This is a genomic window from Paenibacillus aurantius (assembly GCF_032268605.1).
In the GTDB taxonomy this organism is placed as follows: Bacteria; Bacillota; Bacilli; order Paenibacillales; family NBRC-103111; genus Paenibacillus_AO; species Paenibacillus_AO aurantius.
In genome coordinates this window covers 4,377,501-4,435,171 of sequence record NZ_CP130318.1, presented here as the reverse complement: position 1 = coordinate 4,435,171, position 57,671 = coordinate 4,377,501, and the positions used below count along the sequence as shown (strand labels likewise).

General features: G+C 55.0%; 45 protein-coding genes, 1 tRNA gene and 2 pseudogenes (1 of these 48 only partly in view). 37 read left to right on the top strand and 11 right to left on the bottom strand.

All coding sequences use genetic code 11. The features are described from left to right. A pseudogene (locus MJA45_RS20140) lies at positions 1–185 on the top strand (glycosyl hydrolase family 95 catalytic domain-containing protein); its annotated part reaches 433 nt to the left of the window's first position; the annotation flags it as partial. An 81-nt stretch (positions 186–266) separates the two neighbouring features. On the opposite strand, the gene MJA45_RS20135 reads toward MJA45_RS20140, so the two are convergent. After that, on the bottom strand, positions 267–1,301 hold the full coding sequence (locus MJA45_RS20135; RefSeq protein WP_315603685.1) for a LacI family DNA-binding transcriptional regulator: 1,035 nt from the start codon (positions 1,299–1,301) through the stop codon (positions 267–269). Positions 1,302–1,595: 294 nt separating this feature from the next. On the opposite strand from MJA45_RS20135, the gene MJA45_RS20130 reads away from it, so the two are divergent. The 13 genes and pseudogenes from MJA45_RS20130 (at position 1,596) to MJA45_RS20070 (ending at position 18,474) form a co-directional block, all read left to right on the top strand. Further along, positions 1,596–2,909: an ABC transporter substrate-binding protein gene (locus MJA45_RS20130; RefSeq protein WP_315603684.1), complete on the top strand. Its 1,314-nt coding sequence runs from the start codon at positions 1,596–1,598 to the stop codon at positions 2,907–2,909. Between the two features lie 81 nt (positions 2,910–2,990). Then, complete coding sequence (locus MJA45_RS20125; protein ID WP_315603683.1) at positions 2,991–3,944, top strand: carbohydrate ABC transporter permease; 954 nt, start codon at positions 2,991–2,993, stop codon at positions 3,942–3,944. Between the two features lies 1 nt (position 3,945). After that, on the top strand, positions 3,946–4,782 hold the full coding sequence (locus MJA45_RS20120; protein ID WP_315603682.1) for a carbohydrate ABC transporter permease: 837 nt from the start codon (positions 3,946–3,948) through the stop codon (positions 4,780–4,782). A gap of 17 nt (positions 4,783–4,799) precedes the next feature. Further along, positions 4,800–6,275: a DUF5605 domain-containing protein gene (locus tag MJA45_RS20115; RefSeq protein ID WP_315603681.1), complete on the top strand. Its 1,476-nt coding sequence runs from the start codon at positions 4,800–4,802 to the stop codon at positions 6,273–6,275. Positions 6,276–6,609: 334 nt separating this feature from the next. Next, positions 6,610–6,816, top strand: a complete 207-nt coding sequence (locus MJA45_RS20110; RefSeq protein ID WP_315603680.1) for a tautomerase family protein — start codon at positions 6,610–6,612, stop codon at positions 6,814–6,816. A 4-nt stretch (positions 6,817–6,820) separates the two neighbouring features. Further along, positions 6,821–7,762 carry an ABC transporter permease gene (locus MJA45_RS20105; RefSeq protein WP_407083168.1) on the top strand — a complete coding sequence of 314 codons (942 nt, stop codon included), beginning with the start codon at positions 6,821–6,823 and terminating at the stop codon, positions 7,760–7,762. Between the two features lie 11 nt (positions 7,763–7,773). Next, a complete protein-coding gene (locus tag MJA45_RS20100; RefSeq protein WP_315603678.1) occupies positions 7,774–8,652 on the top strand; it encodes a carbohydrate ABC transporter permease in 879 nt (292 codons plus the stop codon). Between the two features lie 158 nt (positions 8,653–8,810). Next, positions 8,811–10,370 (top strand): extracellular solute-binding protein, encoded by a 1,560-nt coding sequence (locus MJA45_RS20095; protein ID WP_315603677.1) that lies wholly within the window; start codon positions 8,811–8,813, stop codon positions 10,368–10,370. Positions 10,371–10,442: 72 nt separating this feature from the next. Next, positions 10,443–11,483, top strand: coding sequence for a response regulator transcription factor (locus MJA45_RS20090; protein WP_315603676.1), 1,041 nt, complete (start codon positions 10,443–10,445; stop codon positions 11,481–11,483). Then, a pseudogene (locus MJA45_RS20085) lies at positions 11,480–13,207 on the top strand (cache domain-containing sensor histidine kinase); the annotation flags it as partial. The gene MJA45_RS20090 and the pseudogene MJA45_RS20085, both read left to right, overlap by 4 nt. Before the next feature lie 86 nt (positions 13,208–13,293). Next, entirely contained in the window at positions 13,294–14,061 is a 768-nt protein-coding gene (locus MJA45_RS20080) for an SDR family NAD(P)-dependent oxidoreductase (protein ID WP_315608067.1), read from the top strand. Next, on the top strand, positions 14,058–16,160 hold the full coding sequence (locus MJA45_RS20075; RefSeq protein ID WP_315603674.1) for a heparinase II/III domain-containing protein: 2,103 nt from the start codon (positions 14,058–14,060) through the stop codon (positions 16,158–16,160). The genes MJA45_RS20080 and MJA45_RS20075 overlap by 4 nt, the downstream gene beginning before the upstream one ends. Further along, a complete protein-coding gene (locus MJA45_RS20070; protein ID WP_315603673.1) occupies positions 16,153–18,474 on the top strand; it encodes a DUF4962 domain-containing protein in 2,322 nt (773 codons plus the stop codon). Before MJA45_RS20075 ends, MJA45_RS20070 begins: the two co-directional genes overlap by 8 nt. A 99-nt stretch (positions 18,475–18,573) precedes the next feature. Here MJA45_RS20070 and MJA45_RS20065 read toward each other — a convergent pair whose 3' ends face one another. Next, entirely contained in the window at positions 18,574–21,888 is a 3,315-nt protein-coding gene (locus tag MJA45_RS20065; protein WP_315603672.1) for a carbohydrate binding domain-containing protein, read from the bottom strand. 324 nt (positions 21,889–22,212) lie between these two features. Here MJA45_RS20065 and MJA45_RS20060 point away from each other — a divergent pair, with 324 nt between their 5' ends. From MJA45_RS20060 to MJA45_RS20045, 4 genes are all read left to right on the top strand, one after another. Continuing rightward, positions 22,213–23,538 carry an ABC transporter substrate-binding protein gene (locus MJA45_RS20060; protein WP_315603671.1) on the top strand — a complete coding sequence of 442 codons (1,326 nt, stop codon included), beginning with the start codon at positions 22,213–22,215 and terminating at the stop codon, positions 23,536–23,538. Positions 23,539–23,609: 71 nt separating this feature from the next. Further along, positions 23,610–24,488 (top strand): carbohydrate ABC transporter permease, encoded by an 879-nt coding sequence (locus MJA45_RS20055; protein ID WP_315603670.1) that lies wholly within the window; start codon positions 23,610–23,612, stop codon positions 24,486–24,488. Between the two features lie 78 nt (positions 24,489–24,566). Beyond that, positions 24,567–25,310: a carbohydrate ABC transporter permease gene (locus MJA45_RS20050; protein ID WP_315603669.1), complete on the top strand. Its 744-nt coding sequence runs from the start codon at positions 24,567–24,569 to the stop codon at positions 25,308–25,310. Between the two features lie 132 nt (positions 25,311–25,442). Next, positions 25,443–27,005: an SGNH/GDSL hydrolase family protein gene (locus MJA45_RS20045; RefSeq protein WP_315603668.1), complete on the top strand. Its 1,563-nt coding sequence runs from the start codon at positions 25,443–25,445 to the stop codon at positions 27,003–27,005. A gap of 116 nt (positions 27,006–27,121) precedes the next feature. On the opposite strand, the gene MJA45_RS20040 is transcribed toward MJA45_RS20045, so the two are convergent. From MJA45_RS20040 to MJA45_RS20030, 3 genes are all read right to left on the bottom strand, one after another. Beyond that, positions 27,122–29,455 (bottom strand): family 78 glycoside hydrolase catalytic domain, encoded by a 2,334-nt coding sequence (locus tag MJA45_RS20040; RefSeq protein ID WP_315603667.1) that lies wholly within the window; start codon positions 29,453–29,455, stop codon positions 27,122–27,124. A 22-nt stretch (positions 29,456–29,477) separates the two neighbouring features. Next, positions 29,478–30,683, bottom strand: coding sequence for a Gfo/Idh/MocA family protein (locus MJA45_RS20035; protein ID WP_315603666.1), 1,206 nt, complete (start codon positions 30,681–30,683; stop codon positions 29,478–29,480). Positions 30,684–30,746: 63 nt separating this feature from the next. After that, positions 30,747–33,533: a hypothetical protein gene (locus tag MJA45_RS20030; protein WP_315603665.1), complete on the bottom strand. Its 2,787-nt coding sequence runs from the start codon at positions 33,531–33,533 to the stop codon at positions 30,747–30,749. A 221-nt stretch (positions 33,534–33,754) separates the two neighbouring features. Here MJA45_RS20030 and MJA45_RS20025 point away from each other — a divergent pair, with 221 nt between their 5' ends. Continuing rightward, on the top strand, positions 33,755–34,645 hold the full coding sequence (locus MJA45_RS20025; protein WP_315603664.1) for a helix-turn-helix transcriptional regulator: 891 nt from the start codon (positions 33,755–33,757) through the stop codon (positions 34,643–34,645). Here MJA45_RS20025 and MJA45_RS20020 read toward each other — a convergent pair. After that, a complete protein-coding gene (locus tag MJA45_RS20020) occupies positions 34,596–35,141 on the bottom strand; it encodes a histidine phosphatase family protein (RefSeq protein WP_315603663.1) in 546 nt (181 codons plus the stop codon). The genes MJA45_RS20025 and MJA45_RS20020 overlap by 50 nt on opposite strands. Positions 35,142–35,320: 179 nt before the next feature. Here MJA45_RS20020 and MJA45_RS20015 point away from each other — a divergent pair, with 179 nt between their 5' ends. The 3 genes from MJA45_RS20015 (at position 35,321) to MJA45_RS20005 (ending at position 37,922) form a co-directional block, all read left to right on the top strand. After that, positions 35,321–35,923 (top strand): carbohydrate-binding family 9-like protein, encoded by a 603-nt coding sequence (locus MJA45_RS20015; protein WP_315603662.1) that lies wholly within the window; start codon positions 35,321–35,323, stop codon positions 35,921–35,923. A 16-nt stretch (positions 35,924–35,939) separates the two neighbouring features. Beyond that, entirely contained in the window at positions 35,940–36,767 is an 828-nt protein-coding gene (locus tag MJA45_RS20010) for an SMP-30/gluconolactonase/LRE family protein (RefSeq protein ID WP_315603661.1), read from the top strand. Positions 36,768–36,878: 111 nt separating this feature from the next. Further along, positions 36,879–37,922, top strand: coding sequence for a LacI family DNA-binding transcriptional regulator (locus tag MJA45_RS20005; RefSeq protein ID WP_315603660.1), 1,044 nt, complete (start codon positions 36,879–36,881; stop codon positions 37,920–37,922). 8 nt (positions 37,923–37,930) lie between these two features. Here the strand turns inward: MJA45_RS20005 and MJA45_RS20000 are convergent, their stop codons facing one another. Both MJA45_RS20000 and MJA45_RS19995 read right to left on the bottom strand, forming a co-directional pair. Then, complete coding sequence (locus tag MJA45_RS20000; RefSeq protein ID WP_315603659.1) at positions 37,931–39,004, bottom strand: aliphatic sulfonate ABC transporter substrate-binding protein; 1,074 nt, start codon at positions 39,002–39,004, stop codon at positions 37,931–37,933. A gap of 188 nt (positions 39,005–39,192) precedes the next feature. After that, positions 39,193–40,941 (bottom strand): methyl-accepting chemotaxis protein, encoded by a 1,749-nt coding sequence (locus tag MJA45_RS19995; protein ID WP_315603658.1) that lies wholly within the window; start codon positions 40,939–40,941, stop codon positions 39,193–39,195. Between the two features lie 258 nt (positions 40,942–41,199). Between MJA45_RS19995 and MJA45_RS19990 the strand changes: the two genes are divergently transcribed. The 5 genes from MJA45_RS19990 (at position 41,200) to phoU (ending at position 45,542) form a co-directional block, all read left to right on the top strand. After that, entirely contained in the window at positions 41,200–42,102 is a 903-nt protein-coding gene (locus tag MJA45_RS19990; RefSeq protein WP_315603657.1) for a phosphate ABC transporter substrate-binding protein, read from the top strand. Positions 42,103–42,397: 295 nt separating this feature from the next. Further along, entirely contained in the window at positions 42,398–43,243 is an 846-nt protein-coding gene (gene pstC / locus MJA45_RS19985) for a phosphate ABC transporter permease subunit PstC (protein ID WP_315608066.1), read from the top strand. Then, positions 43,240–44,103: a phosphate ABC transporter permease PstA gene (gene pstA / locus MJA45_RS19980; protein ID WP_315603656.1), complete on the top strand. Its 864-nt coding sequence runs from the start codon at positions 43,240–43,242 to the stop codon at positions 44,101–44,103. The genes pstC and pstA overlap by 4 nt, the downstream gene beginning before the upstream one ends. After that, positions 44,103–44,864 (top strand): phosphate ABC transporter ATP-binding protein PstB, encoded by a 762-nt coding sequence (gene pstB, locus MJA45_RS19975; RefSeq protein WP_315603655.1) that lies wholly within the window; start codon positions 44,103–44,105, stop codon positions 44,862–44,864. The genes pstA and pstB overlap by 1 nt, the downstream gene beginning before the upstream one ends. An 18-nt stretch (positions 44,865–44,882) precedes the next feature. After that, positions 44,883–45,542, top strand: a complete 660-nt coding sequence (gene phoU / locus MJA45_RS19970; protein WP_315603654.1) for a phosphate signaling complex protein PhoU — start codon at positions 44,883–44,885, stop codon at positions 45,540–45,542. A gap of 82 nt (positions 45,543–45,624) precedes the next feature. On the opposite strand, the gene MJA45_RS19965 is transcribed toward phoU, so the two are convergent. Next, positions 45,625–46,461 (bottom strand): HAD family hydrolase, encoded by an 837-nt coding sequence (locus MJA45_RS19965; protein ID WP_315603653.1) that lies wholly within the window; start codon positions 46,459–46,461, stop codon positions 45,625–45,627. A 136-nt stretch (positions 46,462–46,597) separates the two neighbouring features. On the opposite strand from MJA45_RS19965, the gene polA reads away from it, so the two are divergent. The 5 genes from polA (at position 46,598) to MJA45_RS19940 (ending at position 52,247) form a co-directional block, all read left to right on the top strand. Further along, entirely contained in the window at positions 46,598–49,252 is a 2,655-nt protein-coding gene (gene polA, locus MJA45_RS19960) for a DNA polymerase I (RefSeq protein ID WP_315603652.1), read from the top strand. Positions 49,253–49,292: 40 nt separating this feature from the next. Beyond that, a complete protein-coding gene (gene mutM / locus MJA45_RS19955; protein WP_315603651.1) occupies positions 49,293–50,168 on the top strand; it encodes a DNA-formamidopyrimidine glycosylase in 876 nt (291 codons plus the stop codon). Between the two features lie 170 nt (positions 50,169–50,338). Next, on the top strand, positions 50,339–51,043 hold the full coding sequence (locus MJA45_RS19950) for an MntP/YtaF family protein (protein ID WP_315603650.1): 705 nt from the start codon (positions 50,339–50,341) through the stop codon (positions 51,041–51,043). 11 nt (positions 51,044–51,054) lie between these two features. After that, complete coding sequence (gene coaE, locus MJA45_RS19945) at positions 51,055–51,651, top strand: dephospho-CoA kinase (RefSeq protein ID WP_315603649.1); 597 nt, start codon at positions 51,055–51,057, stop codon at positions 51,649–51,651. A 32-nt stretch (positions 51,652–51,683) separates the two neighbouring features. After that, positions 51,684–52,247 (top strand): lytic transglycosylase domain-containing protein, encoded by a 564-nt coding sequence (locus MJA45_RS19940; RefSeq protein WP_315603648.1) that lies wholly within the window; start codon positions 51,684–51,686, stop codon positions 52,245–52,247. A 52-nt stretch (positions 52,248–52,299) separates the two neighbouring features. Here MJA45_RS19940 and MJA45_RS19935 read toward each other — a convergent pair whose 3' ends face one another. Further along, complete coding sequence (locus MJA45_RS19935) at positions 52,300–52,533, bottom strand: alpha/beta-type small acid-soluble spore protein (RefSeq protein ID WP_315603647.1); 234 nt, start codon at positions 52,531–52,533, stop codon at positions 52,300–52,302. A 128-nt stretch (positions 52,534–52,661) separates the two neighbouring features. Between MJA45_RS19935 and nrdR the strand changes: the two genes are divergently transcribed. Both nrdR and MJA45_RS19925 read left to right on the top strand, forming a co-directional pair. Then, positions 52,662–53,141: a transcriptional regulator NrdR gene (gene nrdR / locus MJA45_RS19930; protein ID WP_315603646.1), complete on the top strand. Its 480-nt coding sequence runs from the start codon at positions 52,662–52,664 to the stop codon at positions 53,139–53,141. A gap of 117 nt (positions 53,142–53,258) precedes the next feature. Continuing rightward, positions 53,259–53,334: transfer RNA gene (locus tag MJA45_RS19925), tRNA-Ala, on the top strand. 372 nt (positions 53,335–53,706) lie between these two features. Here MJA45_RS19925 and gdhA read toward each other — a convergent pair. After that, positions 53,707–55,086: an NADP-specific glutamate dehydrogenase gene (gene gdhA, locus MJA45_RS19920; protein ID WP_315603645.1), complete on the bottom strand. Its 1,380-nt coding sequence runs from the start codon at positions 55,084–55,086 to the stop codon at positions 53,707–53,709. 145 nt (positions 55,087–55,231) lie between these two features. On the opposite strand from gdhA, the gene MJA45_RS19915 reads away from it, so the two are divergent. From MJA45_RS19915 to MJA45_RS19905, 3 genes are all read left to right on the top strand, one after another. Beyond that, the gene (locus MJA45_RS19915) at positions 55,232–56,122 is read left to right on the top strand and encodes a glutamate biosynthesis transcriptional regulator GltC (protein WP_315603644.1); all 891 of its coding nucleotides are present in this window, start codon (positions 55,232–55,234) and stop codon (positions 56,120–56,122) included. Further along, the gene (locus tag MJA45_RS19910; RefSeq protein WP_315603643.1) at positions 56,119–56,955 is read left to right on the top strand and encodes a helix-turn-helix domain-containing protein; all 837 of its coding nucleotides are present in this window, start codon (positions 56,119–56,121) and stop codon (positions 56,953–56,955) included. The genes MJA45_RS19915 and MJA45_RS19910 overlap by 4 nt, the downstream gene beginning before the upstream one ends. Before the next feature lie 80 nt (positions 56,956–57,035). Beyond that, the gene (locus tag MJA45_RS19905; protein ID WP_315603642.1) at positions 57,036–57,608 is read left to right on the top strand and encodes a dihydrofolate reductase family protein; all 573 of its coding nucleotides are present in this window, start codon (positions 57,036–57,038) and stop codon (positions 57,606–57,608) included. Positions 57,609–57,671: the final 63 nt, after the last annotated feature.

Below are 57,671 nucleotides of genomic sequence, written 5' to 3'. Positions count from 1 at the left end.
GGCAGGAGGGGCGGCTTATGCAGGCAGCCGTTACGGCCGACGGGGAAGGGACATGCCGGCTTCGTCTGCAGCAGGCCGAATCGCGGAAGATCGTCGAGCCGGACGGCCGTCCGGCTGCCTTTCGGAGGGAAGGGGAAATTCTCGAGGTCTTCCTTCTTCCTAACCAAACGGTTCTGATCCAATGATATCCCCATGCTTTCCTTAAGGGAGTGGACTTGTCCGCTCTCTTTTTCTAAGTCATGTGGGATAGGGATTGCTTAATTGGCCTATAGCTTCCGGCATGAGTTTCGGATCACCAGACGGGTATCGAGCCAGATCTTGCTTTTTACCAGCTCCGTTCCTTCCGTGCCCGCCATCAGCTTGGCTACGGCCAACTCGGCGATTTTCAGCTTCTCGACATGCACCGTGGTCAATTCGGGAGTAACGATCATCGCTTCCTGAATATTGTCAAAGCCAACGACCGAGATATCGTCGGGAACGCGTAGTCCCGCTTCATAAAGGGTCTTCATCGCGCTTATGGCCATATAATCGCATTCGCAGAATAAAGCGGTCGGCCAATCGCCCTTCAAGCAGAGGAGGCGGTTCTTCAGCTCTTCCTGAGAGGTGACGACCGTCGGCGACACGGTGAAAAGATGCTTGCCCGGCAGGAGGACCCCCGCTTCCGAAAGCGCTTGAAGAAAGCCTTGCTTGCGGGAGTCGAAGTTGTACATCCGCGCGTTGGACTGCACGTAGCCGATTTTGCGGTGACCGAGCTCCAGTAAATAGCTCCCGGCCTGATAGGCGCCCATCCTGTTGTTCATCACAATAAAGTTGGCGTCCATCGTCTCCAGGCAGGTATCGATGACGACCAGATTCGGCTGCATGCTCTCCACCAATTCAATCTGCTTCCGGGAAAGGTTCGTGCCGAGAAGCAGGATGCCGTTCGATTTATGCCCGGATTCCAGCTCTTCGATGGCCTCTTCGAACCGGTCATAGGGAACCGAGGAGAAGAACAGGGAATACCCGCCGGCCCGGCACTGCTCCTCTATGTGGCGAATAAGCTCCATGAAGAAAGGCTGCTGGTTATAGTGGTTCGAAACAATGCCGGAATCGGTGCAGGCCACGAAACGCAGAGTAGGAGCAAGGCCATACACTTGCTCCGCTTTGACCATGGCGCGGGGCAAATAGCCGGTTTCTTTAACGATGGTCAAAATTTTGGCGCGGGTTTCCTCGCTTATTCCCGGCTTCCCGCTAAGGGCCAAAGAAACAGCGGCGATCGACACATTAGCCATTTTGGCGATATCGCTCATTCTTATTTTCAATATGCGGCTCCTCTAAAGATTAGCTTAAAATTTTAGTTATATTTAAGTTTACATTTGGAGAATCGTTAAGACAAGCCGGTTTTATAGGGCATTAAAAGCAGTATTTTAATTAATTTAGGGGTTAATTAAAATAGTTTAGTAAGAATTCGCTTACAAAAGTTAAAAATTTAATGAAATTTTATTGACTGGTTTACCATCCCGATGATATGATCACGACAAAGAGGAAGGAAATGGTGTGGGAGCGCGACGGAAATCGTTTGGTTCTTTACCATAGCTGAGGAGGAAGGAAAAGTCATGAAAAGAAAAGGTTCGGTTCTCAGTCTCGCCGCGATGAGTGTTTGGATGTTGGCTGCGTGTACCCCGGGCGGAGGTGGAAGCGGTTCCACTTCTACTGCTGCATCTGCAAACGGCACCAATCCCCAGCCCGTTCAGCTGCGAATGTCGTGGTGGGGATCCCAGGTACGGCATGATGCCACAATGAAGGTTATCGACCTTTTTCAAAAGAAGTACCCGAACATTAAGGTGAACGCGGAATATATGGGAAGCGAAGGCTACTGGGATAAGCTGAATACACAGGTCGCCGGCGGCAATGCCCCCGATCTTATACAGGTCGGCAACAACTATCCGGATTATGTGGCGAAAGGCGCTCTGCTCGACATCAGCTCCTATCTGGGGAAAGAAATCAATATGGACGATTTCAGCAAAGCATCGATTGACAGCGGCAGGCTGGACGGCAAGCTTTATGGCGTGGTCTTGGGCATGAATGCTTTTGGAGTCGCTTACAACACGGAACTGGTCAAGAAGGCGGGCCTGCAGCCGCCGACCGATAAGTGGACCTGGGAGGAATTTGGCAAATACGCCGGGGATTTGACCAAAGCGCTCGGCAAGGGCAGCTACGGGTCGGTCGACGAATCCTGGCTCAACACCCTATACCTAACCTACTTTGCCCGCCAGGACAACAAGACCTTGTACAAAGACGGCAAGGTAGGCCTCGATAAAGCCGAACTGGAAAAATGGTTTACGATGTGGGAGAACTTCCGCAAGGAGGGCGCCGTCGGGCCGGCTTCGTTCAGCGCAGGTTATACCGAATCTCCCGACAATTCCTCTTTTGTCCAAGGCAAGACGGCCTTGAAGGTCATTTGGTCGAACCAGGTGAGCGCGTACCAGAAAGTGATGAAGGATGAAATCAAGCTGGTCATGCCGCCGGGGGGAGGTTCCGGAGCGGCTCAGGGCTTATGGCTGCAGCCGAGTCAATTCATGAGCGTGAGTGCCAAGACGCAGCATCCGAAGGAAGCCGCCATGTTCATCAGCTTCATGGTCAATGACCCCGAAGCGACGGCCATCCTGGGCAGTGAACGCGGCGTTTCGGGTTCCTCCAAAGTACGCGACGCCCAGAAAGCGAAAGCCACGCCGGAGGACAAGAAGGTGTTCGATTATGTGGATCTGGTCAGCGGGAATTCCCGCGTCAACGATCGGGAAATTCCAAACGGCGGGGAATTCCAATCGGCCCTCACCAACCTGGGGCAGCAAATCGCTTTCGGCAAAAAAAGCATTTCCGACGCGTCCCAAGAGCTTTACGAAACGGCTGTCAAAATCATCAACAAGTAAGCAGTTCGGTGGAAGACTCGGATGGTCGTCATTCGAGTCTTTCCTTTCCTGACAATCTTCGAGAGCAAGAGGAGGGCAAGCATGGAACGAAACGGAACAGCGGTGTTGGTTCGGGATTCAGGATCGTTCTCTCACACGTTAAAAAAGCTTTGGAGGCGGAACCGGGTTGCTTATTTATTCCTGCTCCCCTGGTTCGCGGGTTTGCTGGTGTTCACCATCGGCCCCATGATGACTTCCTTCTATTATTCGCTCACCCGGTTCGATCTGATGACGCCTCCGCGTTACATCGGGCTGCAAAACTACCTAACGATGTTTACGGCCGACCCGCGGTATATAGCTTCGCTAAAGGTAACGATCACGTACGTCTTGGTATCGGTTCCGCTGAAGCTTACCATCGCGCTGCTCATCGCGGCTCTTATGAACCGCGGCTTGAGAGGCCTGGCCTTTTACCGGACGCTGTACTATTTGCCGACTCTTCTCGGCGGAAGCGTGGCCATCGCCGTGATGTGGCGTAAAATTTTCGGAAATTCCGGAGTGCTCAACCAGTTTCTTGCGGATGCGTTCGGCATTCAAGCACCCAACTGGGTGGCCGACCCGAGCTATGCGCTGTACTCCATTGTGGCTTTGTCCGTTTGGCAGTTTGGGTCATCCATGATTATCTTCCTCGCCGGCTTGAAGCAGATCCCGCAAGACTATTACGAAGCTTCCCAGGTGGACGGCGCCCGAAAGCTGCGGCAGTTTTTTTCGATCACGCTTCCGCTACTTTCGCCGGTGATTTTCTTTAATCTCGTCATTCAGCTCATCGGCTCGTTCCAATCGTTCACCCAGGCCTTCATTATTAGTGGAGGCCAAGGCGGGCCGATGGATTCCACCTTGTTCTACACCTTGTACTTGTACATGAAGGGCTTCGGCTTCTACGAAATGGGATACGCATCTGCCATGGCGTGGGTGCTGCTGGTCATCATCGGGGTCTTCACGGCGATCATTTTCGGAACATCGAAATATTGGGTTCATTATGGGGACGGGGGGAAATGAGATGCAGATATCGCCAAGAAAGCTCTCTATGCACCTAGTCATTCTGGCGCTCGGCCTTTTCATGCTCTACCCGATTCTGTGGCTGATCTCCAGCTCGTTTAAGCCATCGGGAATGATCTTCACCGATACAAGCCTGTGGCCGAAGGCGGTAACGCTCAGCAATTATGTTCAAGGGTGGGCAGGCATTGCGGGGACGCGGTTCTCCAGCTTTTTTGTCAACTCCTTTATCATCGCACTCGCTTGTGTAGCGGGAAATGTCCTGACCTGTTCCCTGGCGGCCTACGCGTTCGGACGGCTTGATTTCAGCCTGAAAAAAATATGGTTCGCCGTCATGATGGTGACGATCATGCTGCCCCATCATGTCACGATCATTCCCCAATATATTTTGTTCAAGCATTTGAACTGGATCAATACGTATTATCCGCTTACCATTCCCAAATGGCTGTCGACCGACGCTTTCTTCATTTTCCTCATGGTGCAGTTCATTCGCGGCCTTCCGCGCGAGCTGGACGAATCGGCCACGATCGACGGCTGCGGCCAAATTCAAATCTATTGGCGGATCGTGCTGCCGCTCGCCATGCCCGCCCTGATCACGACGGCTATTTTCACGTTTATTTGGACGTGGGACGACTTTTTCGGCGCGCTGCTCTACTTGAATTCGGCTAATTTGTACACCGTACCGCTCGGCTTGCGCCTGTTCATGGACTCGACGGGAGATTCCGCATGGGGGCCGCTGCTCGCCATGTCGGCCTTGTCGCTCGTGCCGAGTATGATCATTTTCTTCAGCTGCCAGAAGTATTTCGTCGAAGGCATCTCTACGTCCGGTATTAAAGGATAGCAGGAGGAAGAGAAAGGATGATAAGCACAATGACCAGCAGGGAGATGGAACGCTGGGGCCTCTTCGAGATTACGCTCGAGGGCCCGGCGGAAGGGAATCCATACAAGGACGTATCGCTCGAAGCGAGTTTTCGGTATGGCCACCGCACGATAACGGTTTCGGGCTTTTATGACGGCGAGGGAATCTATAAAATACGTTTCATGCCGGATACGGAGGGGGAATGGCAGTACGAAACGAAGAGCGGCACCGCTGAACTGAACGGACACTCCGGCCGTTTCGTCTGCTCCAAGCCCGGCAGCGGCAATCACGGTCCTGTTCGGGTAAAGGATGCGCTGCGCTTTCAGTACGAAGACGGGACGCCTTACCGCCCTTTCGGCACCACCTGCTATGTCTGGACGCACCAGGACGAAGCCCTTCAGCGGCAGACGCTGAGCAGCCTGGCGCAGTCGCCCTTCAACAAAATCCGGATGTGTCTCTTCCCGAAACGATACAGCTTTAACTTGAACGATCCGGAGCATTATCCGTTTGCCGGCTCGCGGGAAGGCGGGTGGGATGGGGAGCGGTTCAACCCTGTTTATTTTGCCGGACTGGAAGCCCGTATAGAAGAGCTGCAGCGGCTCGGCATCGAGGCCGATCTCATCTTGTTCCATCCGTATGACAAGGGGCATTGGGGCTTTGACCGGATGAGTGCGGCCGCGGACGATTATTATTTACGCTACGTGATCGCCCGCCTGAGCGCCTACCGCAACGTATGGTGGTCGCTTGCCAACGAGTTTGATTTCATGAAGGAGAAGACGATGGCCGACTGGGACCGGCTATTCCGAATCGTGCAGGAAGAAGACCCCTACCAGCACCTGCGGTCGATCCATAACGGCACGAAGATGTACGATCCGTCTGAATTGTCGATATACGACCATAGCAAGCCTTGGGTGACTCATGTCAGCATGCAGTATTGGGAGCTGACGCCGGCTACGGCCTGGCGCAAGCTGTACAAGAAGCCGATTGTCGTAGACGAGTGCTGCTATGAAGGCAATTTGCCGCAGCGGTGGGGCAACATTACGGGCGAGGAGATGACGGCCCGTTTCTGGGACGGCTTTATGCGGGGCGGGTATGTCGGGCATGGGGAAACTTATTTGAACGACGAGGAGATCGTCTGGTGGTCCAAGGGGGGCCGGCTGGTCGGCGAAAGCCCGGAACGGATCGCTTTCCTGCGTTCGGTGCTGGAAGAAGCGCCGGCGGAGCTGGAACCGCTCGAAGGCTTCCGCGACGCGCCGACCGTTGGCGTGGAGGGCCGCTACTATTTGCAGTATTACGGCATTCATCGTCCGGCCTATCGCGAGCTTCCGCTTCCGGAGGAAGCAAGCTTCCGAATCGAGATCATCGATACGTGGAACAGGACCGTTACGCCTCTTGAAGGGCTGTTCTCGGGAAAGACCAAGGTCGTCCTGCCTGCCAGGCCGTATATGGCGATACGGGCCAGGGCGGTGGACTAAACGGGGGCAGCAACGGGAAGGTCAACGGCTGCCGGCGGGAACCCGAGCCTTACCTGCAGGGCGGACAAAGTCCGCTCTCTTCTTTTGTTCAGAAAATTCAAAAAAGAGGTGAAGAACGCCTATCCGGAGCTGAAAGAGGAAAGATGAAGGATCAGCCTGTCCCTTGCGGGGATAGGCTGATTTTTTTGCTGAGCCGTTATTCCATCCCATCGCCGTGCTTACTAAACGACCTAAAAAAAACACAAGCTCAAGCCAAGAGAGTCCATAGCCTGATCCGTGGTATGCGCTTACACTCTAAGTATACTTGAGGCCCTCAAGGGAAAGGAGAAGAGACATGCCGCAAATCAGCATCCGAATGTATGAAGGCCGCACCCGCCGGCAGAAGGAAGAAATCGTGAAGGTATTTACGCGGGAACTGTCCCGGATTATCGAGCGGGAGCCGGAGTTCATCTCCATTGAATTCAACGAGATTCCACTCGACGAAGGGGCCCCGGCGAATTTAAGGCAGGCCATGGAGCAGGGAGGAATCGACCGTGGCTAAGCCGCTGGAAGCGGGCCGGATCCGGCTTGTAAGCCGGTCTCGGCGCCAGCTCGCTTCGTATATGTGGAAGTACAAGGCGCTGTACGTGATGGCCCTGCCCGGAGTTCTATATTTCCTTCTATTTAAATATGTACCGCTTGCCGGCTCTCTCATCGCTTTTCAGAACTACAATATTTTTAATGGAATAACGGGTAGCGAATGGGTGGGACTTGAGCATTTCCGGAAAATGTTCGAGCACTATGATTTTCTGAGGATCCTGAAAAATACGCTGCTTATCGGACTATATGATACGATAATCGCGTTCCCCGCGCCCATCGTTCTGGCCCTGCTCCTGAATGAGCTCCGGCTGGTGTTCTACAAGCGGGTTCTGCAGACGATCGTCTACATGCCTCACTTTCTGTCCTGGGTCGTCGTAAGCGGAATCGCGATCGGCATTCTGTCGCCTTCGGCCGGTGCCGTCAATCATTTCCTGGGATGGCTGGGAATCGAACCGGTCTATTTCCTCGGAGAGGAATCGTACATCCGTTCGATCTTGATTTCCTCCGGGATCTGGCGCGACAGCGGCTACGGCACCATCATTTACCTGGCCGCTCTCGCAGGAATCAACCCGGACCTCTATGAAGCGGCCGAAGTGGACGGGGCCGGCCGGTGGAGGCAGACGCTGGCCATTACCCTGCCCTCGCTCCTGCCGACCATCATGATTCTCTTCCTGCTTCACATCGGGAAATTTCTCGATTTCGGGTTCGAGCGGGTCATTGTCTTTCTGAATCCGTTGAACACCGAGAACGGGGAGATTCTGGATACGTATATTTACAAGGCCGGTCTGCTTCAGCAGCAGTACAGCTACACCACCGCCATGGGCCTGTTCAAATCGGTGGTCGGCCTCGTTCTCGTCTTGATCGGGAATTTCTTCAGCCGCAAAACAACCGGCGAAAGCTTGTATTAGGAGGGAACCCTGTGCACCGAGTCACTTCCGGCCAGAAGGCTTTTCAACTGGTTAACCTGAGCCTGCTGTCCCTAATCGCTTTAGGCATGCTGCTGCCTTTCATCAACGTTCTGGCCCAGTCATTCAGCTCGTCTACGGCCGTCACAACAGGGAAGGTCACCTTCTGGCCGGTCGAGTTTACGTGGATTAACTACCAATATGTATTCAGCGATGCCTCCATCTGGCGGTCCTTCGCGGTGACGGTTTACATTACCGTTCTCGGCACCTTAATCAACCTGGCCGCCACCGCCTCGATGGCTTATCCCGTTTCGCGGCAGGAATTTGCCGGCCGCCGGTATGTCGTGCTTCTGGTGCTGGTTACGATGGTGTTCAGCGCCCCGCTTATTCCCAATTTTATTCTCATTAAAGAGCTGGGGATGATGAATTCGCTATGGTCCTTGATGATTCCGGGAGCCATTTCCGCTTTTAACTTCTTCGTCATGCGCTCGTTCTTCATGCAGATCCCGGGCGAGCTCATCGATTCATCCCGGATCGACGGCTGCGGGGAAACGAGAATTTTATGGAATCTGGTGCTTCCCTTGTCCAAGCCGGTGATGGCGTCCCTGGGGATCTTCTACGCCGTCGGGCATTGGAATACGTTTCAATCGGCGCTTTACTACATCAACAAGCCCAACCTGTGGCCGCTTCAAGTGAAGCTTCGCCAAATGATCACCACCGACGATATCTCGATCGATCCTTCCGCTTCCCAATTCAGCGACCTGGCGCATTCTTCTCCGGAAGGAATCAAAATGGCGGTCATCATCATCGCCACCGTGCCGATCATTATGATCTACCCGTTTCTGCAGCGTCATTTTGTTAAAGGACTGATGATCGGATCGGTTAAAGCTTGACGGGGAGCCATCCGGCATCCTAAAGAAAACACAAGCCGATACAAAGCCCCTCCATTGTTGGAGAAAACGGCAGGTTCTACAATGAGGCTAATGGTGTAAGCGCTATATTTATAAGGGCTTACCCTTTATAATGAACTTTAGGAAAAGAGGGGACCCGCATGAGGAAATGGGCAGCAGCAACAATGGCAGGAACGCTTGCCATCGGTACCTTGGCCGGCTGCGGTAAAGAGGCCGAGAAGCCGGCGGGAGCGGAAGGCTCCAAGCAGGGGGAGACCACGAAATTTTCCATCTCCATGCGTACGCTTGCTTTCAACTATGTGGAGAAGTCGCCGGACATCAACCAGGACAAATGGGTCAAGATGGTCGAGGAAAAGACCCATACCGATCTGGACATTGTGCTTGTCCCTCATAAGGATTTCGAGCAGAAGATGATCCAGATGTTCGCGACGAATGACATTCCGGATGTCGTGCAGGGAAGCGGGGGCGTAAACGGCAAGGAGCTGGGAGGCTCGGTACAGGCGGGCGTGTTCCAGCCGCTTGATGAGCTGCTTCAGAAATACGGCCAGAACCTGCTGAAGAAAATTCCGAAGGACGCCTGGGACAACGTATCCTACAAAGGCAAAATATACGCCATCCCGGAGTGGCTCTCCAACCCTTCCCGCCGGGCCACCTGGATCCGGCAGGATCTGCTGGAGAAGGCGGGGCTGCCGGTACCGAAGACGGTGGACGATTATATGGCCGTCATGCGCAAGTTCAAGGAAATGGGAGTAGAGAACCCCTATATGGGACGGGAAAATTTCCGTTATGCGGATACCTTCTTCGGAGCCTATGACGTCTTCCCGTATCTTTCGATGTTCGAGAAGCAGGGGGATCAGATCCTGCCGAAATTCATGGACAACGAGAACATGATGAAAGCCCTAACCACTTACAAAACGATGTACGACGAAGGGCTCATCAACAAAGAATTCGCGACAATCAATCCGACTAAATTCAAGGAAACGATCCTTGCCGGCAAGGCGGGCATCTGGACCATGAACGCGAATGAACTTCTTCAATGGGAGCAGCAGCTGAAGGCCGCCGTGCCGACAGCCAAGCTTGCCATTATTCCTTCCCCTACAGGACCGGACGGCTCAGGCGGCCATTACTTGTATGGTTCCGTCTCGCGGGCCTACTTCATTAACAAGAAGGCGCCCAATCCGGAGCAGATCGTCAAGTTCTTCGATTGGATGGTCAGCGACGAGGCGGAGAAGTTCTTTACCTTCGGGGTGGAAGGAGAAAATTATTCCGTAGAGAATGGGGCCGTGAAATACAAGGCACCGCAAACTCCGCAGGAGGTGGATGAGGAGCGTTACCGGCAAGCCTTCTTGTGGATGGTCCAGGATACGACCTATAACAAAGGAACCCTCAGCCTGACGGAAGAAGGAAAGAAGCTCATCCGCCTGTATGATGAAGTTCTGGCCAAAGAGGGGCGTGACGGCATCTCGTTCGAGCCCCGTCTGGAAGCCCTCCAGAAGAATCCGGACGTGTCCCCGATTTCCGATCAGGCTCCGCCGGTTCTCCTGAATCATATGGTTAAGATGGTTTACGGAAAAGAACCGATCAGCGACTGGCCGAAAGCGGTAGAGGAATGGAAAGCCAAGGGAGGCAGCGAAGTCATCAAGGAAGCCACCGAGAAATACAACAAGAAGGATGGCGTCACGGAATCCAGGCGCAAATAATCCGAAAGGGACCGGTTGACCGGCGGCTTGTCTGACGGGGGGCGGCTCCCCTTTCGCGAGGAGGAGGGACCGATGTACCGGGTATTGATAGCAGACGACGAACCGATGATCCGGCAGGGGCTAGCCAAACTGATCGGGGAGAGGACCGATCTTGTGGCGGATATCCGCACGGCCCGAAACGGCCAGGAAGCGCTGGAGCGGATAAGCGAGGATCCCCCGGATTTTCTGTTCACGGACATCCGCATGCCGAGAATGGATGGAATTGAGCTGTGCCGCCGTCTGAACGGGATGGAGAGCCGGATGCAAATGGTCGTGGTGTCCGGCTACGGGGATTTCGATTATGCGCAGCAGTGCATGTCGTTTGGGGTGAAGGAATACCTCTTAAAGCCCGTTTCCCGGGAGCAGGTCTATCTCGTGCTCGAGAAACTGGCGGCCTGCCGGCGCCGGGAGGACCAGGGTTCCTATCTCTCCATCACCCGTGTGGAGGAAGTGGCGGAGCAGCTGGAGGAGGCGGTCTGGTCGCTGCACCGGAACATGCTGGCCGAACTGCTCGATGGCTGGGAGTCTGAGCTTATGACCTACGATTGGAAGCCGAAGCAGCTCGAGGATCTGCTTGGAGACCTGTTTCGGCTCCTGCTGAAAAGGCTGAACGCCCGGGATGTCTATCCGTTCGAAGGGAAAGAAGTTTTTGGGCAAGGGGTGGGGAAGGAAGAGGGTTTCCCCGTTTTCCGGGAAGCCGTTCTGGAACTCTTGTCTATCCTTGGGGCAAAGCGGAAAGGGCAGGCGAAGGATCCGGTGGAAGAAGCGAAGCGTTACATCGAATCGCACCTGGCCCAGGAGGTCTCCTTAGAAGAGGTGGCGGAGATGCTGGGGCTGAATCCCTCCTATTTCTCCCAGTTATTTAAGCATTCAACGGGGGAAACGTTCGTGCAGTACCGCATCCGCCGCCGGATGGAGAAAGCGAAGAAGCTTCTGCAGCTGCCCCACTACCGGATAACGGATATCACCTATGAGGTGGGGTATTCGGATCATCCGCATTTTACGAAGACGTTCAAGAAATACACCGGCCTGTCCCCTTCGGATTACCGCCAGAGTCTGGGGATGAACGGATGAGAAGCTCTCTTTCCCGCCAAGTGTTCGTCTATTTCTTAATTGTCATTGTGCTCTCCCTGGCCAGCGTTGGAATCGTGTCATACCTGCAGTCCTCCCGCGCTCTAGACCGGCAGATGGAGAAATATATCGCCCAGATGATCACGAATGCTTCCTATCAGACCGACCTGTATCTGGAAACCTATGAAGACGTGAGCAGCTCGATCCTGTCCAGCTGGGATGTGAAGTATTTTCTCGATATGGCGCCGGACGACAGCTACGCCTATTTCTACTATTCGTCTCAGATCAAGCGATACGCGGTGGAGCCGGTCTTCATTCAATATCCGCAAATCAATCAGATTTACTTGATCGGCCAGAACGGCCGTGCCGTTCTTAACGACAATTCCGTCGACTTGGAGAGCCGGCTTCAATGGTTGTGGGACAACACGCCGGTTAACGGCGAAGTGGCGGTCTTGAACAACCGGCTCCGCGCGGACCAATCCAACGTTATTACGCTTGCCCGCCGGATCCGGGGCTTCTCTTCCTATGAGCCGAGCGGAGTGCTGGCCATTGAATTGAAGGTGCAGGAGCTGTCGAGGATCTGGCAGCATATGGACCTTGGGGAGAACGGCTACTTCTTCATTCTGGATGCCGACGGGCGTTATGTGTATCATCCGGACGACAGCCGGATCGGATCCTTTCCGGAGGAGGATATCCGTACGAAGCTGATGGAAGGGGACGGGAGCTTCGTCGAGAAGGCCGACGGGGAGAAGCGGTTGTTCGTGACCCGCTCCTCCGGGGAATCCGGCTGGCGCTTGACGGTATCCATGCCGGTTCAGGAGCTAAGGGCACCTGTTCTTACCATAAGGACGACTACGTTCACCGTCGGCCTTCTGACGCTGGGCGCCGCCCTCTGGCTCGCTTACCGGTTCGGGGATTCGATCGTGGCCCCGATCCGCCGGCTGAAGGAAGGCATGCGGGAGACGGAGAAAGGCAACTGGAGCCGGATCGAGGAAGTGGAGCGGAGCGACGAGATCGGAGGGCTGGTGCACAGCTACAACGTCATGGTCACCCGGCTCTCCCAGATGATCGAGAAGGTGTATGAAGCGGAGCTTGCCAATCAGAAGGCGGCCCTGGTTCTCCAGGAAACGGAGCTGGAGCGGCAGCAGGCGGAATTCCAGGCGCTGCAGCTGCAGATCAATCCGCATTTTCTGTACAATACACTCGCTACGGTAAACGGATATGCGATTGTCCAGCACTCGAACGAAATTTCGGAAATGGTGGAAGCGATGGCTTTCATGCTCCGGTACTCCATCCAGACCAACCTCGAGCAGATCACCATTGCCAACGAATTGAATCATATCCGGAACTATCTCATTATCCTGAAACATCGGATCGGCCGGGAGTTTGAGCTGGATGTGGCAATTCCGCCGAAGCTGCTCTTGGAAAAATGCGTCCGGCTGACCCTTCAGCCGCTCGTGGAAAATGCTTTTCAGCATGCCTTTCCCGATGGAATCGAGGAAGGGCATTATATCCGGATCGACGCAAGAACGAAGGACGGATGCTTTCAGGTCATGGTGGAGGACAATGGAGCGGGAATGGCTCCGGAGCGTCTCCGGAACCTGCAGGACCGGCTCAGCCAGAACCGGCTCGCCGAGCCCCCCTCCGACACGGTTTATCATCGGGGCGGCATCGGGCTGATGAACGTGCACCGGCGCATTCAGCTTGTTTTCGGCGAGCAGTACGGCCTGTCCTTGGAGAGCAAGGAAGGACAGGGAACGCGAATGACGATGACGATGCCGGAGCAAATTCTGTCAAGGAGGAAATTAGCATGATCGCAATTGATTTTACAGGACGAATTGCCCTGGTGACGGGCTCCAGCGGAGGGATAGGCAGGGCTTGCGCCCTCATGCTGGCCAAAGCGGGAGCCAAGGTGGCGGTGAACGGCCTGACGAGCATGGTCCAGGCGGAGGAGGTTGCCGAGGAGATCCGTCGAGCCGGCGGAGAGGCGGCCGTCTTCCAGGCCGATGTGACGAAGCCGGACCAGATCGAGGCTATGATCGAGGGCATACGGGAACGCCTCGGAGGGTCGGTGGACATTCTGGTGAACAATGCCGGCCACCTGATCAAGAGGGTGCCGAACGCCGAAATGACCGAAGAGCATTATACCCGGGTGATGGACGTTAATCTGAAGAGCACCGCATTTGTCACCAAGGCGGTGCTGGCCGGAATGAAAGCGAAGGGCGGAGGAAGGATCATCAACATGACCTCCGTGGCGGCCCATAACGGCGGGGGAGCGGGCGCCGCCCTCTATGCGGCAGGCAAGGCGGCGGTGATCGCCTACTCGAAAGGCCTCGCCAAGGAGGTGGCGGGAGACGGCATCACCGTGAACTGCGTTTCTCCGGGCTTCATCGGAAATACCGCCTTTCACTCCACCTTTACCCCGGATGCCGCCCGGCAGGCCACGATTAACGGCATACCCCTCGGAAGAGAGGGCCATCCGGACGATGTGGCAGGAGCCGTCGTTTACCTGGCCTCCGATCTTGCCTCGTATTTGACCGGCGAGACGATTGAGGTCAACGGAGGCATGTTCATGCGATGAAAATCTGCGATAAGGTTAAGCGGTATCAATGGGCCGAAGAAGCCTTGCAGGAGCTGAGGGAGGAGCTGGACCGGCTGGTGCGGAACGGCTATTCCATCCCGGTTGAGCCGGGGGGCTGGTGGCACCAGTATGTGTGCCCGTCCCACCATACCGAACTGCTGTTTGATCCTTATGAGCGGCAGGCGGAAGCTTTCCTCTGCCCTCATGGCTGCCGGCTGACCGGGGAGCCTTACCGGGGGGCCTGGCTGGTATTTAAGCATCAGTCGCTGGCCCGGTTTGCTCTTCAAGCGGCGGCGGTCTACGCGGCAACGCGGGAGAAGCGTTACGGGGAGCTCAGCCGGGACCTGATCGTCCGCTATGCCGGCCAGTTCCCCCATTATCCCGTTCATCCCGATGCCCAGTCGTGGATGCTGAAGGGGCGTGCCTTTCACCAGGCGTTGACGGAAGCCGTATGGGCCACGACGCTTCTGAGGGCTTATGGGCTTCTGCAGGAGGAAGGGGTTTCTTTTGAGGACGACGCGCCCGTGCTGGATCGTTTTTTCTCCCTGCTGGAAGAAAGCATGGTTCAATACAGACGGATTCTGATCGAAGAGAAACGCAACCCGGAGAACAATTACACCGCCTGGCTGAACGCCGCTTTGTCCTGTATTTATTCCATTCGAGGCGATAGAAAGAAGCTGGACGCCCTTGTGGAAGGGGAAGGCGGCATCGTGCATCACCTCAGCATCGGGGTAAAAGCTGATGGCTTTGAATTCGAAGGAGCAACCTATTATCATGTGTTCGTCCTGCGCGCCTATCTGATTGCCGCGGAGATGGCGGAAAAGCTGGGCCGGAACCTCTATGAAGCCGCTGGCTCCGAAAGACAATCGTTCCGTTCCATGCTCGAGGTTCTAATAGGTCTAGCGGACGACCAGGGGGATCTGCCCGCCCTGCACGACGGGCCTTACCGGCGGGTTCCTTATTCAAGAGAAATCGCGGAAGTGATGGAAATCGGCCTGGCCCGCTATGGAATGACGTCTTGTGGTAGTGTGCTTGGCGCGGTCTACCAAGACCTGTACGGCACCCGCCGGCAGAGAGGTCTGGAAGCTCTCCTGTTCGGAACGGGGGCCGTGGATTTGTCGGCTGCTCCGGATGCCGCTAGGGAGGGTCTCCTTCTGAAGGAGTCGGGATTTGCTGTTCTTCGTTATCCGGGTTCTCCGATCTCCATACTGGCCGATTTCGGTCCCCATGGCGGCTCGCATGGACATTATGACAAGCTGCATATCAGCTTAAGCCATGCCAAGGGGAAGCTTACGCCGGAACTCGGCATGGTACCCTATGGATCGGCTCTGCGCCGGGAATGGTACGCCGAAACGGCAAGCCATAATACTGTTTCGGTCAACGGCGCTTCCCAGGCTCCCCACACGGGAGAGTGCGTAAGGTATGAGCAGATGGAGGACGGAACTTACCTGCACATCCGGTCGAAGGACGCCTACCCGGGCTGTGTGATGGACCGGCACCTGCTCCTGACCTCCCAGTGGATGCTGGATTGGTTTGAGATCACCCTCGAGGAGGCTAGTACCGTGGATTGGCACTGCTACGGAGCGGCCGGGTTCCAGCCGATGAACCGAGACGGATGGGAAGAAGGGCCCGCTGAGGATCCGGCTCAGCTTCTCGCGGGAATGCTGGGAAATCCGCATATTCAACCGGCGGGCCGAGTAGGTGGCGGGGCTTCAGCGGCATCCGGCGGCAAATGGCAAAGCTTTCGGATCCCCATCGCTTCAAGCGGGGGCAAGGGAACAGCAGGGGAGATCGCCATGGCCACGCTTATGTTCCCGGATTCGATCCTGCTTGCCGTAAAGGCTCCGGGAACGGCCGACAATCCGGCCAGAATCGCCGAAGGCCTGCTCCACCGCCGGTGCGGGGCGTCTATCCGCTTTATCACTATCTGCTGCGATGGAACGACGACGCCCGACTTGGAATGGCGTGAGTCTCCTGGCGGGGAGGACCCATACGTTCTCATCGGGACAAGGGGAAGAACGTCGACCATCACCCTTAATCGGGAGCAGGGGATTGGACATTCCATCCGCACGGAACAGGAGGTAGGGAACCATGAATAATGTTGTCGCCTTGTACCAGCCGAAGACCGGAAAGCTGACCGTGGCCTATTCTCCCGACGGGAAGACCCGGCTGCTGGAGAACCCCCCGCGCTTCACCTGGATGCCTGCCCGGCTGGAGGAGGAGAGGTATGGGCTTCAGCTTTCTTCCTCTCCGGAATTTGGGGACGGGGAAACCGAAACCTTCGGTCCGCTGTCCTGCAACTTCCATACCCCAGATCGTGCTCTTGCACCCGGCCGTTATTATTGGAGGTATGCCCTGCTTAAGCCGGGGACGGACGATCCCATGGACCGGGATTCGGAGTGGGGGGCCGTCCGGTCCTTCGAGGTTCCCGAGGGGCTGCCGGAGACGCCGCTGCCCAGCCGTAATACCCGTTACGCCCATGCCGTCTCGGGTCGCCCGAGGCTGTGGCTGGGCGATGATCGGCTAGCCGCCTTCCGTGAGAAGGTAAAGGCGGACCCTGGGGGCACGGGCTGGGACGAGTTTTATGAGAAGTCGGTGCTTCCTTGGCTGGAGAAACCGCTCATCGCGGAGCCTTCCCCTTATCCGAACAACCGGCGCGTGGCAGCGCTGTGGCGGAGAATGTATATGGACTGCCAGGAGGTCCTCTATGCGATCCGGCATATGAGCGTTGCCGGTGTTGTGCTTGAGGACGGGGAGCTGTTGCAGCAGGCGAAGGAATGGCTGCTTCACGCCGCCCGCTGGAATCCGGAAGGGACCACTTCCCGGGACTACAACGACGAAGCGGCCTTCCGGATAGCCGGCGCCTTGGCCTGGGGCTATGACTGGCTGCACGATGTCCTTTCGGAGGCGGAACGGGCGGAGGTGCGCCGCAGTCTCTTCCGTCGGACCGAGCAGGTGGCCTTCCATGTGATGGAACGCTCGAAAATCCATCACGTGCCGTATGACAGCCATGCCGTGCGTTCCCTGTCCTCCGTTCTTGTGCCCTGCTGCCTGGCGCTTCTGGAAGAGGAACCAGAGGCCCGGGAGTGGCTTGATTACACCATCGAGTATTATTCAGCCCTCTATACCCCATGGGGAGGAGAAGACGGCGGCTGGGCGGAGGGTCCGATGTATTGGACCACGGGGATGGCGTTCGTCACGGAAGCCATGAACCTGCTTCGCAATTACACGGGAATCGACCTGTACAAGCGTCCCTTTTTCCGCAAAACGGGTGACTTTCCCTTGTATGTGTTCTCTCCCGACACGATCCGGACCAGCTTCTGCGATATGTCCAACCTGGGGGAGCCTCCCAGCTTGAAAACCGGGTTCAACATCCGTCAATTTGCCGGCATTACGGGCAATCCTTATTACCAGTGGTACTATGAGCAGGTGAAGGCTCGCGATACGGAGGCCGACGGGAAGTTCTACAATTACGGGTGGTGGGATTTCCGCTTTGACGAAATGATGTACCGGCTCGATTACCCGCAGGTGGAAGCGAAGCCGCCTTCCAACCTGGCACCGCTGAAGTGGTTTCGCGACGTCGGATGGGTAGCCATGCACAGCCGGATGGAAGATCCCTCCGAGCATATCATGCTTCTGGCCAAAAGCTCCCCGTACGGCTCGATTTCCCACAGCCACGGGGACCAGAATGCCTTTGTGCTCCACGCCTATGGGGAGCCTCTCGCCATCGAGAGTGGATACTACGGGGCTTTTGGCAGTACCCTTCATACGCAGTGGCGGCGGCAGACCCGGTCGAAGAACACCCTGCTGATCGACGGAAAAGGGCAATATGCGGGTACCGACAAGAGAAAAAACATGGAAGCGTCGGGGACCATTCTCGAGGCTGCCTATCGCGGAGAGTATCCATACACCAGGATGGACGCCACCCCGGCTTACCGGGAAGAGGTTCCCTATCTGCGGCGGTTCGAGCGGGAAATTTATTTCGTCCGGTCCTCGTATTTCATCCTGGTGGACCATATCGATCTGGATCGTCCCGGCCGGGTGGACTGGCTGTTCCATACGCTGCATCCTATGAAGCTGGGCCGGCAGGCCTTTGCCGTGAGGGGAGAGAAGGCCGACATGGACGTCCGCTTCGTTTATTGCTCGTCAGGAGAGCTCCAATTGTCGCAGAGCGATACCTTTGAAGGGGTGGATCCTGAGGAGCTGGAAGGGCTGGGCAACCATTGGCACCTGAAGGCCGTCACCCGCGAAGCGGCGGGGCACCGGATCGTAACCCTTCTTGTCCCCATGAAGAAGAGCGCGCCCAAGTATGTGTCACATTTTATGGATGACCAGGATCACGGGGTTCATTTGTATTTCACCGAGGAGGGGGAGACCCACAAGGTGGAAGTGCCCAAAGTATACAGCACGTAGCTTACGCAGCTGCTGGACTCCATCAAAAAGCCGCCGGGCTTTCGTCCCGGCGGCTTTTTCGATTGGGTTTAGGAAGGCTTTCTGCTTAGCGGCGGCCGGTTAAGGCTGCACCTCGCGAAGCTCGATATCGTCGATCCAGGCCGCTCCGTTAGCGGCTGGATCCAGTTTGAAATAGATCCATGCCGTCTGGGCTTGCGGCAGTGCTGTGAAAGAAACCTCATACAAGGTCCAATCCGAGTTTCGTTCGGCATCCTTCCAAGTATACGTAAGGGTGCCGCCGCTTGCATTCGCCTGTCGTACGCCAAGGGAGACCGCACCGGCCGTCGCCGAGTTCTTGATCCAGGCCTTCCCCACATATTTCTTACCCGGAGTAACCGGGATCGCCTTAGGCACATCCGTATTGACCACGTTAAAAAGGTTGGCGGAATCAGGGGTTAGACGCACGGAAGCCTGCCCGGTGTGAGAAACCGATTGGTCCCAAGCACTCGCTCTCATCTGCCATCCGTCCGGCTGCTTGGAAGCGGCCGCCTGCTTCTCGAAGCCTCCGTTGTATACCAGATTAGTATCTACCTTCACGGTTAAAGGAAGGGAGGTGAGAACGGCCTCTCCCCGTTTAGCCTCGATTGTCACGCTGAACTCCCCCTCCTTAAGCGGAGAAGGAACCGTCACCTGCCCTTGAACTACCTTTGTTTCCAAGGGGGCCAAGGTTACCGTGGAAGGCAGATCAACCGTGATGCCGTCCGGTACGGACAGCCCCCATTCAACATCAAGGGAGCGGCCCGATTTGTTGGTCATCTCGACGGTAATCGGATAGGTTCCCGCTTTATTCACCTCAAGCCGGCCGGGCGAAAGCTTGACATCCAGCAAAGGGGTAACGGTTAGACTGGCCGCAGTAGAAGTCGACAGCTGGAAGCCTTTGTAGGTATAGCTCATGGTAGTCTGGATGGAATAGTCCCAGGGCTTAACGGTTTCGGGGACGATCACGCTCTCTTCCCAGGTTGCCCCCTGTCCGCTCGGCAGCTCTCCGATCGTTTTGACAGCAGGAGGAAGTCCGAAGGACTCCGGCCAATCGATGCGGAGCTGGACATCGGAGATGGTTTTTTCGCTCGCATTTTGCCAGGTTACCGCAACCCGCTTCTCATCACCGGGGGTAACCGCGCTATTCGGGGATTCGAGCTCCAACCGAACGATCGACTGCACGATCGGAAGCACGAGCGCTTTCACACGGGCTAAGCTGGAAGAAAGGACCTGTTTCTTCCCATTCAGAGCCTCGTCGGTTTGCCCGTCAACCCAGGCTTGCAGGTGGGAAAGCTCCCGTAACCCGTTCGTGGCCCGGTCCAGGGTTTGCTTGACGGGCACTGGTTCTTCCTTCAGCAGAGCCGACAGCTTGTTCAGTTCCTGCAGGAGATGGTTGATCTGAGCCGGCCCATATCCGTTCGGAAGGATTCCAGCGTCGGTTTGAAGCTCTAGATTGGCGTCCGTTACCATTTCCGCAAAGGGAGTGATTTGGTAAACGAACGTCTGCTCGGGATTCAGGCGGACCGTCAGCCCGTTGTCCCAGCTATCCTGCCGGGCAGGGGTCGAGCCATAGAGAAGCTCGATCCGATTCCCGCCTTGCTCAAGCGGCAGGGTTACGGTTTGGGGCTCCTTGGAGATGTTGATCGCCACGGCATACCGGTCGGTTCCCTTTTGCCAGATGCCCCATTGGACCGGGCCTTCTATGCTCTGGGACACTTGGTGTCCGTTAACCAGCAAATCGCCCATCAAGCTTATCTCATCCTTGAAGGCAACCATACCCGGCCACAATGCGGACTCCTGCAGCTTCCAGCCCGGATCGTTAACCGAGTAGAAGCCGAGCCCTTTGCTGCCGGCCAAGAAAGACTGGTAAGCCATATTGCGAACCTGATCGATAGTCGGGAGGACGTTCCAGTTCGTGTTAGGCATCTGGAACGTTTGCAGGACCGTCCATACCGGCTTCGTGTCCCCAACGGCAGCCATGGCCTCACGGACGCTGTCTCCAACGGCTGAGATCGGCAGCGTGCTGTTTTTATAGAAGGGATACACGTCTGTGACGAGCAAATCCGTCGCCTGGCCGGTGGAGCGGTAGGCGGTTCGGTCCGCTTCTACCATATACGTGGGATGCTCCGGGTCGATCGAGCGAATCAACCGGTACGCTTCCAGCAATTCCGACTGGGGAACTCCGTTGGTCGTCGGCTCGTCCATGATCATATACCCGAGGAGAGCGGGGTGATCCTTGAATGTCGTCACCATTTGACGGGTTAATTCAAAGTTCTCCTTTACCTTCATGTTGTAATACAGCGTCATCAGCATCTTCATGCCGCCCGCTTGGGCTGTATCCAGTAGGGTCTTCATGGTGGCTATGCTGTTCGTATTGGCCCCCTGAACCGTATTCACGCCGATTTCCTTCAGAGAAGCATAATCCTGTGCATAAGCATGATAGGCGATGACGGGAAAGAACGGCTTGCCGTCTACCAGGAGGGGGCCATTCTCGGGCAGCATGCCCGGCCGCTCCCAGCGGTAAATCGTCTTCTCCACGCTCTCCAGCACCTGCTGATTGTTATCCTTTAAATCGACGATTACTTGATAAGGCTGCTCCAGCTCCATCCGGGTAGGATCAAAGTCAGCGCTTACATTTGCTGCTGCCGGGAGGCCGCTTTGGGTAAACAACGGAGTGCCGTCCGACTTTTTGACCAGACGAATGTCTGCCGATTTGCCGGCCAGTAGGCCGTCCTCCGGCGTAATCCCCACCGTTACCCGGCCTTCCCGGATATCGGGGTAGTAATAGACTTGGTCAGTTTGAACGGCCAGCTGAGGCTTGCCCTTCTTCTTAACCATTGTAACGTCATCGAAATAGACCGTTCCTTTACCGTATAGGCGCAGATAGACATATAAATAGTTTGATTCGGGAGGCGCGACCGTCTCGTATTTCAGCTCATGCCATTGGCCGTCATTGAGCCCCGCGGCCGTTGTCGGGCTGAATCCGGTAATATAATTGGCGGCGGTTTTCTCAAGGTTCTTGAAATACTCCAGCTTATAGCCGACACTTCCGATCACCGCCGTTGTTTTATACCAGGAGCTGATCTCATAAGTGACGCCGGCTTCAACCGGAACGGGAATGGCTACCCAAGGGTTGTTAGAGGTATCGGTGTGAATCGAGAGACCGTAGGTACCGGTCATGGCCGCATCGGTTGTGGCGTGGATATCGCCGTTCCATAAGTCTCCCATGGCCTGCCATTCCGAAGGAATGCCGTTCTCTGTCGCTTCGAACCCGGGATTTCCGATCAGATTGACCGCTGCTGCGGCGTTAGCGGGCTTCCCCCCAACGGCAAGCAGCTGGACGAGCATACAAGCGATCAGGAGCGCACTCGATAAGGCTTTGAATCGGACTGCCATTGTCAAACTCCTCTCTTCTTTTAGAAGTTTTTTGAATTTACCTTCTTATGCCTTTTAACGGAGTACGGATCAGCATGGTTAGAGGCAGAGCATCCTCCTTCCCTAATAGCAATCGATTTCTTTTTTCAAAATAAAAGGAAATCCCACCCAAAACTTAGCACGCATTTTCGCCATACGTCAAGAGAATTACTTCCTGTTTGTGAAATAATTTTATTTTTGTGAAAAAGTTATTGACTAAAAAATACCAGCCTTATACTATGAAGAAGAAAGAAGAAATCGATTTCTGAGGTTGGGTCGCAACTTACCAAACAGGAGGGAATGAATATGAAAAAGAGCTTGATGACGGCAGCAGCATCGTTATTGGTTGTTTCCTTAACGGCTTGCAGTACAGGCAAAACAGGGGAATCCTCAACGAATCCGGCGGCTTCCGGCACCCCGCAAGCATCGAAAGCCCCGAAAGAAATGAAGCTGAAGATCGGACTCCCGGGCTCGTATGATGTAACCAAGAAAGAGATCATCGATGGATTTATCGCCAAGTTTCCGAACATCAAGACCGAGATTGTAGAAGCACCGTGGGGTGATTTCGCTACCAAAATTACGACGGAAATCGCCGGCGGCACGGCTCCTGATATATGGTTTCAAGAAAACGCTGTCATTCTCGGTTACGGAAGCCGGGGCGTGGCGGAGGATTTGACCCCCTACATCAAGAAGGATCTTAAAGAGGCGGACTACATATCCGGCTTGTACGCGGCCAAAGCTTCCAATGGCAAGGTGTACGGCATCCCCCATGGGATCAATCCGGTAGCGTTGGCTTACAACAAGAAAATGTTTACGGATGCCGGCGTTCCGCTCCCTACCGACAACTGGACCTACCAGGACATGATCGACACGGCCAAGAAGCTGACGAAGGACACGAATGGTGACGGCAAGCCGGATCAGTATGGTTTTGCCGCTTCCGTGGGCATTACCCAGGGCTGGTACCCGTGGGCCCGCTCGCAAGGCGGCCAGGTGCTCGATGAATCCAAAACGAAGGCGATGTTTACCGATCCCAAATCGATTGCCGGCATCAAGGCATGGGCCGACCTGGTGAAAACGGGCATTAGCCCGGACGCTGACTTCCTCAAAGTGGCGGGAGGCGAGTGGAAGGCGTTTGCTTCCAACAAGGCGGCCATGTTCTTCATGCAGTACAGCAACCAGGCGCTTATCAATAAAGAGTTTGCCTCCTTGGATTACGATACGGTCATGATGCCAAAAGGAGCGGATGGCAAACGGGTCGTGCCGATCGTTACGAACAGCTGGGTGATTTTCTCTAAGGCCAAGCAAGACGCCAAAGACGCGGCGTGGGAATTTCTCAAGTACTACTTGAGCGAGGAAGCCCAGACCGTGCTGGCCAAGAGCGGTGCATCCATTCCGGTACAGAAGAATGCGATTACGAAGCTGGATGCCAATGCCAATCCTAAGAATAAGAAGGCGTTCAGCGAGGGGATCGCACAGGCGGGCGTAACCACGGACGAGAATCCGTCGTGGCAGGAATGGCGCTTGGCGGCTCAGCCGATTTTTGTCGACATCCTCGGTCAGAAGCTTGCCCCGGAAGAAGGCATGAAGCAGATTCAAGATAAAGTCCAGAAAGTGCTGGATCAAAACAAATAAGGCAGGGAAGAGATGGCGGAGGGGCTTTCGGACCCCGCCATCTATCCTTTTGTTCCAGAGGAGGAAGCAGCTTGCGAAATGAAGCTCGCTGGGGCTATCTATTGACCTTGCCCTTCAGTTTGAATCTGTTGGTTTTTTTCGCTTTCCCGTTCTTCTTTTCCCTTTATTTAACCTTTACCCAGTGGGATATGTTTAATGCGCCTGATTGGATAGGAGGCCGGAACTGGAGCCGGCTGATTCAGGATGCCTCCTTCTGGTACTCCTTAAGAAATATCCTGCTGTTTGCCGCCATTTTCGTCCCGCTGCAGACGATCTTGGCGCTTGTGCTGGCGTATTTCCTGAACCAGTCGATCCGGGGCAAATCCTTCTACCGCATGCTGTACTTTCTGCCTGTGGTCACTCCTTGGCTGGCCGGCGGCACCATGTGGGGTTGGCTGCTGAACAAGACCTACGGGATGGTCAACTACATGCTCACTTCCCTATCCCTTCCCCCTGTCGACTGGCTGGACAGCAAGCAATGGTGGCTTCCGATCACGAGTGTCGCACTTGTGAACGTATGGAAGGGAGTCGGTTCCTCCATGGTCATCCTCTTGGCAGCCATTCAGGGGGTGCCGAAGGATCTTTATGAAGCGGCTTCCCTGGAAGGGGCGAACCGGTGGTCGGTGTTCTGGAGGATTGTATTCCCCCTTGTGTCGCCGATGATTTTCCTGGTTCTGGTGTTATCGACGATTTCGGCCTTTCAAGCCTTTGATGTTTTTCTGGTCATGTTCGATTCCCCGAACGTGGTTCCCGATTCCAAAGTCACCCCGAACATCTTGATTTACAAGGATGCTTTTCTGACCACCAAAATGGGCTATGCGTCCGCCATGTCCTGGGCCCTGTTTATTGTCATACTGGCGGTAACCCTGGTACAGAAGCGCTTTGAGAAGAGGTGGGTTCATTATGAGTAACCGTTATTCCATGAAGAATGCGGTCATTCATCTCCTGCTGCTTGCGGGGGGATCGTTACGCTGATTCCTTTTTACTGGATGCTCTCGACCTCCCTGAAGGCAGGCATGAATGTATCGAAGCTGCCGCCGCAATGGATTCCAAGCCCGGTCGTCTGGAGCAACTATGCGGATGTATGGGTGAAGGTTGATTTTGCAAGATACACGTTCAACAGTTTTGTTATCGTGATCGCCGATGTGATCGGCACCCTGCTTTCCTGTTCGATGGTGGCCTTCGGAATGGCGATGTTTACCTTCCGGCTGAAGAAGGTTCTGTATTTGGGGATGCTCGCTACCCTCATGCTGCCCTTTCAAGTGACCATGATCCCGGGCTATTTCATCTGGAAATCGTTCGGTGCCTTGGATACGTATTACCCTCTCATCGTTCCCACCTTTTTGGGCGGCTCCTTCGGCATCTTTCTGCTTCATCAATTCTATAAAAGCACGACGAAAGAGCTTTATGAAGCTTCCAAGATAGACGGGTGCGGCCCTTGGACTGCGCTTTGGCGGATTTATTTCCCGCTTTCGCGTGCGGTGCTGTCCGCGCTAGCCGTTTTTACGTTCATGGGGGCGTGGAGCAATACGATCGGGCCGCTCTTGTACCTGCACGATAAGGAAATGTTTACCCTTCCGCTTGGACTTCTCTTCCTGAGAAGCGATGTCGGCCTGGAGCAGCAAATCCTGATGGCGGCCGCCGTCATTGTCACCCTCCCGGTTGTCGTTGTTTTCTTGTTCGCCCAGAAACAATTCGTCGAAGGAATCGCTTCGACCGGTTTGAAGGGGTGATGGACAATGTCAGGGAATGGAGTCGGGCAAATGCGGGATGAATGGGTTAGGGACCGAAAGATTACCGGGTTGAAAGTAAACACATCTTCCCGATCCCCCTGGGGGCTCCGAATTGAGCCAGGCGAAGTCTTGTTGGCAAATGGGATCCGAATTACCTTGAAGGAAGCGGTTGAAGTGGAGCTGACGCCTCCCGGATCCCGGATCCTAACGAACCAGCGGTATACCCTTCATGGGGAAGCCCGCACCGTACCGGGCGGCTGGAACGGGGAGGGCATTCGGGGGAGCGGAGGGGAGCCGTACCAGCGGATGGTTCCGGGTTCGCTTCGGGTATACGGAGAAGACCGTCAGCCATGCTACCGGGAAAACGTAGACTATGTAGTGGATTGGTACATGGGGACGATCAAGAGAAACCCGGAGGGAAGCCTCCGGGACGGGCAGCTGCTCTCGTTGGATTACCAGGTGTGGCTGTGCCGGTATGACACCATTGTTATCCTCCGGAATGGAGAGATCCAAGTCATCGAGGGGATGACGGAGCCCTATGAATCCAGGGAGCTGCTGCTGCCGGATCCTCCGGCTGTTACGGAGGGAGTGCCTCTTGCCAATGTGTTTCTGGGCTGGGGCCAGCAGGAGATCCATGACGGACAAGTAAGCGTGGAGCTATATTCGGGAGGAAACCATAACGGGAAGCCGCCGGCGATAACGGGCCGGTTTGAGGATATGATGCCGCGTGACTACTACGTGGAGATTCTGGACGTATCCTCCGAGGATCCTACCTTTACCGTACGTATGGCTATGTCCGGTGAGGACTACGGGACGGGGCAGCAGTTGGAGGCAGCGAGCTTGCGGTGGTCCGAACCGGTTTTGTTCAGCTTGGAGGATCAAGTGCCCTTGATGGTGCCTTCGGCCTATGGCAAGGGGGTGGACTGGGGGCTGGCTGTCTCGTTCGCTTCCCTCGAAGGTCTCCCCGAAAGAGGGGCATGCTACAAGATTTCCGCCAAGCCGCACATGCTCATGGATAGGAGAACCAGCCCCCGGGATCCTCTTCATTTTATAGAGCGGGAAAGGTTCCCCCACCTCGCACCAGTGATGGAACGCATGCGGAACGGCCAACCGGTCCGGATAGCTTTTTATGGGGAAAGCACCACCCGTTCCGGCCGCTGGCCTTACGAGGTGGCTCATGCTTTAAGAACCCAATTTCCGGCATGCGCTCTCTATACCTCCAATGTTGCGGTGTCGGGAGAATCCAGTATGCGGGGAATTGCCAGGCTGCAGGATGAGGTGCTGAGCCTTAAGCCGGATCTGGTCATGATCGAATACTTTATCAATGACGGATATTCGGGGGAAACCGAGGCCAGCGAACGGAGCCTGCGTGCGATCATCGAAGGCTGCCGAAGGGCAGGGGCCTGCTGCCTGCTGCTGACCAACAACGGCAGAAACCCGATTTTCTCCGAAAGCGGCAGCCGCCGGGAGACCTACCGGGTTCATGAGCAGATGAAACGGATCGCACAGGAAACCCAGATCGCTTTTGTCGGAGGATACTCTTACTTCTTCCAGCTGCACCTATATGGCCGGTATTTTCTTACGGAGCTCAAAGGAAATATGCTGAACCATCCATACGGCAATGTCGATCCCGGGTGGGGAAGCTTCGACCGCGTGCTGGCGGATGCCATTCTTAAAGGCATGGACTCGTGCTGAAAACGGACGGAAAGGGAAGGGCATTTACAGCGGCAAAAGAGCCCTGCGGGCGGACTTACGGGTCCGGTCTGCAGGGCTTTTTACTATATTATATACAGGGCAAGCTTCCTCGACTTCTACTGCTTTCTTAGAGGGACGATCCCTTCCGGCCAGGTCACGTCGCTATGAAGCCCTTGGGGAGTCGCCTCCCACTTCACGCTGATCGGCCCATAAGGGGTCGGGACGACGCCGGAGGCTTGATGAAAAACCGAACGAGCCGGTTCAAAGCGAAACACTTTAAATCCGGGCTCTACCGGGGTAATTCCCAAAAGGTAGGCGTAATAAAAATAAACGGGAATCGCCGACCAGCCATGGCACAGACTTCCCGCCCGGTCAAAAGCATCGGCGCCTTCTTTCGTTTCCCAGAAGCTGGTCGCTCCTTTATACAGCATCCCGCCCCAATCATCCGCAATGGAATGGAAGACCAGCGGACCGTACCGCTCGGGATCCTCCAGCAAAGCCTTGAACTTGAAAAGGGAATAGCTGAGCGTGACCGGTACCCATCCGTTATCCCGCTTTGCCAGCCGTTCCCTCAGTCCGCCTGCCAGCGGTTCGGGGCAAACCTTCGCGCACAAAGCCAACGCCTGCGTCAATTCCGCATAATGATCGACGCCGTTTTCCCGCCGATAGGTCCGGTAAGCGGATTCGGCCGGATCCCAGAACCGATCCTGAATCGCCGCTTTAACTTTGGCGGAGAGGGAGGAGTAGCGCTCAGAGGCCTCGGGTCTGCCGCATAGTTTCAGGAGGCTCGCCGCAGCATCCAGAGCCATCACGAAGAACAAGTTGAGCGGAGCGTCGTAGTCTATCCGATCCGTTGAAGCCCCGGGAGGAAGAATGGCACTCCAGTTGTCCATCCCCGAAGCCCAGTCATAGAAATTCCAATAGCGGGAACCGGCGGGATTGGCTAACAAGCCGTCCCGCAGCCGGCCGATATGCGTATCCATCATGCGCTGTACCGCGGGCAAACGGGCTTCGGCCAGTTCGAATCTGCCGCTGTAGAGGAGGTGCTCCTCGAGCTCCACCACCCACAAGAAACTGAACGAAGGAATGGTGATGACATTCTCGGCCGGAGCGCAAATTTCCAGAAACCCGTCTTCCTTCAGCCCCTCCTCAAGAAGCTGGAAGGAGGCTCCGGGAAGCTCATACTCCCCGAAGCCGTAATATCCGCATAGGGCCTGGTTCCGGGCATCCATGGCATAGAGGGCCTGTTCCCTCCATGGGGTATCTTCATAATGCTCGTGCATACACAGATGCAGAGTACGAACGGCCACCTTCTCAATCTGCTGATGAAGACGGTCGGGACAGTAGAATTCCCCCTTGGCTTCGACAGGGTATTCCACTGCTCTCAGGCCGGCATAATAGAGCACGAACCGTTCCGTCACCCCGCTGATGTGCACCTGCAGGTAGCGGCCTGCCCACCTTTTGAGGCAATGGGTAAACGTTTGGCGCCCTTCCCCGCATTGGTACCGGGTGGCAAAATGCTTGCCGCGCACTTCCGCGCGTACCCGCAAATCCTCCAGATGTTCGCCGTAGGCAATGTCCACCAGGACGCCCGCATCCGCCTCCAGCTCCAAGTCCAGCAGCCCGCATTCCTCACGGCCCAGATCCAATAGAAGGTATACCCCACCATTCTCGCGAAAGAGCGATGGCCGGAGGGAAAGGCCGGCCGGGGAAGGGAGAGAGAAATCCCCGGCCGTTTCCATAAGAGATTCCGGTAAGCGGTAAGATAGATAATCGTGCTGCATGAGCTCGGCTACGGAGGTGTTCGGTTCTGCCTGCCGAATGAACAAGCCTTGGCTCAGCAGCTTTGCCGGACACCGATCCTGAATGACAAGCTTCGGAACCGGCCGCTTGTACAGCCGGGGGCCCGTTCGGGCTTCCGGGCCGTCCCCAAACCGCTTCCAGTCTTCGCCCATTTGATAGGCTTCCGTCAGCCAGCCATCGTCTCGTCCGGCATCGAATTCAAACGTGAACCCCAGCTGGTTGGTGCTGACCGGGACAGGACCGCTCCTATAGGCCGGAGACGGGCGGAAGGACGTATCGGAGCCGCTCCTAACCGTCAGAGAGCCGGCCTCCAGTGAGTAGATAAGCCCGGGGCTGCCTTTGATATATTGAAAGCTGTTCTGCCCCTGGTAATAGGCCAGGATGCACAGAACGTTTTTCCCTTCGCGGAGCCAAGGTCCGACGGATAACTCGTCGTAAGCTTTGTTCTGCGGGAAATCATCATACTGCCCAGTGTCGGCGAAGGTTCCATTGATCCAAACGGCATACTCCGAATCAACGGACAGGTACAGCCTTGTGGAAGCCGGAGCTTCCGGAAGAAGGAATTCATGCCGGAACTCCACATACTGATTGACCTCATCCCGGCTGCCTTCATTCCATATCCATTTAGATGGTTCGAGCGGGTTCATAAGCCCTCCTGATATCAACGCTTCATACATTCATCTCGGCCGCCTTCTCATTGGGGCGGATCCACACAGGCATTCCGGTTTCGGACGACTCGCTGGCCGCAATGGCAATGGCCGCACTGTCGCGGGCCCCTTTAATCCCTTGGAAGACGGGCTCCCCTTTCTGCACCAGGCGGACGAATTCGTTCACAATTCCCGTATCTCCACCACCGTGTCCGCCCTCCCGTTTCTCGGGATAGTAGACCTGCTCTTCCTCTGTAAACCGCTTCAATACTCGGATCTTGAAATCCTGCTCGTTGTTGTAGAAGCCCCAAATTTTCCCTTTGGTGCCGACAAACATAAATTCCCGTGTGTATTCCGGCGTAAAATGACACTCCATATACGAAATTCGGGCTCCGTTATCATAGTCGATAAGCACGAAGGCATTATCGGGAACATCGCATTCCACCGCATAGACACACAAGTCATGGCTTAGCTTGACATCGCCGTAGTCCATCTTGTAACCGCTCACGGTATCCAGATAATAAGGGCATGTGCCGGCATCCGAGCAGTCGCGGCAGCGTTTATCGTTCGGGGCGCTGCCGCCGAATACATCCAGACCGCCGCTGCAGTATACCTTTACCGGCGTCGCATCGACCAGCCAATTCGCCAGGTCAAGGGAATGCGTCCCTTTCTCCAGGATGAGGCTTTTCACGTAATCCTTGCGCCGTCTGGCCCCATGATAATAATAGTGGCCACCTACCGAAACGTTGTCGGTTACCGTGCCGAGCTTAATCTCTCCGATCTCTCCCGAGGAGATGATGCGCTTCATATCGATCATCAGGGAACAGTATCGCAGTTCCAGGCCCACCATAAAGACACGGCCCGATCGGGCGGCGGCTTCGATGATCCGGTCACAATCCTCGATCGTCTGGGCCATAGGCTTCTCGAGATAGACATGCTTGCCGGCCTCAAGAGCGGCAACGGCATTATCGGCATGGGCGTGGTCATTGCTGCAGATCACCACGGCATCCAGATGGGGCAATTGCAGAAAGTCATCGATCGAGGTTGTAGCCGGAAGATCACCCAGCTCACGCCGGGCAAATTCCAGGCTTTCCGGGCGAACGTCGCATAGACCGGTTAACACGCAATCCGGGTGCTTTCTGAAGTATTCGCCGGCAAAATAGACCCCGCGGCTTCCCGTTCCCAGTATTCCAATTCCTACTTTCTTTTGAATCGAAGCTTCCGTCATAAGATGAATAATCCCTTCTTTAGTTAGACTCGCCAGATGCAGATGATCCGGCAGATGGTTGCTTTATGGGGTCAGCTTGTAAATGTGAACCATGTAAGGAGAGAAGGTATCGCTTAAGCTTCCTCCGCTTACCGGTTTCGTTCTGGATTCGTATATGGCTTCGGCGGACGTTTTGCCGGTTAATCCCGATCCGCTGAAGGTGGAAGTAATGTTATCCCGCGTTGTGTTAACGGCGAACAGATAACGGGTTCCGCTGAATTCCCGGACCTTGATATCAAGAGCAGGAGAAGAGGAGGTAATCGTCTGGGCAACCGGCGCGGCGGCGATAACGGACTTCAACGTTTCCAGCTCTTGGTTCAGGATTTTGTACTGGGCCCAAATCTGGGGAGCGTCTCGTTTAAGCAGGAAGCCGGCGGGATAATCGTCATTAACATACGTCCCGATGGCCTTCGTTCCATGATTCACGGCGAGGTAAGTCATGGCGCGTACTTGCTCGGCCGTCGGAATCGTCCAGGTGCCGTAGTTTCCGAAAGCCTGCAGCACGGTAGCAATCGGTTTATTCGTGGCGGCTTGATCGTCCACGACTTCGCTAACGTCCGTCACTTTATCGCTTCCCCCGAAAGGGTACGGATCATGACTCGTCACATCGAGGCCGGCCAAATAAGTGCCGTTCACCAGCGATTTCTTATAAGCCGTGTTCAAGAATACGGGATGATTCGGATCGATGGCCTTGATCGCATTGTAGGCTTCTGTAATCGGAGTTGCGCTCATATTGGTAAGATCCGGTTCATCGTTTAGCAGCCAGGCATAGACAGCAGGATGATCCTTATATTTGGTTACTTGCTCCTGTATATAGGAAAGGTCCACTTGGGAGGAACGATACAGCATCACCATTCCCTTAAGACCGGCGTACTGCAGCGCATCCAGATTGGAGCCGCGGGCCTGAACGGCATTGAAGCCGCGCTCCTTAAGAGAGGCGTAATCATAAGGATCCACATGATACATGTAGCGCGGATTAAAGGTCGCGCCGTTCAAGGTAAAGGCTTTATTCGCATCCACTCCGGAAGCGGCCGTGTCCGGCAGAACGGGATAGGCGTATTTGTCCGCCTTCAGGACTTCTTGAACGACCGTTTGAAGGACGGAGGAGTCGCTTTTTTTGATGAGATGGGCTTTGTAGATGGAATAGCCGGAAGGAAGAGTGGAGACGTCGAAATAATCCGCAAAGCTTGGCGACAGGGTCAAATACTCTTTGCTGGTAACGGGTGTCGAGCTTCCGAAGGTGTACCGTTCCAGCTTTACTTTATAATCCGACAGGCTTCCTTTGGAAAGGTTAATTTCGAAGTTGGTCATGATCTTGGAATCCGTGCTCCACACATGCTTTTCCGGCAGGGTAAGCTTAAGGGATTGGGGGACTTGGCTAAGTAACGTATCGTCCACCCACACGCTGCCGACGGCATCCTGGCTCAACATCAAATAGGGCTGTACGTAATAGGTTCCCTCCGGTACCACAAAAACATCGTTATTCTCCACCCAGTTCGAGGACAAGACAGTGGTAGACCAGGTATATCCGTTCGAGGTTAACCGGTCTGCTTTAACGAACCGCAGGCCGATCTGGAAGCTGCCGGCGGTCAGGTTGCTTTTGACATAGGATTTCAGCATGAAATTGTCACCGGGAGCGGCCGGCAGCAGGTTCACATACTCCATAACGTTAAAGGCATTAGCCGGATCGCCGGTAAATTTGACCGCCTTGGTCCCTCTATGAGCAGCAGCGGGATCAAGGGAAGTGGCGCGTTGATTCCAAGAGGCATACCCGTCTTCAAAGCCGGGGTTCAGCAAAATGTTTTGCGAGTACAGGACCACGTCATCGATCCAGGCCGTCCCCGCCGCGTTCTGGCTGATCCAGAAATAAGCTTTGACATACTGGGTTCCGGCAGGAGACTGGGCGGAGTAGGTGGCCGTAGCCCACGAGCCGCTGTTGACCACCCGGTCCGACCACGAGTAGGACAGCAGGTTTTGCGAGGCATCGTAGAAGGCGAACCCGATTTTCAACGTTTCGTTATACGCCAGCGTACTCTTGGCGTTGGCCATCAAGGTCACGTTCTGATTCTCATCGATCGGGATAAAGGAAGCGGAATGGAATTCGTTGAAGCTGCCGGCATTCCCGATGATCTGGGCCGAGGCGTTCCCCGTCCGAACATTTGCAGCCGTGGTATTGTACGTCAGGCTGCCCGCCCAGCTGGAATTGTTCAGCTCAAAGCCCGGATCGCTTAGGAGATTGTCGGTCGTCAGGGAGACATCATCGATCCAGACGCTTCCTGAGGCGCTCTCCTGAACCTGGATATAAAGGGTCGCCCTCATGGAGTACTTCACCGGATTCAGCTTCGAGGTATTTTTGGGGGTGATGATGGTTTGTTCCTGATTGATCCAATTGCTGGAGGATGGAAGCGGAAAGAAATCATAGGAGATCGTCGTTCCGTTCTCATCCCAGAACCGGATGCCGACGGTGGTTGTCCCGGCGGTCAGCGTGTCCTTGGAATAGAGCCGGATCCGAATCGGTTGACCTTCCGTTACATTGATGTAAGAGGCGGAGGCGACTTTGTTGTTAAGATTGTTCATGTTGCCGACAAACTTCAGGCTTTTGGATCCGCTGTGGGCGGTAGTCGTATCGATCGAATCATCGCCGCCCAAGCTGGACCAGTTCGTCCAATCACTTTCAAACCCCGGGTTTGCCAGCAGGTTCTCGTTAGATTGGGCGGATGCCGGCTGAATAACGTGAGGCGGCACCCCAACCACCTGCAAAACCATCGCCAGCATCAAGCCTATCCACCATACCTTCTTAGCTTGAACCATCTTCCATACCCTCCTTGGCGTTATGAATCGGTCATTCCATGAGTCCGGTGCCTTTACAGCGCCACTCGCGGCTCCTTCATGCTACTATCCCCGGGGGTAGATTTTCTATATAAGTTATTGCGGAATATAGGTAAAATTTTGCTTTTAGATCGTTCCCCTATGCTTACCTTCTGCGGTGCGGTGGTATAATGGACTTACTTATAGAGTTAGGAGGGGGGAGTGTGCCCGATCTCAAACAGAGAATCGTTCCCGCCGTCGGAAAGCGGTTTCCCTTTCGCACGAGCGATGTATCGGACGTCATAGACGAGTACCTGGTTTGTCCTCACTGGCATGATCAGCTGGAAATCATCCAGGTCATGAAAGGCCGAGTCCTTGTCACGCTGGACAATCAGACTTTCACGGCTGCCGAGAATGATATCGTCTATGTGAACAGCGGACAAATCCATTCGGTTAAGCCGCTGTCGGATGACGCCAGAATTATAGGATTGATTTTCGATGAATTCTTCGTGACGAGCTTTCTGGAGGGGTTCGAAACGAAAGAGATTTACAACCTTTTCATTAAGATCAGGCACCGGCTATGCTTGTTTACCCCAACCCATCCCCTGTGGGAGGAATTAAACGGATCCATCACGACTTGTTACGAGGAGAACAGAAAGAGACACGTTTGTTACGAAATGGCTATCAAGTCTCACCTTTACCGGATCATGACCGCCTTGGTTCGCTACTTCGATAAGCAGCATTACTCATCAGCAAGACGGGGCGACCTATCGTTCCTTGCCTTTGCTTCGATTCGCCCTGTTCTGGAGTACATTGAAGAGCATTACGCCGAATCGATCTATTTAGAGGAGTTAGGCCGGCTGGTGAACAAAAGCCCTTATCATTTCAGCCGTCTCTTCAAGAAGAGTACCGGTATGACCCTCCCCGACTATATCAACATGACCAGAATCAACATGGCGAAGAAGTGGTTGATGGATAATGAGCTTTCCATTACGGAGGTGGCGGAGAAAACCGGCTTCTGCAACCCCAATTATTTCGGCAAAGTATTTAAGAGTATCACGGGGTTCAGTCCGATGGATTTCCGGAATGAAATGACCAAACAGGTGCTGTCTTAAAGGGTTTTAAGTGATCCGTGCTGTTGGCGAATTTTATAATATCGGCTTTGGAATGATAGTCCAAGAAATGAATCCCTGTGTTATTGGTATGAAACCAAGCGTTGCTTTCCGGTGGAAGCTGAAGGAAAGTTTGGATGAGTTTCGTAATCGTTCCTCCATGGGAGACGATGGCGATTCGTTTGAATGGTTTGCTGCTATCTTTTATATGAGAGAATATCTGCCGAACTCTTTGGTGAAAGTGTAAGCCGCTCTCCTCCTGGTCTTGCTCACGCAGGTCATCCACATAATGAATGGGGCAGTCCACAGTAGTTGCTAGAATCTGGGCCGTTTCACGTGCACGCTGCAGCGGACTTGACCATATGATTTCAGGGGGAAACTCCTGAGAAACACGCAGGGACATTTTTTTGCTTTGCTCTATTCCTAGCGTGGTTAACGGTTCATTAAGATCGATCGTCTCGTCTTCAGATTCGCCATGCCGGATGACTAAGATTTCCAAGAGATTTCACCTCTATCCTTAGGAGGGATCTTCCTATTTATTCTTCAAAACTCCCTTTTCAACCTGCCCTTTCCTGAAAATTTAATATCTCATTCAACTAGTAAACAACGTTTTATAATTGAGAAAAAAATTCATTTATATTCTTGATGTAAAATAATCTCAAGAGGAGGAGAAAAGTTATGGATTATTCGTTGAAATGCTTCTATGAAAACGGGGAAGAGAAGGATTGGGGACGCCTGCAGGCCGTTCAGCTGGTGGATGTCGTGACGGGAGAGCCGGTTATCGAAGAGACGCAGGTGAAGGTATGCTGGGACGCCGATGCTTTATACATACGGTTCGATGGACGGGACGACTATGTCGTATCCCGCTACATCGACCGGGACGACCCTCTATATGAGCAGGACGTGGTGGAGATCTTTATCGACGTGGAAGGGACCGGCCGCCATTACCTGGAATTTGAGCTCAGCCCGCACAATGTTCTTTTCGATGCCCGGATCGATAACAAGGAAGGGAAGATCACCGTCCATACGGACTGGGATGCCGAGGGGCTGGTGACGAGTGTACGAACCGAAGGGGATCGAAAAATTTACGATTGGAAGATTCCGTTCGCGGATATCGGGCAGGTACCCGAGGAAGGCACGACCTGGAGGGTGAACTTTTACCGGATCGACGAGGACCGGGAAGGGAAGAGGCACTACCAGGCCTGGTCTCCGACAGGCGTGGCCAACTACCACATTCCTTTGCGATTTGGGAACCTGGTGTTTACAACCGAAACCGCCTAACGGGAGGGGAGCTTAGATGCTAGCCAGTACAGCATTTACTTCTCCTTCCGGTTTTACAAGGGGAATTGAAGGGCCGGCGTGCGACAGGGAAGGAAACGTGTATGCCGTCAATTACGCCAGGGCGTCGACGGTCGGGAGGGCTACTCCCGCAGGGGAAGTAAGTGTTTTCCTGGATTTGCCCGAGGGCAGCGTCGCGAGCGGGATTCGGTTCAACCGGCAGGGAGACATGTTCCTGGCGGACTACGCGAAGCACAATATTTTCAAGGTGGACAAAGAGACGCAGGAGCTTTCGGTCTTTGCCCATGAGCCCCGTATGAACCAGCCGAACGATCTGGCCATTACGAGAGGCGGGGTCCTCTTTGCGAGTGATCCCAACTGGAAGGATTCGACAGGCAACTTGTGGCGTATCGATCCGGATGGAAGCATCACGCTTCTGGAAGCGGGGATGGGGACAACGAACGGAATCGAAGTCAGTCCCGATGAAAAGACGTTATACGTCAACGAAACGGTCCAGCGCAAAATATGGGCGTATGACTTGAGCGCAAACGGGGAGATCAGCAACAAGCGGCTGCTGGTGGAGTTCGACGATCATCTGCTGGATGGCATGCGCTGCGATATGGCGGGGAACCTGTACGTTACCCGCTACGGCAAAGGGGTAATCGCGAAGCTCTCCCCGCAGGGCGAGCTGCTGTTGGAGGTCCAGCTGGAGGGGACAGACTGCACGAACCTTACCTTTGGAGGTCCGGAAGGCCGCCACGGGTATGTGACGGTTGCCGATACCGGAAACCTTCAGGTCTTTCTCGCCGATCAGCCCGGAAGGTGCTGGGGGATGTGGCAGGACTAAGGCGGATGCGCCGATCGCAGGACCGCCTGCCGCTATAGTAGGAAACGGCCCCTTCATGATAAAATGAAAGGAACGCAGCCATCGATACAGCAGAAAGCGGTGAATAGGACGATGACCACACCCAAACCGGCAACCATCCATGACATCGCACGGTTGGCCGGGGTTTCTTCCGCGACCGTTTCGCGGGTGCTCAGCAACAGCGGGTACCCGGTCAGCGCCAAGCTGCGGGAGAAAATCCTGCGGACGGCCAAGGAAGTCCATTACGTCCCGAATCTTTTGGGCAAGCAATTAAAGACGAACATCAACACGACAATCGGGGTTATCGTTCCGAGCATAACGAATCCCTTTTATTCCTCGGTACTGCTCGGGATAGAGGAGACGGCCCGTAAGAACAATTATAACGTGCTGCTCTGCAATTCGATGCACGACCCGGTGCTGGAGGAGACTTATCTCCGAACGACGTTCGAGAAGCAGATCCGCGGGCTGATCCTTTCGTCCATTACGGAGGACAAAAAGGCCATCCAGGATTATATCCGCATGGGGCAGCGCATCATTGCCATCGACCAGAAAATCGATGACGCCGGCATCAGCCAGGTGGAATTTGATTACCATAAGGGCGGGCTGCTGGCTACCCGCCATTTAATAGCAAACGGACACAGGCGGATTGCGTTCGTCACCGCACCGCTTGACCGGCCGAGCCGTATCGGCATCCATTCGGGCTATCTTGAAGCCATGCGGGAAGCCGGCCTGGAGCTCCTCGTCAAGGAAACGGCGCGTGATCATAAGTACGACGGGATTTATGAATTTGAGAACGGCAAAGCGTTAACCTCCATGCTGTTGGAGGAAGAGGACAAGCCTACGGCGGTATTTGCCTGCAACGACATGACGGCCTTCGGAGTCATCCACCAGCTGGACGCTTCCGGTTTCCGGGTGCCGGACGACATTTCCGTCATCGGTTTTGACGGGATAGACTTCGGAGAAATCGTAAGGCCCGCCTTGACGACCATCAAGCAGCCGAATGCCGAGATGGGGCGCCTCGCTTGTTCCATGCTGATGGAAGCGATGCAGAGCGATGGCTTCGAGCCAGTTCATCTCCTGCTGCAGCCGAAGCTCATCGAACGTCAGTCCGTAGCCCCGATCGCCATAGAAGCTTAATGGCAGCATCACTTGCCCGGCCCCAGCTCCTTAAGGGCCTGCTCCACGAACTTGCTCTCCAGCACCTTAGACGTATCCAGTTTCTTGTTGATGGCTCCCGCCGAATATAGGAAGTCGGCCTGCTCCTGATGGGCTTTGGCGAACTCGGGGGTGATCGGCGAGAGCAGCGGAGAAGCATTTTTCAGGACGGTGGAGATGATTTCCCGGTCCAGCTTCTGAGACTTCACGATATCGTCGGTGACCTCATCCAGATGGGATAAGTAGTAACGGCGTGCTTCTTCGTACGTCTTCAAGAACAGCAACGTGAGATCCGGATGGTCCTCGGTAAACTTCGTTCTGGCGATCAGGAAGCCGGGGGCGTTGATGTTCAGATCTTCTCCCGAAACGAGGATTCGGGCTCCCGTCTGATAAACAGCGGTGGTCGCGTAAGGATCCCAGATCGACCAGGCGTCCACGGCGCCGGTGTCCAGGGCGGGTCTCGCCTCATCCGGCTGAAGCTGAATGACCTTAATATCCTCCCCCTTCAGGCCGGCTTTGTCGATGGCCATGTACAGGAAATTATAAGCGCTGCTGCCCTTGGCAACGGCGATTTTTTTGCCCTTGAGGTCCTTAAGCTCCTTAATGGGGCTATTTTTGGGAATGACAATCATGTTGCCTTTCTTGCCGTCTCCCGTCACCGCAATGGCTTTGAAATCCACCCCGCCGACTTGGCCGGAAACGACCGGTGTTCCTCCTACTGTACCGAAATCAAGTCTCCCCGAGGCCAGAGCCTCAAAATGGGGAGGACCGCTTGCGAATTCGTTCCACTTGACCTCGGCCCCCACGGCGCTAAAGGCTTTCTCGAAGAAGCCTTTCTCCCGGGCGTACACGAGAATCCCCGTCTTGCCCTGAACCCCGATCTGGACCGTGACTTTTTCCTTAGGCTTGGTTCCCGCATTAGAAGAAGCGCCGTCGGATGAAGCCGCCGCCGAAGCGGAGGAATCTTGCCCGGAGGAGCGTGCCTGGCCGCAGCCTGCAGCAGCCAAGGACAAGAGCAGGATAAGCGTGATCGATAACAACCGGCGGTTACGAATGGATTTCATGACAGTTCCCCCTAGACAAAAATTAATGGTAACGTAAAAACGGAGACGCCCCCCGTCTAGAACAGGGATGTCTCCGTTGATACGGTCAACATAAGCGGAATTTTATTCCGACAAAAACAATTGGTTTTGTTGGACTTATATTACCAAGGGAACAGCCAGCCGTCAAGAACCGATTTAAACTTTAGCGGCTAATCTCCTTGAACGTTTCTCTTTTCCTCCTTCTCCTCCAGGTGAAAGCGGCTGATCTCCTCGAACAGCCGGGCGGAGAGGTAGCGAATATCATCGGCTTGTCCGGTCATGCGGTTCAGCGAGCGGTTCTGCTCCTCCGAGGTGGAGCTGACCTGCTCCGCTCCCGCCGCTGCCTCTTGAGCGACCGCGGCCACGTAGCGGACCGAGTCGGACAACCGGCTATTTTTGGCGTGGGCGGCCTGCAGCCTTCCGTAAATGTCCCTCATCCGGCCGTCGACATCTTCCATGGACAGGCGGATTCCTTCGAAGGAGCCCAGGGTGACGGCGACCTGGCGGTTCTGGGCATAAAGCCCCTCTCTTACCTCTGCCAGGTTGGTATCCGTTTTCCGGGTTTGGGTCTGAAGACGCTCCACCATCTCCCCGATCCGGCGGGTGGACTGCTCGGTTTCGAGGGAAAGCTTGCGCACTTCTTCGGCAATCACCGAGAAGCCGCGGCCCTGCTCGCCCGCACGAGACGCCTCAATGGCTGCATTCAACGCAAGGATATGAGTCTGTTTGGAAACCTCGCTTATCGTCTTGGTGATCGTTCCGATTTCGGCCGAATGAAGCGCTAGCTCGTTCATGGCCCTTACGGCTTGCTCCAGGAGTTCTTCCGAATGGGAGGCGGCTCCGCCGAGTGCCTGCATGGACAGAGAGCCGGTCCTCACTTGGCCCGAAGTCCCGCCGACGGCGTTTCTCATCCCTTCCGTCGAAGAGCGGATGCCTTCCATTTCTTCCTCCAAGCCCGCAATCAGACTGGCGCTGGTTTCCGCATGTCCGGCCTGCTGAGCGGTTCCTGCGGAAATCTCCTCGATGGCCCGCTGAATATCGGCATTGGCGGCGGACGTCTGCTCGGAAAAGGCGTGAAGCGAACGGGAATGCCCGGCCAGGGCGGAGGCGATTTCCCGGGATTGGCCGAGCATGGCCTGAACCCGTTCCGTCATCCGGTCGAAGCTTTGGCTCAATCGCCCCAGCTCGTCCCGGGACTCCGAGCCGATCCTCTGCCTCAGGTCCCCTTCGGCGAGACGGGCCACAGCGGCCTGGAGAACGCGGATCGGACGGGAGAAGGAACGGGTCAAAAGGAACGAGACGGCAAGGGTAAACACCACAGCCGCGGCGGAGGACGCGGTTAATACCCGGGAGCTCTCCTCCATGGTTCGGGAGGCGGCCTGGACCGCTTCTTCGGAGTCTCGAAGATAATCCTGATAGAAGCCGTCCACCAGCTCGAAAATACGGTCCCGCTGCTCCTGCGCCTGTTTATACATCGATTCAATATTGGTCTGGACATCGACGGGAGTGAGACCGGGGTCCTGGATGACCTTCACGGCGCGGTCAAAGGTTTCGAGGTACTCCACGGAAGCCGTAATCAGAAGGCTTCTGCGAAGCATCTGTTCTTCCGTTTCGGCGCTGTCGCCGATTCGGCGGATGGTTTCGGTAAAGCTGGGCCGCTGGTCCCTATACTTTTCTATGTAGATAGCCTGACGGGAGATCATGAGACCGGAGGAGAGATCCTTCATCTCCTGAACCTGTACCTTGAGCTCCATCGCCAGCTGCTTGAGCGATAGCTTAGCGGTTTGGATATCCTGCAGCTCCGCCATCCGGTTAAGTTGGCAGGAGTTGAAGACAGCCGCCCCGACAAAGACGGCCACAATGGCGGCAAAGCTGCCAACCAGCCGCGCTTTAAGAGTAATTGAACGAATGATTCCCATACGATCGCCTCCATAATCTTCCTTTGAGGCCAGTATACAAACCAACTATTAAGAGGGAGAGGGGATTTTGTTATCCGGCTGTAAATTCGATAAAAACCGACAGGATTAACCGGACGTCCAGGGCTTTGGACCCAGACAGAACTCTTTATCAAAAGTTTTAACACTCCCTTAACGTTTCTTGGGTTCTGCTTTAACAATCGGCTGTTATCCTAAATCTCGTAAACAAAATATAGAGGATTGATAGGAGGACATGGAATCATGTCGAAAAAGTGGTTTGGCTTAGCAGCATCCGTAGTATTAGCAGCGGGGGTCCTTTCGGCTTGCGGAAACAAAGACGAGAACGCAGGCGCCGGTTCTTCTCCATCGACGGCACCGACGGCTGCCGCATCCAACCAGCCTTCCCAAGGCCCTGAAGTAACCGGTACGGTGACGGCTTCCGGATCGACGGCTCTTCAGCCGCTGGTTCAGCTGGCCGCTCAAGATTTCATGGCCAAGAACAAAGGCGCGAACATTCAAGTAACCGGCGGCGGATCGGGCACGGGAGTTAAGAACGTAGCCGACGGCGTATCCAACATCGGGAACTCCGACGTGGAAGCAGCCGCTGAATACAAAGATAAATTGGTAGACCATATCGTCTGCATCGCCCCGTTTGCCCTTATCGTGAACAACGATGTTACGATCGATTCCGTCACGAAGCAGCAAGCGGCCGACATCTTCTCCGGCAAAATCACGAACTGGAAAGAGGTAGGCGGCAAGGACGCCAAGATCAACCTGGTGCACCGTCCGGACAGCTCCGGTTCCCGTAAGCTCGTTCAGAAGATTATCTTGGACGGCAAAGACTTCTCCAAGGAAGGCGTAACGCAGGATTCCAGCAAAACGGTAGCCGAAGCAGTTACCCAAGGAGCCGGCTCCATTGGCTACGTCGATGTTCCTTACATCACGGATAAAGTAAAAGCCCTCAAAATCGATGGCGTGGCTTATTCCAAAGACACCATCAAAGACGGCAAATACCCGCTGTACGGGGTCGAGCACATGTACACGAAGGGTGAAGCGACAGGCGCCACTAAGGCTTTCCTCGACTTCATCATGAGCAAGGAATTCTTCGAGAAGCCGGAAGTACAGAAAATGGGCTTCCTGCCGGCCGATCTTGTTAAGAAATAAGCTTGGTTCTGAACCCATTCTCTTCTAAGCTGCAAAAAAGACCGGGAAACCGGTCTTTTTTGCGTTGGTTCCATCATGGGACTCCGCGCGCATAAGGACAGGGAATTTACACTGCCTTAACAATTCATTTATTTTCTCCTAACATACACTGCCTATTATTAAGGACATACACCATTACTTCCTGGAGGTTATCGCCTTGTCTATTGCAGCCAAAGACCTAAATGGCAGAGCCAAGCCAGCCGCCGGCGGCCAATCGCCCAAATGGACGAAGGCCCAGCACCGCTTCGATCATACGATGCGCTGGGTGTTTGTCGGAAGCGCGATTCTCGTGGCCGCCGTTATCTTTTCGATTATTCTGTTCGTAGGCTTCCAGGGAACCCAAACGTTCAAGGACCTGTCCTTTGCGGAGTTCTTCCTGTCAACCGACTGGAGCCCTTCCTCAGAGCAGCCGCGTTTCGGTGCCTTTCCGTTCTTATACAGCACCCTGCTTATGACGTTACTAGCGGTCGTACTGTCCGTTCCACTCGCTTTGTCGGGGGCGGTGTTCATGGCCAAGATCGCACCGAAATGGATGCGTGAAATTTTGCGTCCAGCCGCCGATCTGTTCGTCGGGATCCCCTCCGTTGTTTACGGCCTGATCGGGCTTACGGTCATCGTCCCGTTTCTCGGTAAAACGTTCGGCGGAGGGCTCGGCTACGGCATCCTGCCGGCCTCGATTATCCTGGCCGTCATGATTCTTCCGACTATCATGTCCATCTCGGAGGATGCACTCCGTTCGCTTCCCGGGCGGCTGGAGGAAGCCTCGCTTGCCCTCGGGGCCACCCGGTGGCAGACCATCTGGCGGGTGCTCCTGCCTGCTGCAAGACCGGGGATTCTGACAGGGGTTATCCTCGGCATGGGCCGGGCGATCGGGGAAACGATGGCCGTCTTCATGGTCATCGGGAACTCTCCTAAAATTCCCGGCTCGCTGCTGGATTCGACGACGGTTCTGACGACCGCCATCGTCAAAGACATGCCGAATACCTTCTACGGTACGACGTGGAACAATGCGCTTTACTTGATGGCGCTTGTCCTGCTGGTCATTTCCCTGGGCCTGATCCTCTTGATCCGCATCATCGCCAAAAGGAGTGAGCTGAAATGAAACGCAACAAAGCGGCGGACCGGCTGGCCACTCTGTACTTTTGGGCGGCGGGCATTGCCATTATCGTTATTCTGGCCTGGTTTCTCATTCGTATTCTAGGCAGCGGACTGTCTCACCTGTCCTGGAGCTTTCTGACTGGCAAGCCGAACGAGGTTCTGGCCGGCGGGGGAGTAGGGCCCATGCTGTTCAACTCCTTCTACATTCTGTTTCTATCGCTGCTCTTCTCTCTTCCGATCGGAATCGGAGCGGGGATTTATCTGGCCGTTTACGCCAAAAGGAACAAGTTCACGGAGCTGATCCGCATTTCCGTAGAGGCTTTGTCCTCCGTGCCCTCCATCGTCTTCGGTTTGTTCGGAGCGCTTCTGTTCGTTAACTGGATGGGCTTGAAGTTCTCGATTCTTGGCGGAGCCGCCACGCTTTCCCTGCTCAATCTTCCCGTTCTGGTGAGGGTGACGGAGGAGTCGATCCGTACCGTACCGGAATCCTACTGGGAAGCGTCGCTTGCCCTCGGCTCGACCCGGTGGCAGGCGGTCCGCAAGGTGCTGCTGCCGTCTGCACTGCCCGGACTCATTACCGGAATCACCCTTGTTTCCGGGCGCGCGCTCGGGGAAACCGCCGTTCTGATCTACACAGCCGGAACGTCCGTTTCGCGGCATTTTCCCGACTTCAACCTGCTGGAGATGGGGGAAACGCTGGCCGTCCATCTGTGGTATTCGGGCTCGACCTCCCTTGCGCCGGATGCGAAAGAGATCGCCCAGGCGAGCGGAGCACTGCTCGTTCTTATCGTCCTGATTTTCAACCTGCTCATAGCCATTCCGAGCCGAATCATCCAGAAACGATTAACCGGGGGGAAATCCTAATGGCCGTTAAACATAAAATTCAAGTTGACCAACTAAATTTATCCTATGGGGATAACAAAGCCCTTCACGATATCCAGCTGGACATTCCCGAGAATTCCATTTCGGCTCTAATCGGGCCGTCGGGCTGCGGCAAATCGACCTTCCTGCGCACCTTGAATCGGATGAATGATCTTATTGAAGGCGTTCGTATTAACGGAAAAATTCTGGTCGACGGCCAGGACATTTATGGGCCCGACGCGGATGTGGCTTCCCTGCGCAAACGGGTAGGCATGGTATTCCAGCGCCCCAATCCGTTTCCGATGAGCATTTACGACAACATTGCGTACGGGCCACGCATTCACGGCATCAAGAAGAAAGCGGTGCTGGACGAAATGGTCGAGAGGAGCCTCGAGCAGGCCGCTCTCTGGGATGAGGTCAAGGACCGTCTCAACAAGTCGGCCCTCGGACTGTCCGGAGGACAGCAGCAGCGCCTGTGCATTGCCCGCCTGCTGGCCGTAGAGCCGGACGTACTGCTCATGGATGAGCCGACCTCCGCCCTCGACCCGATCTCCACCTTAAAAGTGGAGGAACTGACCCAGAAGCTGAAGGAACGCTATACGATTATCATTGTCACCCACAATATGCAGCAGGCCGCCCGGATCTCGGACCACACTTCCTTTTTCCTCAACGGATTCCTAGTGGAGTCGAACAAGACGGACAAGATCTTTACGACGCCCGGCGACCAGCGGACGGAAGACTACATTACCGGGAGATTCGGATAACAGAAGGGATGAGACGCATTGGATACTAGACCGAAATACCATCAAGCCTTGAATGAGCTTCAGCAGCAGCTGCTTGTCATGGGGGAGCTGGTGGAGCGCCAAATCCAGAGCGCCGTGGATTCCCTCAAGAACCTCGACGAGCAGAAGGCGAGAGACACCGTAGAGAAGGACGATCAGATCGATGACCTGATGTCCCGGATCGAGGAGCGCTGTCTAAGGCTGATCGCCCTGCAGCAGCCGATGGCAAGCGATCTCCGGATTATCGGGATGACCCTTAAAATTGCCATAGACCTGGAACGGATCGCCGACCATGCGGTCGATATTGCGAAGGTGACGATCCGGATGTCCGGCGAGAATCTGGTTAAGCCCCTGATCGACATCCCACGCATGGCGGACCTTGCCATGGGCATGCTGCGCGAAAGCCTGCTCTCCTTCACGGAGAAGGACGTCAACCGGGCGGCGTCGCTCGCGGAGAAGGACGATGAGGTCGACAAGCTCTACAGCACCGTGCTGATGGACGTGACCGCTTTGATGGGAACCGATCTGGCGGCGAACCGGCAGCTTACGCATCTGATCATGGTGGCCAATCATCTGGAGCGGGTCGCCGATCATACGACCAACATCGGGGAAGGCGTCATCTTCCTCGTGACCGGCAAGCGCAAGGATTTGAATGTATAAGGTTGTGACAAGGAAGGGATGCCCCGCACGGAGCATCCCTTTCGGCATCGTCATGGGCGAAGGAACCAAGCTTCTTACGGCCTTAAGGCAGGAGAATCGGAACGAGCTGGTCCATCCGCCGGATGATATAGACTTTACGGCTCCCGAGCTTGCGCAGGGAGCTCTTTTTGGCATGGCCGGGATGAAGCCAGACGGCATCAATGCCGGCCGACACCGCTCCGGCGATGTCCTTCTCCCACGAATCGCCGACCATGACGGCCTGGGGGCCGGAGATGCCCATCCCCTTCAGCGCATGCGCGAAGATGAGCGGGCTTGGCTTCCGGCGGGCGCTCGCGGCGGCCGTGAACACATGCTCCGGCGGGATCAGCCTGCCGAGCCCGAGCCGCTGCAGCTGGCCGAGCCGCTTCTCGGCGGTGCCGTTGCTGATCACGGCCAGCCGGTACCGCGGCGCGAGCCGCTCCAGCGCCTCCCGGGCGCCCGGCATCAGGCGGGGATGCAGCTCCGCGTTCTCGCGGATCTTCGCATCGACCGCCTTCAGGAAGCCTCCGCCGGGAGGCACGGGCAGCCCCTGCAGCGCCGCCGCGAGGCAGGCCAGCCGCAGGCCGGAAGACGACTGGTCCCACCCGGCCGTCCCTTTCGCCCGGCGCCTTCCGGGCGGGCTGACCGGCTTCCGGGCCTGGCGCACGGCAGCGCCCTTGCGGGCAGCGGTTTCCCGGCCGGCCGGACTCCGTCTTTTCCATTCCTCCCAGTAAACGTCCAGCATCCGTTCCGGGTCGGCCCCTGGCCCCTCCCAGCGTCCGGTGTATTCCCGGACCGTTTCCTTGAACGCCTGGTTGAAGCTCTGCTTCAAATCGACGAGCGTGTGGCTCATGTCAAAGTAAATGACCTTTTTCAGCTCCGGTGAAAAATGATTCTTCATCCGTTCCTTCCCTCCCGGCGGATTCCCGAGGCCTAAGGCCTTTTTCCATGTTTATGCGGCCCCGGAAGGTTTTATCCGGCGGTTTCGGTATGCTATGATGGCAGTAGTTATTTCAAACGATAGAGGTGCTATCCCATTGAGTAAATTAATTCTCATCGACGGCAACAGCATTGCCAACCGGGCCTTCTACGCCCTGCCACTGCTCAGCAATTCGAGCGGGCTTCACACCAATGCGGTTTTCGGGTTTACCACCATGCTTCTTAAGCTGATCGAAGAGCAGAAGCCTACCCATTTTCTCGTGGCCTTCGACGCGGGCAAAATTACTTTCCGGCATACCGACTATAAGGAATACAAGGGGGGGCGGGCCAAAACGCCTCCCGAGCTTTCGGAGCAGTTTCCGCTCATCAAGGACCTTATTCGGGCCTTTACCATTTCCCAGTTTGAGCTCGAGGGCTACGAAGCGGATGATATCATCGGGACGATGACGCGGGCGGCGGACGAGCAGGGGATGGACGTGCTGGTGGTCACCGGCGACAAGGACATGCTTCAGCTGGCTTCCGACCGCGTGACGATTGCCATCACCCGCAAAGGGATCAGCGAGATTGAGCTGTACGATCCGGCTCAGCTTAAAGAACGCTATGGCCTCACCCCCGATCAGATCCGCGATTTGAAGGGGCTCATGGGAGACAGCTCGGACAACATTCCGGGAATACCCGGAGTAGGAGAGAAGACGGCGCTCAAGCTGCTGCACGAATATGGGTCGGTAGAAGAGGTGCTCGCCAACGCCGGCTCCATCAAAGGGAAGATGGGCGAGAAGATCCAAGCCCATGCCGACGACGCCCGGATGAGTAAAGAGCTTGCGACTATTTTCCGGGACGTGCCGATGAGCATTTCCTGGGAAGAGCAGGCTTATAACGGCTATGACAAGCAGGCGCTCGGGTCCGTTTTCCGCAAGCTGGAGTTCAAATCCCTGCTAGAGAAAATGGACTTCTCCGGTGCGGAAGAAACGGATGAGGAGCCGGCGGTGCTGGAAGAGCTCAACACCCGCATTCTTACGGAAGAATCGGTGGGGGATTTCGCGGAGAAGCTTCCCCAGGTATTGTCCCTTCATGTGGAAGTGATTGGAGATAATCCGCACAACGCGGTCGTCCTGGGAGCGGCTTTCAATACCGAAGATGCCGCTTATTATGCTCCTCTTGACGTTCTGAAGGCGGAGGCCGCGGAGCCGGTCCGCCGCTGGCTGGCCGATCCGGACAAGCCGAAGAAGATGTGTGACCTGCACCGGGCCCTGGTAGCGCTGGCCTGGGAGGGGATTCCGCTCGAGGGCTGCGTCTTCGATGTTATGCTTGCCACTTATCTGCTGGATCCGACGGAATCGACCCTTACGCTTAATGCCCTTGCCTCGAAGTATAAGCTTTCGGGTGTGAAGGATGATGCCGAAGTGTTCGGCAAAGGGGCCAAGTTCAAGGTTCCCGAGGTGGACCAGGTCAGCGAGCATCTATGCCGCAAGGCCGCGGCCATTTACCAGATTGCTTCCATTCAGGAGAAAGAACTGGAAGACAACGGAATGAACCGGCTGTACCACGAGCTGGAGCTTCCTCTTTCCAATGTCCTGGGCGACATGGAGAAGCAGGGAATCAAGGTCAACAAGCAGGAGCTTGAGGACATCGGCCGGGAGCTCTCCGAACGGATCGCGCAGCTCATCGGGCACATTTACGAGCATGCGGGCGGGGAATTCAACATTAACTCGCCGAAGCAGCTCGGCGAAATCCTGTTCGACCGCTTGAATCTGCCTGTTTACAAGAAGACCAAGACCGGTCCTTCCACGGACGCCGAGGTGCTCGAGCGGCTAAGAACCAAGCACGAGATCGTTTCCCATATTCTCGATTACCGGACGCTGGCCAAGCTTCAGTCCACTTATATAGAAGGGCTGCTTAAAGAAATTCGGCCGAGCGACGGCAAAATCCATACGGTCTACAAGCAGACCATTGCGGCTACGGGCCGGCTGAGCTCGCAATACCCGAACCTGCAGAACATTCCGATCCGGCTAGAAGAAGGTCGCAAAATCCGCAAAGCCTTTGTTCCCTCTGAACCGGGCTGGAGGATTCTGGCGGCGGATTATTCCCAGATTGAGCTTCGGGTGCTGGCGCATATCTCTCATGACGAGAGATTGATGGAAGCTTTTCATGAGAACATGGATATTCATACGAAAACCGCCATGGATGTCTTTGGGGTGTCCGAAGCGGAGGTGGACAAGAACATGCGCCGGTCCGCGAAGGCGGTTAACTTTGGTATCGTCTACGGGATCAGCGACTACGGCCTCTCTCAGAACCTGGACATCACCCGGGCGGAGGCGGCGAAGTTCATCGAGCAGTATTTTGCCGTGTTCCAGGGAGTCCGCCGGTATATGGACGATATTATCAAGAAGGCGAGAGAAGACGGGTATGTGACTACTCTTCTGCAGAGAAGAAGATACCTGCCGGAAATCAAAGCCTCCAACTATAACCTGCGTTCCTTTGCCGAGCGCACAGCCATGAATACGCCGATTCAAGGAACCGCGGCGGATATCATCAAGCTTGCTATGGTTCAGATGGCGGAACGGCTTCAGGAAGAGAAGCTGAAGAGCCGGATGCTTCTTCAGGTTCATGATGAATTGGTGTTCGAAGTGCCCGAGGAGGAGCTCGAAACGATGAGCCGCCTCGTGCCGGAGGTAATGGAGAACGCCCTTCCGCTGGACGTGCCGCTGAAGGTGGACGTGGAGCATGGAATCAACTGGTACGAGGCCAAGTAACGAGGGCCCGATAGAAGTCTAGATAAACGAGGTGACCGACATGCCGGAGCTTCCTGAGGTGGAGACGGTAGTCCGAACATTAAACCGGCTGGTAGTCGGCAAACAAATTGACGATGTCCGCGTTTTGTTGAACCGCATTATCCAGGCTCCCCGGGAGCCGGAGCAGTTCAGCGGCGCCTTGAAGGGCCAGACGATCCACGGGATCGAGCGGCGGGGCAAATTTATCCGGTTTCTGCTCGATGACCTGGTGCTCGTTTCCCATTTGCGGATGGAAGGAAGATACGGGGTGTACCAAGAGGACGAGCCTCTTGAGAAGCATACCCACGTCATCTTTCATTTCACGGACGGAACGGAGCTTCGTTACCGTGATGTAAGGCAGTTCGGAACGATGCATATTTTTGCGGCAGGGGAGGAATGGAGCCAGCCCCCCCTGCATAAGCTGGGGTTGGAGCCCTTGGACGAGTCGTTTACGTTGAAGGCTTTCCGGGAACGGATCGCCGGGAGGACGACCAAAATCAAGCCGCTCCTGCTGAACCAGGAGTACGTGGCCGGTCTTGGCAACATTTATGTGGACGAGGCTCTGTTTCGGTCAGGGATTCATCCCGAGCGGACAGCCGAATCCCTGACCCGCAAAGAAACGGAGCGGCTTCATGAGGCCATTGTCCATACGCTTCGGGAAGCGGTCGATGCCGGCGGCTCCTCCATCAAGTCCTACGTAAATGGCCAGGGAGAGATGGGGATGTTCCAGCAGCAGCTGAGCGCCTACGGCCGCAAAGGCATCCCTTGCCCCCAATGCGGCACCCTGATTGAGAAAACGGTGCTGGGAGGCCGCGGCACCCACTTCTGTCCCCGCTGCCAGAAGCCCAAGCGGGTCAGGCGCCGGGTTCCTTCCGGCCCCCCTCGAACGGACCTGTAGGGCGGAACCGCTGACCGGTTCCCGGTCCCGTGCTGCCGTTTCCTCCTGGGCATTCACTCCTTTCCTCAACGGAACATAGGTTAGTTTAGGCTGGAGTGGGCCGTTGCTACGCGTGCAGAGGAACGCTAGGCAACCCGCTCGGCCTTCTATCCTAGGGAGGAGGGGTTCCTTTGCCCGCACTGGTTTCGCTTTTCTTGCTGGCCTTTGCCGTAAGTCTGGACGGCTTTGGTGTAGGAACGATGTATGGATTGCGCCGGATCCGCATTCCACTGCTATCCGTTGCCATCATTTCTTTTTTCTCGGGCCTCGTGATTCTTCTTTCGATGCAGATCGGAGTGCTGATGGCGGCTTTTCTTTCTCCGGGGCTCGCCCGAAGTGTCGGGGGAGTTATTCTCGTGGGGATCGGAATATGGGCGGTGTACCAGTCCCGAACCTCCGAGACCGCAAACCCGCAGGCCGAAGAGCAAGGTGAGGAAGGAGAAGCTTCCTTCCGGACGGAGGAGAAAACGGCTGCCCGTACCGGCAAGTCCAGTCAGGCGCTGCTTTCCATTGAGCTGAAGCGGTGGGGAATCGTCATCCAGATTCTGAAGACGCCATCGATGGCCGATATCGACCGTTCGGGGATCATTTCGCCCTCGGAGGCGGCTCTTCTCGGCCTGGCTCTATCTTTGGATGCCTTTGGCGCCGGGATCGGTGCGGCCCTGATCGGGTTCCCCCCCTTGCTGACGGCCGCCGTCATCGCCTTTTCGAGCGGGGCGTTCATTACAGCGGGGCTGCGCATGGGTCTACGTTTTGCCGGAAAGGCCTGGCTCCACCGCTTCTCCATTTTGCCCGGGTTTATTCTCGTGCTGATGGGAATCCTTAAATTATTCTAGGAGATATGCCCATGAATATAGGTTTAACAGGAGGAATCGCCTGCGGCAAAAGCACGGTATCCCAGATGCTTGTGCGCCGCGGAGCGGTTCTCATCGATGCCGACCGCATCGCCCGAGAAGTCGTGCTTCCGGGCAGTGCCGGCCTGGCCCTTGTGGCGGAACGTTTCGGACAAGCCGTCTTGGATGGTGACGGATCGCTTAACCGGCGCAAGCTGGGAGAGATAGTGTTTAAGGACGAAGCCGCCCGCAAAGACTTGGAGGGCATTCTTCATCCGCTGATCCGTCAGGAAATGTGGTCTCGCATGAGCCGTTACGAGCAGGAGGATCCTTCGCGCCTTGTTGTCGTGGACATCCCGCTTCTCTATGAATCGGGCTTGCAGGAGCAGGTGCAAGAGGTGATGGTCGTTTACATTCCGCGGGAGCTGCAGAAAGAACGGCTGATGAAGCGGGATGGCCTCGGTTCGGAGGAAGCGGACAGACGGCTGAATGCCCAACTGTCCATCGAAGACAAAAAAGCGTTAGCGGATTATGTTATCGACAACAGCGGAACGCAGGAGGATACCGAGAGGCAGGTGGACCGGTTCTGGCAGGAAAAGGGGCTGCGATGACTTTTATAAGGAAAAAAAGGTTTTTCGGCCTGTTGTTTCTGTTTATTCTGCTGCTTCTGTTCTTCAAATCGGCTTGGATGGGCCGGATGCTCTATCCGATTCGTTACCAGGACGAGATTACGGCGGCGGCGGACCAGAACAACGTCGATCCTCTTCTCATAGCGGCCATTATCCGGGTGGAAAGCAATTACCGTCATGACGTGGTTTCTCATAAAGGGGCCTACGGAATCATGCAAGTGATGCCGGATACGGCACAATGGATTTTCGAGATGGAAGGCTTCCATCAGTACAAGCTATCCGATCTGGAGAATCCGGGGATTAACATTCTGGTGGGAAGCAAGTATTTGAATTTTCTCAACAAGCAGCTGGGTAACAATCCTTACGCGGTGATGGCGGCCTACAATGCCGGCCAGGGGAAAGTCGCCAAATGGCGGGAGGAGAAGATATGGGACGGCTCCTACGCAACCGTGGACCGTATTCCTTTCATGGAAACGCGCAAATACGTCCGCTCCGTTACGTACTATTACGACAAATATGTTAAACTTTATTCGGGCGACTTCGAAAATATAAGGAAAGAAGCACCGGGCCGCTCTTAGGAGCCCAATACCTCTTTCCGTCTTACATAGAAGATTGCTTGGGGGTCAATAATTAGCGGTTGCCGCCGAATTGACCAGCCAGTTGTTGTTCGGCGATTTGCACCAGGCGGCGGGTGATGTGTCCCCCGATCGCACCAGTGTCACGAGTAGCCATGTTACCGTAGTAACCGTCTTGAGGAATTTGAATTCCCAGTTCTTGAGCTACTTCGTATTTCAGTTGTTCCAAAGCTTGGTTAGCTTGAGGAACTACCAATACGTTGCTGTTGCTGGATTGTCCTTGTCCCATGTCTTTCACCTCCTCGTCGGTTGGTAATTGTATTATGTCTCGATTATAGAATGGTATTCAGGTAAGCTTTGGGAATTAGAATAAGCGCCGGGCTTGACCCGTCGTCCGGCCGAAAGGAGGCCCCCGCCATGAAATGCCCCTATTGTGACCACAATGGAACGAAGGTTCTCGATTCCCGGTCCGCGAACGAGAACAAGTCGATCCGCCGCCGGCGGGAATGCGAGAAGTGCGCCCGACGGTTTACCACCTTCGAGATGGTGGAGGAAACTCCCCTTATGGTGATCAAAAAAGACGGAAGCCGCGAGGAATTCTCCCGCGATAAAATCCTTCGCGGCCTGATTCGGGCGTGCGAGAAGCGTCCGGTCTCGATAGAAGCGATGGAAGCCATGGTGTCGGAGGTCGAACAGCAGATCCGCAATACCGCTCATGCGGAAGTCGAGAGCCGGCAGATCGGGGAGCTTCTGATGGAGCAGCTTTATCCCATCGATGAGGTAGCGTACGTTCGGTTTGCTTCCGTTTACCGCCAGTTCAAGGACATCAACATGTTCATGAAGGAGCTTACCCAGATCCTGGTCAAGAACCAGGAGGAAGGGCCGAAAAATGGATAGCAGGTCTGGGATTTTTTACAAGAAAAATCCCTCTTGCATGTCCTGTGAAGATAGTGTATATTAGTACAAGTGACCGAGACGAACGGGAACAAAACGAAAGAGAAAAGCCATAAGAACGGGGCCTTAGCTCAGCTGGGAGAGCGCATCGCTGGCAGCGATGAGGTCAGGGGTTCGATCCCCCTAGGCTCCACCATAAAGACATCAACCGCATGAGGTTGGTGTCTTTTTCTATGTGGAGGCGGGGATGCTTCGAACCCCGGGGGGCGTTCCGCGCGGACGAAGCAACGGTCTTCCCGGTCCATGACCGGGAAAGGGTGGAGGAGCCCGGCATCGGAATTATACCGCCAGGCTCTGCTTCATCGATTGGTCACGGGGGCAGGTTAAATGAGAATTCCGTTATCCCCCTAGGCTCCACCATAAAGACATCAACCGCATGAGGTTGGTGTCTTTTTCTGTGTGAAGGCGGGGATGCTTCGAACCCCGGGGGTCATCCATAAAGAAAAAGCCTCTTCCCCCGTTTTCGGGAGAAGAGGCAGAGAGCTAGGTTAATCGGTTCCGCGGCAGGTTAGATGCCTTGGGCGAGCATGGCATCGGCAACCTTGACGAACCCTGCAATGTTGGCGCCGATCACGAGGTTCCCCGGAATGCCGTAGGCTTCCGAGGCATCCATGCATTCCTTATAAATATTGTTCATGATCTGTTGAAGCTTAGCATCGACTTCTTCCATGGTCCAAGACAGCCTTGCGCTATTTTGGGCCATTTCCAATGCGGAAACGGATACCCCGCCTGCATTGGCCGCCTTCGCAGGAGCAAACAGCACCTTATTCTCCAAGAAGACATCTACCGCTTCCAGAGTGGAAGGCATGTTGGCCCCTTCGCCAACGGCTTTTACTCCATTTCGGACAAGCAGCTCGGCGGAGGCTTTGTCGATTTCGTTCTGGGTGGCGCACGGCAAGGCGATATCGCAAGGAATCGTCCAGATGCCGGAGCAGCCTTCTACATAGAGGGCATCGGGATGCTCAAGCACATAGTCCTCGCATCTTTTGTTTTCGACTTCCTTTAAACGTTTGATCGTCGATAGATTAAGGCCATCCCGGTGATACAGATAGCCGCTGGAATCGCTGCAGGCCACTACCTTCGCACCTAACTGCATCGCTTTTTCGATAGCATAAATCGAAACGTTCCCCGAACCCGATACGACGACCGTGCTTCCCTCAAAGCTTAATCCTTTATGCCGGAGCATCTGGTCTACAAAGTAAACCGCTCCATAGCCGGTGGCCTCTTTTCGGACAAGGCTACCCCCGTAACCGATGCCTTTTCCCGTCAGAACTCCTGCCTCATAGGCACCGACGAGCTTTTTGTACTGCCCGAACATATAGCCGATTTCTCTTGCGCCTACTCCGATATCGCCCGCGGGAACATCCGTATCCGCTCCGATATGTTTGCTCAGCTCGGTCATAAAGCTTTGGCAGAAGCGCATAATTTCCATATCGGATTTTCCTTTGGGATCAAAATCGGAGCCGCCTTTGCCCCCGCCGATCGCCTGGCCCGTTAACGAGTTTTTGAAAATTTGTTCAAATCCCAGGAATTTGACGATACTGGCGTTTACGGAAGGGTGAAATCTTAATCCTCCCTTATAGGGGCCGATGGCATTGCTGAATTGAACGCGGAAGCCGCGGTTTACTTGTACCCGTCCCTGGTCATCCAGCCAAGGAACCCGGAAGGAAATGAGCCGGTCGGGCTCGACCAAACGGTCCAGAACGGCAAGCTTGATGTAGGCTGGGTTTTGAGCGAGAACAGGAATCAACGAGAGGAAGACTTCTTTAACGGCTTGATGAAATTCCACTTCGCCCGGATTGCGTTTTACAACGGTTTCGAATAAAGCATTGACGTATTCTTGGGCATGCTGGGTATGCGCTTGCTCTACTTCCTGTACCAAACTCAATGTAACCACTCCTTGATTGGGAATAAGGCAAATTGCCATTTCTCTTTTTTTATCGTAGGTTAATATTAATAGTTAGGGATTCATCGCTTCAATATTCAAATAAGATGAAGTTGATGCGTTTTGCGCATGAAGGGGTGGGAGTGTCTTGGAAATTAGACAGATGCGCTACTTTTTGGAGGTTGCCAAGAGAGAACATGTGACGGAAGCGGCCAATGCCCTTCATGTGGCCCAATCCTCGGTCAGCCGCCAGCTGGCTCACTTGGAAAGCGAGCTGGGTGTTGATCTTTTCAACCGCAGAGGACGGAAAGTAAAGCTAACGCCGATCGGTAAGATTCTCCTGGAGCGGGTGGAGCAGGTGATGAACATGATTCAGGAGGCGGAACAGGAAGTAAAAGAATACTTGGATCCGGAAAAGGGAGTCGTCCGTATTGCGTTTCCCATCAGCTTGGCCGCCCATGTGTTACCAACCGCTATCTATGCCTTCCGCAAAAAATACCCGGAAGCCAAGTTTCAGATGAGACAAGCTCTTTACCATGATTTGATTGAAGGCGTGATCAATGGGGAATTTAACCTGGCCATGATTGCCCCGTTACCCGAAGAAGAAAATAAGATTATTCCCAAACATCTGTTTACCGAAAAGGTGGTAGCGCTTCTGCCGATCCATCATCGTCTCGCCAAACGCACCAGCATTCAGCTGTCCGAGATGAAGGAGGATTCCTTCGTGACGCTGCCGGAAGGAACGATATTTCGGGAAATCGTGTTAAAGGCTTGCGGGGAAATCGGATTCGTTCCGCATATTGCCTTCGAAGGGGACGATATCGATGCCTTGAAAGGGCTGGTCTCGGCCGGGCTTGGAGTCGCGTTAATGCCCGAGGTCACCTTGGTGGACAACATTCCGCACTCCACCGTCAAAATTCCATTGGTGGATCCCCCGGTAACCCGTACGATAGGGGTCATTTGTCCGACCAACCGCAAGCTGCTTCCCACGGAACAATTGTTTTATCAATTTCTTTCGGACTTTTATTCGCCAGTATGACTACCATTCGGTTTACCGTTATGCCCCCTCCTGAGGCATTGATCCAGGATGTGGAGTGCATACGCCTGGCGAGCCATTCGGGCTATCAGCCGCTGGAGGTTAAGGTGTGTCCGGGCGGGTACCCGGGCCTCGTTTTCCAGCTTGCCGCCGACCGCAAAGCCGCCATTGAGAGCATAGCCATTCGGTCCGGCCAGACTTCCGATATCCCTCTATTGTTCCTTCATGGGCAAGGCTCACAACCAAGCATTATGCGTTTCAGGGGTGCTCCTTACACGACGATTCAAGTGGTGTTCAAGCCTCATGCCCTTTATTCCGTGTTCGGATGGGATGCCAGCCTCTTCAATCAGGCGCTTTCGCCACCCGATGGGTTTGGGGCACTGGACCTCCAAAATCAGCTCGAGGAGCAGTCTTCCGATGAAGAGCGAATAAACCGGCTTCTTCATTTTCTGATGGTGACCAAGCAGCAATACGGCAAGCAGGATGAGCTTATCGAACGGACACTTGGTTATATTCGAGAAGAGATCGCCTCCGTTTCGGTGAAAGAGCTGATAGCTGCTTTTTCCATTTCCGAACGCCAGTTTCAGAAGCGGTTTCTCCGCGCGGTGGGGATGACACCTCAGTTGTTCATAAGAATAAGAAGGGTCAATGAAGCTTTGCGAATGATGCATTCCGGGGAGTATGAGAGATTGTCGGACGTTGCCTATGCCCTGAATTATTACGATCAATCTCATTTTATCCGCGAGATGAAGTCCTTCTCTTGGGTGAGTCCCAAGCATATGACGATGAGGGTCAGTGAATTTCACAGCGATTTGGCGGGCTCCTCCTACCTGTAGATTGGACGGTTTTATCCAATTAGTGCTTGGACGGATCCGGTATCCTATCCTTATTCCCTGCAGGTTAAGGAGGAGGATATATGCGTAAACTTAAAATGCTCAACCGGATTTCGATTGACGGGTATTTTGCGAGCCCTAATGAGGCTAATTTTGGGATGGACTGGTTCCGTCATGATCCGCAAGTAGACCAAGCAGCGCATGAAATCGGAGGATCCCTGGGCACGTTAATTTTGGGGGGGACGACGTATCGTGGGTTTGAACGCTCCTGGACACCTATTCTTCAGAATCCGCAGGCACCCGACCATCTAAAAGAGATTGCGCTGGAACTGACCAACATGGATAAGATTGTCTTCTCCCGAAGGATGAAGGAGTCAACTTGGGCGAACACCCGGTTTTATGACGGGAATCCGGCAGAAATCGTGAGGCAAACCAAGCAGAGCGCGAGCTCGGATATTCTGATTCTGGGCAGCGGCTCCATTGTTCAGCAGTTGGTGCGGGAAGAATTAATTGATGAGTTTATTTTGATTGTCACGCCGGTAGTGGCAGGGGAAGGCAAGCCGTTGTTTTCGCATGGGAAACCCATTAATCTTTCCTTGGTTCAAACACGAGCTTTCGATTCGGGGAATTTGATTGTTCATTACGTACTCAAGTGATATCACGTTCATCGCTGTATAGTAATCCAAAGACATTGGCCGCTAAGGTGGTCGGTGTCTATT

Bases quoted from the DNA above. Each gene is read 5' to 3' on its own strand.
- MJA45_RS20075 (WP_315603674.1), top strand. From the start codon at position 14,058: ATGAAAATCTGCGATAAGGTTAAGCGGTATCAATGGGCCGAAGAAGCC.
- MJA45_RS20050 (WP_315603669.1), top strand. From the start codon at position 24,567: ATGCTCTCGACCTCCCTGAAGGCAGGCATGAATGTATCGAAGCTGCCG.
- nrdR (WP_315603646.1), top strand. From the start codon at position 52,662: ATGAAATGCCCCTATTGTGACCACAATGGAACGAAGGTTCTCGATTCC.
- pstC (WP_315608066.1), top strand. From the start codon at position 42,398: ATGCGCTGGGTGTTTGTCGGAAGCGCGATTCTCGTGGCCGCCGTTATC.
- MJA45_RS20035 (WP_315603666.1), bottom strand. From the start codon at position 30,683: ATGACGGAAGCTTCGATTCAAAAGAAAGTAGGAATTGGAATACTGGGA.
- MJA45_RS20015 (WP_315603662.1), top strand. From the start codon at position 35,321: ATGGATTATTCGTTGAAATGCTTCTATGAAAACGGGGAAGAGAAGGAT.
- MJA45_RS20120 (WP_315603682.1), top strand. From the start codon at position 3,946: ATGCAGATATCGCCAAGAAAGCTCTCTATGCACCTAGTCATTCTGGCG.
- MJA45_RS20030 (WP_315603665.1), bottom strand. From the start codon at position 33,533: ATGGTTCAAGCTAAGAAGGTATGGTGGATAGGCTTGATGCTGGCGATG.
- pstA (WP_315603656.1), top strand. From the start codon at position 43,240: ATGAAACGCAACAAAGCGGCGGACCGGCTGGCCACTCTGTACTTTTGG.
- mutM (WP_315603651.1), top strand. From the start codon at position 49,293: ATGCCGGAGCTTCCTGAGGTGGAGACGGTAGTCCGAACATTAAACCGG.
- pstB (WP_315603655.1), top strand. From the start codon at position 44,103: ATGGCCGTTAAACATAAAATTCAAGTTGACCAACTAAATTTATCCTAT.
- MJA45_RS20065 (WP_315603672.1), bottom strand. From the start codon at position 21,888: ATGGCAGTCCGATTCAAAGCCTTATCGAGTGCGCTCCTGATCGCTTGT.
- MJA45_RS20130 (WP_315603684.1), top strand. From the start codon at position 1,596: ATGAAAAGAAAAGGTTCGGTTCTCAGTCTCGCCGCGATGAGTGTTTGG.
- MJA45_RS20005 (WP_315603660.1), top strand. From the start codon at position 36,879: ATGACCACACCCAAACCGGCAACCATCCATGACATCGCACGGTTGGCC.
- MJA45_RS20000 (WP_315603659.1), bottom strand. From the start codon at position 39,004: ATGAAATCCATTCGTAACCGCCGGTTGTTATCGATCACGCTTATCCTG.
- coaE (WP_315603649.1), top strand. From the start codon at position 51,055: ATGAATATAGGTTTAACAGGAGGAATCGCCTGCGGCAAAAGCACGGTA.
- MJA45_RS19910 (WP_315603643.1), top strand. From the start codon at position 56,119: ATGACTACCATTCGGTTTACCGTTATGCCCCCTCCTGAGGCATTGATC.
- MJA45_RS20110 (WP_315603680.1), top strand. From the start codon at position 6,610: ATGCCGCAAATCAGCATCCGAATGTATGAAGGCCGCACCCGCCGGCAG.
- MJA45_RS19965 (WP_315603653.1), bottom strand. From the start codon at position 46,461: ATGAAGAATCATTTTTCACCGGAGCTGAAAAAGGTCATTTACTTTGAC.
- MJA45_RS19935 (WP_315603647.1), bottom strand. From the start codon at position 52,533: ATGGGACAAGGACAATCCAGCAACAGCAACGTATTGGTAGTTCCTCAA.
- MJA45_RS20115 (WP_315603681.1), top strand. From the start codon at position 4,800: ATGATAAGCACAATGACCAGCAGGGAGATGGAACGCTGGGGCCTCTTC.
- MJA45_RS19905 (WP_315603642.1), top strand. From the start codon at position 57,036: ATGCGTAAACTTAAAATGCTCAACCGGATTTCGATTGACGGGTATTTT.
- MJA45_RS20090 (WP_315603676.1), top strand. From the start codon at position 10,443: ATGTACCGGGTATTGATAGCAGACGACGAACCGATGATCCGGCAGGGG.
- MJA45_RS19995 (WP_315603658.1), bottom strand. From the start codon at position 40,941: ATGGGAATCATTCGTTCAATTACTCTTAAAGCGCGGCTGGTTGGCAGC.
- MJA45_RS20060 (WP_315603671.1), top strand. From the start codon at position 22,213: ATGAAAAAGAGCTTGATGACGGCAGCAGCATCGTTATTGGTTGTTTCC.
- MJA45_RS20010 (WP_315603661.1), top strand. From the start codon at position 35,940: ATGCTAGCCAGTACAGCATTTACTTCTCCTTCCGGTTTTACAAGGGGA.
- MJA45_RS20070 (WP_315603673.1), top strand. From the start codon at position 16,153: ATGAATAATGTTGTCGCCTTGTACCAGCCGAAGACCGGAAAGCTGACC.
- MJA45_RS20125 (WP_315603683.1), top strand. From the start codon at position 2,991: ATGGAACGAAACGGAACAGCGGTGTTGGTTCGGGATTCAGGATCGTTC.
- MJA45_RS19990 (WP_315603657.1), top strand. From the start codon at position 41,200: ATGTCGAAAAAGTGGTTTGGCTTAGCAGCATCCGTAGTATTAGCAGCG.
- MJA45_RS20040 (WP_315603667.1), bottom strand. From the start codon at position 29,455: ATGAACCCGCTCGAACCATCTAAATGGATATGGAATGAAGGCAGCCGG.
- MJA45_RS20095 (WP_315603677.1), top strand. From the start codon at position 8,811: ATGAGGAAATGGGCAGCAGCAACAATGGCAGGAACGCTTGCCATCGGT.